The following is a 54030-nucleotide window of genomic DNA, read 5'->3' as shown; positions in this document are numbered from 1 at the left end:
GCTCACGCAGATCAGTCGAGAGAGGTCGGACCATCAGATGCTGGCCTCCGCCCAGCCAGCATCTTGAATCACAATCCTGCCCTACCGGGAATCCCAAACGATTCAATCAAGCTCGGAAACGCTCTAGTCCTCCCGCACTGGCGGCCACTGCTGGGCCGCATGCAGGACGCGCAAGATGGAAACGACGTGGATATCTTCAGCGTACACGACGATGTAGTTCGAACGCACGACCATTTCCCGCGTGCCATCGACACGGCCGAGACGATAGAGCTTCGGATGCTCAGGCAACTTTGACGCCTTTTCTTCTATGTCGTCCTTCAGCCGTTGGGCGGCATCGGGGTTGTCGTCGGAAATGAAATCGACAATCGCCAGCAGATCGGCGCGTGCGTCCTCGCGCCACTCAAGCCTTCGCACGGCGCTTCCTGTCGATCAGCGCCTGTGCCTCATCCATCACCTGCTGGTGCGGCACCGCCGGCCGGCTGTCGGCCAGGGCCTCGCGCACCTTGGCTCGAAACCATGCGTCATGGGCTTCCGGGTCCGCAGTCAGGCCCGCCGGCAACGCGCCCTCTTTTACGACGCGCGTGAGCAGAATCCGGACGGCGTCGGAAACCGTCAGGCCAACGCTGGCCAGCTTCTCGGTCGCGTCAGCCTTCAGCTTGTCGTCTATGCGGATGTGCAGCATAGAGGTTTGAGCGGCCATTCTCGATCCTCCTATATCGACGACATTATGTATCTCTTTTGAGAGACACTCAAGGCGGGGGTGACCAGGGCGGGCCCGCTATTGCCCCGCGTCGCCGGGGCGAAGAGCGTTGCCCCTGGGAAGCACAGTCCCGTGGGGGATGCTCACACCTTGACGAAGCGGTTGGCCTTGGCCTCCGCATTCATGTCCTTGCGCCGGAAATAGATCGCACGCCCGCAGCGGATCGGACTATGCCCCTGCACGATGATGATCTGCTCGTCCCTGCGCATCGACTGGGTGATCTCATGCGGCATGATGAGCGGCCGGCGCTGGAAGCTGACACTTTCCGAGCGACGGTTGCCATTGCTCGAGCTGCTCCAGCCCACATTGCGCGACTGGCCCTGAACCTCGACCGTCATCTCGCCGCACTGCGCCGAGACGTTGCGCGCCGTCTCCAGCGCCTTGATCGCGGCGTAGGAGGCGAAGGCGCAGCCATCGATCCACGACGTCGCGCCAGCTTTGCCGAAATGCTGCTCCAGCTGACCGACCGATTGGTACATCATCATCAGCGTGATGCCGTACTTGCGGCCGCGATCGCGGGCCTCTTCTAGGACCCGCATGTAGCCGAGCAGGTCCACCTCATCGAGCATGAAGAGGGCGCGGCGCGCGAAGGCGCCATCGGCCTGCACCATGGCGTTGAGCAGCGAGCCGATGATCACCCGGCCGATGCCGGGATAGGACCTCAGGATCGACGCCGGGATATTGAGGAAGACGTCCTTCTTGCCGGAGACGATGTCGCGCGACCTGAAGGCATTGCCGCAGACGAGGGCGGCGTAATTGTCGAGCGAGAGCCACTGCGTGTCCTTCGAGGCGGTGGAAAAGACGCCGCTGAACGTCTGCTCGGTCATGTTCGTGAACACGCCGAGCGTCTCGCGGATGAACGTGGACCCGGAGTGCTCGTGAATATCGCGGAGCATGGCGAGCACGGATGGCTCCGGCTCGGACACGATCTGGCGCAGGCTGCGCAGATTGCGTCGGCCGGCATATTCGGGCGAGAGCATCACGTGCGCCAGAAGCCCGGTCAGAAAGTTGTGCGCCTGGTTCTGGAAATAGGCGCCGGTCGAGGATTCGAAGCGCAGGCTCTCGGAGAGCAGCATGTGCGCGATGCCGACGATGTCCTCTTCCTTCTGCCGCGATCCCTCGATGCCGTCGAGCACGTTGAAGCCGGCGACCGGATTGGTGGGATCGAGCACCATGACCTCCCGGCCGAGCGCGCGCATGCGATGCTCGCGCACCATCGGCGCGACCTCGGTCGAGGGATCGAGGCAGATCAGCGGACCGGAATAGCGCAGGGCCGTGGGGACAACATTGCTCGTCGTCTTGAAGCCGCCGGAGCCGGCGAAAAACAGCATATGGGTGGAATCGAAATCCTGCTTGTAGGTCAGAAGCGGAGCATGTCCGCCCTGGCCCCAGGTGGACCGGTCCATGGGATCGAACGGCAGCTCGTGAACGATCTCCCGATCGACGCGATAGCGCTCGCCGATCACGATCTCCCCGTCCGCCGGGAACAGCCTCCCGGCCGCCGACAGGGACAGCCAGTCCGCATCGCCGAAAGCCGCCCGCTTCGCGCGCTTGACCGGATCGGGAACCACAACGGAGATGCGGGCCGCCACGGCCACGATCAGAAATCCAACGATGGCACCGACGACGGCGAAAGCATCGAGGTACGACAGCGCCCGGTCCCATGGGATGGTTCCGCTCTCGACGAACGGTCCGAGGCGGCCATATTCGCGCAAGGTGTAGAAGCCGGCCACGCCCAGAAAGCACAGGAGCGTCACCATGGCGATCGGCCGGCGCTGGTGCAGCGGCAGCGCCCAGACGGTCAGGAGCCCGGCGAGGGGACCCAGCAGAAGGGCAGGCAGCGGCGCCCCGCGCAGAAACCAATAGGCGATCTTGCTGGACATGCCCACGGCGAGATTCTGCCATCGCCAGCCGCTGACGAAGACCGTCATGGCCGTGACGGCGATCGGCACGAGAACATGGAGCAGCGTCGGGTTCAGACGCCCCTTCATGGTTCTTCTCCATGTTCCGGATCGGGCTCTGGCATGTCGTCGGCAGGGCGTTGCCTGAAGGCGTCTTGTCCAATCGCCTTCAGCCGCTCGTGCTCGTCGGAGCCGGGCGCGATGCGGCGCGCCTCGATCAGCGCGCCGAGCAGAAAGGCCCGATCAGCCTCCCCCAGTCCGGCGCGCACGACCAGTCCGCCCAGCAGGAATGTCTGGCGCGCGTCGCGTCTGCGTGCCTCGGTCATCATGGCTCTCCGCCGTCGCTCGAAACGGACGATCTCCTGATCGATCCGCCTAAGGAGCCGATGAACCGGCGGTCCCTTTGGCCTTGGCCCCTTTGCGAAATCGCGCGGCGATCTCCTCGCAGATGGCGTCGAGTTCCTCGTCCGGGATCTCCAGCTCCACCAGGCCGGCCTTGGCGGCGGCCCGCGCGAAGCGCTCACCCGCTTTAACGACCATAAATTTGCGACGTTCACGCAGCTTCTCGATCTGGGCGTCGATCTCGGAAAGTGACGACTTTACGCGCATAAAATGGCCTCGTCCCACGCTGGAAAAGCTCGAAGACGGTCGATTATATCGTCTCGTATAAGTGAGTTAAATAGGCTAATTTGTCAGTGAGCCGAAAGGCTCTCTGACGGCCGGCGCCCTTTGGGGCCGTCCGTTCGAAGCGGCATCGGCCCTGCGGTCTGATCTGTTTGGGGGCGCAATATACGTCGCGGGCGCGACGTGCTTGGAGGGAGTGGCGGCGGCAATGGCCATCATGTTCGTCAGGGCGCAGGTGATCAGCCGGGGGGCGGGACGCAGCATCGTCTCGGCCGCTGCCTATCGCCATCGCGCCCGGATGATGGACGAACAGGTCGGCACATCCTTCAGCTATCGGGGCGGAGCGTCCGAACTGGTGCATGAAGAGCTGGCGCTGCCGGACGACATCCCGGCCTGGCTCGAGGTAGCGATTGCCGGAAAGTCGGTAGCCGGGGCCAGCGAAGTGCTGTGGAATGCGGTCGACGTGTTCGAGAGGCGGGCGGACGCGCAGCTCGCCCGTGAGTTGATCATCGCGTTGCCGGAGGAGCTCAGCCGGGCCGAGAACATCGCGCTGATGCGCGAATTCGTGCAGGACAACTTCACATCGAAGGGCATGGTCGCCGACTGGGTCTATCACGACAAGGACGGCAACCCGCACGTCCATCTGATGACGATGCTGCGGCCGCTCGCGGCGGACGGCTTCGGTGCGAAGAAGGTCCCGGTGCTCGGGGAAGACGGACAGCCGCTCCGGGTGGTCACGCCCGATCGGCCCAATGGCAAGATTGTCTACAAGCTGTGGGCCGGCGACAAGGAAACCATGAAAGCGTGGAAGATCGCCTGGGCGGAAACCGCCAACCGGCATCTGGCGCTCGCCGGCCATGAGATCCGCCTCGACGGACGCTCCTATGCCGAGCAGGGCCGCGACGGGATTGCCCAGAAGCATCTGGGGCCGGAAAAGGCAGCGCTCGCCCGCAAGGGCGTCGAGATGTACTTCGCGCCGGCCGACCTCGCCCGGCGGCAGGAGATGGCCGATCGCCTTGCCGCCGATCCGGGCCTGCTCCTCCAGCAGCTCAGCAACGAACGGTCCACCTTTGATGAGCGCGATATGGCCCGCGCGCTCCATCGCTACGTCGATGATCCTGAGGATTTCGCCACGATCCGGGCCCGGCTGATGGCCTCGCCCGAGCTCGTCACGCTGCGCCCGCAGAAGCTCGATCCCGAGACGGGGAAGGCGGCGGAGCCAGCGATCTTCACGACGCGCGAGATGCTGCGCGTCGAGCACGGTATGGCCGGTTCCGTGGATAACCTCGCGCAGCGCGACGGCTTCGGTGTTGCTGCGGCGCGTGTCGCCGCGGCGATAAAGAGCGTCGGGAGCGGGGCGCCCGACAGGCCGTTCAAGCTCGACGCCGAACAGGTCGATGCCGTCCGTCACGTCACGTCGGACTCGGCGATCGCGGCCGTCGTCGGTCTCGCCGGTACCGGCAAATCGACGCTGCTCGCCGCCGCACGCATCGCCTGGGAAAGCGACGGGCGCCGGGTTCTCGGCGCGGCGCTCGCCGGCAAGGCGGCAGAGGGCCTGGAGGCCAGTTCCGGCATCACATCGCGCACGCTCGCGTCATGGGAACTGGCCTGGGCTGGCGAGCATGAACGCCTCGGGCGGGGCGACGTACTCGTCATCGACGAGGCCGGGATGGTGTCCTCGCAGCAGATGGCGCGGGTGCTGAAGATCGCCGAGGAGGCGCGGGCGAAGGTCGTTCTGGTGGGCGACGCCATGCAGCTCCAGCCGATCCAGGCCGGGGCCGCATTCCGGGCCATCGTGCAGCGGATCGGCTTTGCCGAGCTTGCCGGCGTCCGTCGCCAGCGGGAGGAATGGGCGCGCAATGCGTCCCGGCTGTTTGCGCGCGCCGAGGTCGAGACCGCCCTCGACGCCTATGCGCAGCATGGCCATATCATCGAGGCCGCGACACACGAGGCCGCCATCGGCCGGATCGTCACCGACTGGACCGAGGCCCGGCGCACGCTCGCCGGCAAGACATCGGCCGAGGGCGATCCCCAACCCCTGCGTGGGGACGAACTGCTCGTCCTCGCCCATACCAATGAGGACGTGAGGCGCCTCAACGATGCGCTGCGCAAAGTGCTGACCGACGACGGCGCGCTATCGGCGAGCCGCTCGTTCGCGACCGAACGCGGGACGCGCGAGTTCGCCGTTGGCGATCGCATCATCTTCCTGGAGAATGCGCGGTTCGTGGAGCCGCGGGCCAAGCACCTCGGGCCGCAGCACGTCAAGAACGGCATGCTCGGCACGGTGATGTCGAGCACCGACAAAAGCGGCCGGACACTCCTTGCGGTCCGCCTCGACAACGGGCGCGAGGTGGTCTTCGGCGAGGACACCTATCGCAACGTCGACCACGGCTATGCCGCGACCATCCACAAGGCCCAGGGCGCGACGGTGGACCGCACCTTCGTGCTCGCCACGGGCATGATGGACCAGCATCTGACCTATGTGGCGATGAGCCGTCACCGCGATCGGGCTGACCTCTATGCGGCCCAGGAGGACTTTGAGCCCCGTTCCGAATGGGGCCGGGTGGCGCGGGTCGATCACGCCGGCGGCGTCACGGGCGAGCTCGTCGAGACCGGTCGGGCGAAATTCCGTGAGGACGACGGTGTCGCTCCGAGCCCCTATGCCGATGTCCGGACCGAGGATGGAGCGACACGGCGGCAGTGGGGCGTCAGCCTGCCCGCCGCGCTCGAGAAGGGTGGCGTGAGCGTGGGAGACACCATCACCTTGCGCAAGGACGGCGTCGAGACCATCAGCGTGAGGATCCCGGTGACGGACGAGGAGACGGGTGAGAGGCGTCTTGAGGAGCGCCAGGTCGCGCGCAACGTCTGGACCGCGAAGCAGGTCGAAACCGCAGATGACCGCACAGAGCGCCTCGAACAGGAAAGCCATCGCCCGGGCCTCTTCAAGCAGCTGGTCGAGCGCCTGTCGCGATCGGGGGCAAAGACCACCACGCTCGACTATGAAAGCGAGCCCTCATACCAGGCGCACGCCCGTGACTTCGCGCGGCTGCGCGGTATCGACCAGTTCGCCGAGGCCGCGGCCGGGATGGAGGAGGGGACGGCGCAGTGGCTGGCGTGGCTGGCCGAGAAGCGGAGCGATCTGGGCAAGCTGTGGGAGCGGGCAAGCGTCGCGCTCGGCTTTGCGATCGCCCGCGAGCGCAGCGTCGTCTACAGCGACCAGCCTGTCGACAGGCTGGCCCGGGAGCCCGCCGATGCGGGCCGCTACCTGCTGGCGCCGGTGACGCGCTTTGCGCGACCGGTGGAAGAAGACGCGCGCTTGGCGCAGATCGCCTCGCCGGCGGTGAAGGAGCGGGAAGCGGCGCTGCGGCCGGTGCTGGAGCGGATCTACCGCGATCCCGAAGCGGCGATGACGAAGCTCCACGATCTGGCCTCCGCGTCGAAGACCGGTTCGCGGGCGCTCGGCGAGGTCCTGGCGCGGAGCCCGGAGCAGCTCGGCCTCCTGCGCGGCAGCGATGGCCTTGTCGACGGGGGGGCCGCGCGCCGCGAACGCGCCACGGCGCAGAAGGCTGTCACGGAGGAGCTGGTGCCGTTCGCCCGCGCCCATGCCGTGGCGTTCAAGAGGAGCGCGGCTTCGTTCGAGATCCGGGAGGAGCGGCGTCGCGCCTCGATGACGCTGTCGGTGCCCTTCCTCTCGGAGAGGGCGATGGCGCGGCTCGGCGAGATCGAGGCCGTGCGCGCGCACGGAGGGGCGGATGCCTATAAGACGGCCTTTGCCCTGGCCGCCGAGGATCGCGCGATCGTGCAGGAGATCAAGGCGGCCAACGAAGCATTGACCGCGCGCTTTGGTTGGAGCGCCTTCACCGAGAAAACCGACACCGTCGCGGAGCGCAATATGGCTGATCGCCTGCCGGAGGACATGGACCCGCAGAAGCGGGCGGAGCTGAAGACCCTGCTTGAGTCGGTGCGCAGGTTCGCCGGCGCCCAGCACCTGGTAGAGCGGCAGGATCGCTCGCGCATCGTCGCGCCGGCGCCCTATCAGTCCGACGCCGGGAACACCCTTCCGCCCATGCTTCCGGCGGTGACGGAATTCCGGCAGCCGGTGGAGGACGAGGCGCGGCAGCGGGCGCTGGACACTTCCCACTATCGGCAGCAGCGGGCCGCGCTTGGGGCGATCGCATCGCGCATCTGGCGTGACCCGGCGGCCGCGGTCGGGAAGATCGAGGACCTCATCGTCAAAGGCTTCGCGGCGGAGCGCATCGCGGCCGCCATGTCCAATGCGCCCGATGCCTATGGCGCTGTGCGAGGCTCGGGCCGGATGATGGATCGGCTGCTCGCCACCGGCCGTGAGCGCAAGGAGGCCCTTGCCGCGCTCCCCGCCGCGGCGGCGGAGCTGCGGGCGCTCGGCTCAGCCTATGGCGGAGCGCTCGAGGCCGAGGTGAAGACGATCGCCGAGGAGCGACGGCTGATGGCGGTCGCCATCCCTGGCCTCTCGAGGCCGGCGCAGGAGGCCTTGGGGCGGCTGACGGCCGAGGCGAAGCAGAATACCCGCGGCCTGAACGCCATGGTCGGCGCGCTCGATCCGAAGATCCGCGAGGAGTTCGCGGCCGTGAGCCAGGCGCTTGATACGCGCTTCGGGCGCAATGCGATCGCGCGCGGCGAGAAGGATGCGGCCAACCGCGTGCCGCCGGCGCATCGGGAGGCCTTCGAGACAATGCGCGCCTCGCTGCGCGTGCTGCAGCAGTCGGTCCGGATCGACGCCGACGAGAAGATCCTCTCCGAGCGGCGGATACGGACGATCAACCAGGCCAGAGGGCTCACCAGGTAGAGAAGGAGAAGGCCATGGATGTAGAGACCTTTCACGAGGCGATCGGCCGCACCGAGATCTCGATCGAGATCCTCAACCCACGATGCCGGCTATCGGTGAAATCCGACAATCCCATGCGTCCAGGTTCGTGGACCTGCCGAAAAATGACCTCCCGCTCCTCGCCACGGATGGCGCGCCATGAGCGGATGCGCCGCTCGTGTGTCCGGCGAATGCCCGCCCCAAGTTCGGGATGACGCCGGATCATCTCGTCGAAGATGGCGACGGATCGAAGGTCGGGTGCCGCTTGCAGGCCCGCGAGGCATTGCAGACGGAGTTCGCCAAGTTGCATCGCGCCAACAAGCGGTTACGATTCCGGCAAGAGTGCGCTTCGAAGGCGCGCATCATCGAGAGAGGAGGGTTCCATCCGGAGAGTTGTCGATTGATCGGGAAGCTGACGAGCGGCGCGCGCCGGTCTCGCCTCACATTTTGATGGACGCGAAGAAGACCGCGAAGAGACCGTCCATGACGATGACGAGGAAGATCGCCTTCACCACGGAGGCCGTCGTGTGCTGGCCGAGGGATTCGGCGCTGCCGCCCACCTTCAGGCCTTCAAGGCAGGCCACGAGGCCGATTGCCGCGGCCATGAAGGGCGCCTTGTACATGCCCACCTCGAACTGAGTGAGGTCGATGGCCTGCTTCAGGCGGTCGATGAAGACATTCGGGGTGATGCCGCCATAGAACCAGGCCACCAGGCCACCACCGATGAGCGCCGCCATCGAGCCCAGGAAGGTGAGCAACGGTAAGCCGATGATAAGCGCGAGAATGCGCGGCACCACCAGCACTTCGATGGGATCGAGGCCCATCACCTTGAGCGCATCCACCTCCTCGCGCATGCGCATGGAGCCGAGCTCTGCGGTGTAGGCACTACCTGAACGGCCGGCGATCATGATCGACACGATGAGCACGCCGAGCTCGCGAAGCACCAACACGCCCACCATGTCCACCACAAAGATGTCGGCGCCAAAACGGCGGAAGTGGAAGATGCTCTGCTGGGCGATGATGGAGCCGACGAGGAAGGTGATGAGCAGGATAATCGGAACGGCACGAAAGCCCACCCGGTCGAGTTGGGCGACCGTGGAGGTGAAGCGGAATGACCGCGGCCGTACCGCCACCCGCCCCATGGCCGAAACCACCGCGCCGATGAAATTAAGCAGGTCGAGCCCATCCTTGGCGGTGTTGACCACCTCATGGCCCAATCGCTCCAGGATGCCTTCGCTCCTCCGAGTCTGCGGATGCGGCCGGCTATCACTCCGCTCGAGTTCCTGCATGAGGCGCTGATAACGCGGGTCAAGACTGCTCACCTGCGGCACGCTGCCTTCTTGCTCCCACGCCCCGCACAGCCGCTCGAGGAGAATCGCTCCGAACGTGTCCATGCGAGTGATACCCGAAAGGTTTACAGACACCACTTTGGCATCGGCATGGGCGGCGCAGACGGCATCCACCTCCCGCTCAAGCACCTCGGCCTGTGCGGAGATCCATAACCCGTGCCCGGTCAGGATCAGTCGATCGCCTTGGGTCTCGACGGAAATCAACTGGGTCTGCGGCAACGCGACGTCTCCAGCATTTTTCTCGCATCGGCACCGAAACCGAAGAGCGCATCAAACAGATGTTCGCCCCTTCGAATTGCATCCGCCCCGCAAAGCGATGCCTCAACTGATGCAAAACTGCGCCGGCCGTTTTTCCATAGATGTCATCATGCCATTCTTTCGGTTTCTCATCCATGAAATAGTTCATTCGAATGAACTTATAAAATCTGTCGCTCCACCGTCGCGAAAGTGGCGCGAAAGACGAAGGTCAATCATCGCAATCTGACCGCCGCGGTCATAGACAGCCGGGACTTCCTGGCCGCCAAGCGCCGGGTCGAGATCGAGCCCCTGATGCCGGCCGGCGTGAAGGTCGCCTTCGCCGGCGGGCTCGACTGCAACGACTACCAGGCCATCTGGGACGTGCTCGACAAGGTGCATGCCAAGCATACCGACATGGTGCTGCTCCATGGCGGATCGACGAAGGGCGCGGAGTTCATCGCCTCGAGGTGGCCGATGCGCGCAAGGTGCCGCAAGTGTCCTTCAAGCCGGGCTGGACGCGGCACGCCAAGGCGGCGCCGTTCAAGCGCAATGATGAATTGCTCAAGGCGCTGCCGATTGGCGTCGTGGTCTTCCCGAGCTCCGGGACATCCCCCCAACGGCACGAAATCATGCACCGAAGCCGGCAGAAGCCAGCTTTGGTCAACATCCCACGAGCGAAACGTCTTGGCCATGTGTCAGTGAATCACGAGCTGACGTCCCCGTCGATCCCATTACTCGGACAGGCTCCTAGGAGCCTGTCCGAGTAATGGCTTTGTCGGGCAGGATTGGTGGGTCGATGGAGCGCGAACACTCGCTCACTTCCGGTTCTTTGCAAGCTTTGAGAGGTTGTGGGCCGTGCAGATCATTGCCCATTCGGCGCGGACGTGCTCGAGGCCTCGCAACAGGAACTGGCGGAAGCCTCTGGCCTGCTTGATCTGTCCGAAGACCGGCTCGACCACCTGTTTGCGGAGACGATAGCGACTTCGCCGCCCCGCGCGTCGGAGGGTTTCGGCCATTTCGCCCATCATGGGCGTCTTCGTCAGCCTGCGTCGCCCTGCGGCATGCGCCTCGCCATGGCGCGCCCGCCCCGGCGGCAGATAGGGTTTGATCCGGCGCTCCTTCATGGCCGCAAGGTTCGCCTCGGGGGCAAAGCCCGCATCGCCCGAGACCTCACGTGGCTTGCGTCCGAGATGGATGGAGATGTCGTCCACGAGCGGCACGAGCGCGCGATAGTCGGCCGAGGTGGTCACGAGCCGATGCGCCACGATGATCTGATGGGCTGCATCGACTGCGATCTGACCATTGTAGCCCTGGATGAAACCGTCGCGCGTCGGCAGGATGCGGCTGTCGGGATCGGTGAAGTTCTTCTGCGCCCGGTCGGGTGGCCCGCCATCCTCGCCTCGCAGCGCTCGGCCCTGCCAGCGCATGCCTGACGAGGCGCCCGGTCCGCTCTCGTCGTCCGGGTCTGGTGGATCGGCGGCTTCCGCTTCGAGGCCGGCCCTGGCGGCGCGGATCGCCTCCAGCCGGCGCTGCTTGTCGGCCATCCAGCCTGGCATCTCGTCGCCGCGCCGGTTCTCGCCGTGCTCACGATCCTCGGCCGTGTCGATCTCGTTCGCGCGGCCCAGCCAGCCCTCAACCTCAGCCGCCAGCGCCGGCTCGGCGGTCTTCATCCGGCCGTAGCTCATCGCCTTGTGGCGGGAGGCATTGGCCTTCAGCTTGGTCCCATCCACCGCCACATGACCGAACTGCACGAGCCCGGCAGCCCGGCACAGCCGCAGAACCTGCACGAACAGGTCAGACAGCGCCAGGAGGTGGCGCTTGCGAAAATCGGCGATGGTGCGGAAGTCCGGCCGGTTCAGCCCGGTCACCGCCATCACATCGACCCGCTCCTCGCAGGCGCGGGCAAGCTGCCGCGAAGAATACAGGCCCCGGCTGTAGCCGTAGAGCAGCAGCGCCACCATCATGCCGGGATGGTAAGGCGGATAACCCCGGTCCTCGGTGTAGATGTCGAGGATGGCCGAGAGATCAAGGCCCTCCCGCACCGTGTCCCGAACGAAATGCGCCTGGTGACCCGACGGCACAAAATCATGCACCGAAGCCGGCAGAAGCCAGCTTTGGTCAACATCCCACGAGCGAAACGTCTTGGCCATGTGTCAGTGAATCACGAGCTGACGTCCCCGTCGATCCCATTACTCGGACAGGCTCCTAGGTGTTTGGTCCCGGGGAGTCATGACGTTATTCTGAGCCGTGAGGCGGAGGAGATGTTATGGTAGAGGTTCTTCATGGCAGCGCCCGCACAACGCCGCGAGTTCGAGCCGAGCTCCAAGCGTCGCAAGAAAAGACCAGCGTCCTCGCCAAGCGATACGGCCTGAGCCGAACGACGGTTGCGAAGTGGCGGGCGCGGACATCGACGTCGGACGCTCCGATGGGTCACCGCGATCCCCGAAGCACGGTTCTTACTTTGGCCGAGGAAGCCGTGGTCGTTGAGTTCCGGCGCCGCACCCTCCTGCCGCTCGACGACGTTCTGGGCTGCCTGAAGGACACTCCGGCGCTCGGGCTCGCTTCGCGTCCGACCCGCTCCCGGTCCAGCATCAGCGCCACATCGTGGATCGTGCGGAACAGCATCAGCCGGACCTAGATGCCGTAATGGGCCTTCGAGAACGATCAGCGGGCTGAGGTTCGAACATGTCGACCCATCGACGTCGTGTCCTCCACCTCGCGGATGGGCGCGCTCGTCGCCTCGTTGTTCAGGGTGGCGAGGCGGATCAAAAGCTTGATGAACTGCTTGCGCTCGGCCGGAGTGAGCGGAGCCAGGAGGCGCTCCTGGACCCGCTCCACCGATGCCTCCGCGTTCTTCAGCAGCGCCGCCCCTTCGCCGGAGAGAAAGAGGAGCTTCTGGCGCTTGTCGTCCGCGCTCGCCTTGCGCTCCACGAGGTTGCGGCTCTCCAGCCGCTCGATGACATTGCCGATGGTGGAGCGGTCGAAGGCGATGAGCGAGGACAGGCGCGTCGCGTCGACCCCGGGCCGCTCCTCGATCGCCACCATGGCCGCATATTGGACCGGCGTCAGGTTGAACTCCGCGCATTCGTCGAGGAAGAGAGCCCACGAGATCTGATGCGCCCTGCGGATGAGGTGGCCCGGCTTCGAATAAAGGTCGCTCAGGGGCATCAAGAACAACTCCGGTTTGCGATGTGCGCGCGGTCGCGATGGGTGATTGACAGAATGCTGAACAATGGCAAGTTTGGCGCAGCTTGGCGCCTAACGCAACGCAGCCGTTGCGGGACGCCGCGGCACAGGGCGGGAGTCTCTTTTCCGGCGCCGGGCAGAAACTAAAAACGACATAGGGAGACGGACATGGGTCGCCTGGAGGGTAAGGTCGCGGTCATCACCGGCGGCAGTCGGGGGCAGGGCGAGAGCGAGGCCTGGATGTTCGCCCGCGAGGGGGCGGCCGTTGCTATTTGCGACGTCTTGGACGAGCCCGGCAGGGCGGTCGCCCAGCAGATTTCGGACGAGGGGCTCGAAGCCCGCTATTTCCATCTCGACGTGACCGACCCCGCCAACTGGGCGGACACGGTCGCGGGCATCATCGCCTGGAAGGGGCGGCTCACGACCCTCGTCAACAATGCCGGCATCGTCAACCGCACCGGCGTCATGGAGACTTCGCTGAAGGCGTGGAACCGCGTGCTCGCGGTCAATCTCACCGGCGCCATGCTGGGCATCCAGGCGGCGGCGGCGGCGATGCGCGACGCGGGCGGCGGCGCGGTGGTGAACATCGCCTCGGTGGCGGCCTATGTGGGCCACAACGATCCCGCCTACAGCGCCACCAAGGCGGGCCTCCTCGGCCTCACCCGCAGCGCCGCCATGGAACTCGTGGGCTGGGGCATCCGGGTGAACGCGGTGTGCCCGGGCATCATCGTGACCGGGCTGAACGCGGGCGGCGCGCATCTGGAGCCCTGGCGCAGGGCGACTCCCCTCGGCCGCTACGGCACCATCGAGGAGGCGGCGCGGGCGGTGCTGTTTCTCGCCTCCGACGAATCGAGCTTCATCACCGGAGAGGACCTCGCCGTCGACGGCGGCTTCAAGGCCGGCGGCGCGGCGCGACGCATCTCGCTGGAAGCGGGCATCAACCTGCCCGCGTGAGCGCGTCCGCACCGGAAATACTTGCCCTGGCAAAAACACTTGCCCTCGCAAGGGGAGGGTAAGGCCGATCCCCACCGTGCCCGAGGCGGTCCGGATCGGATCCGGGCCGCGACAGGCGTATATGTTCGAACTGACCAGGATCGAATTGACGCTTGAATTTAAGGCGTATACTTATATTCAGTGTGCTGTCTAAATCCGGTTGGGCGGACGGGATGAAAAAAGGGTGGCGCGCGGCTGTCGACCAGTGTCGGCAGCGCTCCGCGCACCACCACGTCCCGTTGCCGGCCCGACCTCGCCAGGAAAACCAACCAAGACGTCGCAGCCAAGTCGACGCCCGTTGACGCAACTTGAACGCCAAGCCGACCCCCTTCAGCGCCAAGCCAAAAGAGATGAGCCCGGTTTGCCGCGCGCCCGCTGCGCCGGTGACGCGGCGGGCGTCTGGAACGGCGGGTTCCGCAAGCATATGGGTACAGGGAGTGAAAATGACGCGCCCCACGAATGTCCACGCGCCCTATGAGGAAACCGACGTCGTCGTCGTCGGGGGCGGTGGCTCCGGCCTCACCGCGGCGATCTTCGCCCGCCAGGCGGGAGCGAGGGTCATACTTCTGGAAAAGCACACGGAGTTGCGCGGCAGCACCGGCCTTTCCATCGGCTCCATCACCGCCACCGGCACCTGGCACCAGAAGCGCGCGGGCATCAAGGATAGTCCGCAGGCCCATTTCGAGGACATGGCGAAGTTCGCGGGAGATCTCGCGGCCAACGACAATGAAGAGCTGCGACGCATCCTGGTGGAGAATGTCACCGAAAGCGTCGACTGGCTGATGAGCCTCGGCGTGACCTTCTACGGTCCCATGCCGGAGCCCCCGCATCGCGCACCGCGCATGCACAACATCATTCCCAACTCGCGGGCCTACATCTATTTCGTGGCGCGGGAAGCCGTGCGCGTGGGCGTGGATGCGCGGGTGGAAGCTACTGTTCAGCGCCTCGTGGTGGAGGGCGGCCGCGTGGTCGGCGTGGTGGCGCGGATCGCGGGCCAGGATCGGGAAATCCGCGCCCGCCGGGCGGTCATCCTTGCCACCGGCGACTATTCCTCGAGCCCCGAATGGAAGGGGCGCTTCAATCCTGCGGTCGCCGACGTGGACGGCGTGAACACCACCAACGTGGGCGACGGCCACCGCTTCGGGGAGGAACTGGGGGCGCAGGTGAAGTTCGGCGAGATCGTCTACGGCCCGAACCTGCGGTTCATGCCGCCGCCGAAACCGAGCCTCCTGCTCAGCCTGCCGCCGCATCCGCTGCTGACCAATGCCATGCGGATCGCGCTGGAGCACCTGCCCGCGGCGCTGCTGCGGCCCTTCATCCTGTCGTTCGTCACCACCTATCTCAGCCCGGAGCCGAGCCTGTTCCGCGAAGGCGCGATCCTCGTGAACAAGAACGGCGAGCGGTTCGCCGACGAACAGGACAAGCCGAACTACGCTTTTGGCAAACAACCGGACAAGATCGGCTACATCGTCTTCGACGACGAGGTGGCGAAGAAATTCCGCAAGTGGCCGTATTTCATCTCCACGGCCCCGGGCGTTGCCTATGCCTATCTGCAGGATTACAGGCGCAATCGGCCGGACCTGTTCCACAAGGCATCGACCCTCGGTGGCCTCGCCGCCTCCATGGGTGTTCCGGCGGGACGGCTTGAGGCCGAGATCGCGCGCTACAATGCCTCCGCCGCCGGCCGCCCGAAGCTCGCCAAGGGGCCGTATTACGCCCTCGGGCCGGTGAAGAGCTGGATCATCCTCACCGACGGCGGGCTCACGGTAAACCGCAATCACCAGGTCACCCGCGCCGACGGCAGCGCCGTTCCCGGCCTCTATGCGGTGGGCTCCACCGGGCAGGGCGGGCTGCTGCTTGAGGGGCATGGGCATCACCTTGCGTGGGCCTTCACCTCGGGCCGCCTGGCGGGCCGTCATGCCGCTGGCGCCAATGCTTGAGGGCACCCGGAAAATGGTGCCGCGACAAGATTAAGGTATATTGACAGTATACGTCAATTACGTATTCTTACTAATTATCAAGGCCGCGTCGGCGGCATCGCCGCAAGCACAAGAACAAGCGCCCGCGAGGCGTGAAAACGAGGAACGCACGGAAATCCCACCGGCCGGGCTCCGCCCCGCCGCGGGAGGGGGCCATTCCAGCCGCCTTTTCTCCGTCGCGTCCCCGGCAGGAATGTTGACGGGAGGACCCCTTGGCATCAAGCGAATACAAAGTTCCCACCTATCCGGTGGTCAGCTTTCTGGTGAAGCGAGGGCACGTCCTGGCAGGGGTGCTGGGCGCGCTGCCGCTCCTTGCCGCCCTTTATCTGGCCATCACCGGGTGGGGTCCGCTGATCGTGGTCGCCGGACTCCTGGCAAGCGTCGTCACGACAGGTCTGTTCGTCAGCTATGTCGAGGTCCTGAGGGTCATCGCCGATACCCTGATGCCGAAATAGTTCCGGCCGCCAGCCGGCGCCCAATACCAAAAATGAGAGCGGTCGCGCGAAGACCTGCCGCCGGGAGGACAGAAAAGATGAACGTTTCGCAAGATCTGGAAGTGGTCGTGGTGGGCGCCGGGCTCGCCGGCCTGTGCGCCGCGGTCCGCGCCGCCGAAGGCGGGCTTCGTGTGCGGGTGATCGAGAAGAGCCCCGAGGAGTCCTATCTGTGCAACAGCCGCTACACGGGCGGCCTGTTCCACGTCGCCATGGATGACATGGCGGGTGATCCCGCCTGGGTCGTGGACAACATCCGACGCGCGATGCACGGCGAGACCGACGCGGCCCTCGCCACCACGCTTGCCACCAACGCGCGCCGCACCCTCGCCTGGCTGAAGCAGCAGGGCATCCGCTTCATCAAGGCGGGGCCGGACGGTCTCAGGCAGAATTCCCTCGCCCCGCCCGGTGTGCGCCAGACAGGTTTGCACTGGCAGGGCCGCGCCGGCGACGTCATGCTGCGGACCCTCGCCGATGTGTTGCGCCGCCGGGGCGGCACCCTCAGCCGCGGGGTCGAGGCGCTGGCTCTCGTCATCGAGGGCGGGCGCTGCTCCGGGCTCCGGGTGCGCGAGAACGGCGTGGAGGCGGTGCTCCCCGCGCGCGCCGTGGTGCTCGCCGACGGCGGCTTCCAGGCCGACATGGAGCTGATGAGGCGCTTCGTCTCGCCCGCCCCCGAGCGCCTGCTCATGCGCAATGCGCGCACCGGCAGCGGGGCCGGCCTCAGGATGGCCGAGGCGGCGGGCGCGAAGCTCGTGGGCATGGAGAGCTTCTACGGTCACGTCCAGTATCGCGCGGCCATGACGGACGAGCGCTTCTGGCCCTATCCGGTGCTGGATTCCCTCGCCACGGCCGGCATCGTGGTGGACGGCGCGGGCGCGCGGTTCTGCGACGAGGGGCTGGGCGGCGTCCATGTCACCAACGCCATCGCGCGCCTCGCCGATCCGCTCTCGGCGGTGATCGTCTTCGACGACACCATCTGGAACGGGCCAGGCACCGACTGGCTGCTGCCGGCCAATCCATATCTCCTCAGCGCGGGCGGGGCGCTCGTCTCGGCACCGACTCTGGACGGGCTGGCCGAAAAGCTCGCGATCCCAGCGGCCGCGATGGCGCAAACGGTTTCCGCGCACAACGCGGCGGCCCAGGGTGGGGCGGCGGTAACGCCCGCGCGCACCACCACCCGCTACAAGGCCTGGCCCATCCTGAAGGGGCCGTTCCACGCGGTGCCGATCTGCGCGGGGGTGACTTACACCATGGGTGGGATCGCCACCGATGCGCGCGCGCGGGTGCTGGACACAGACGGCGCGCCCATCCCCGGGCTGTTCGCGGCCGGGGCCACCACCGGCGGTCTCGAGGGCGGAAGCCGCTCCGGCTATTCGGGCGGCCTGTCCAAGTCCAGCGTTTTCGGCCTGATCGCCGGCGACACGCTTCTGGATCAGCTTGCCGCCAAAGCGGCCTGATCCTCGCCTATTCCCGAGGCGGCACGCACCGCCCCCATCCTTGGTGACAGCGTCGAGGACGATCCCGTGTCACATTCCAACTATGACCGCGAAGTCGATCTGCTCGTCGCCGGAGCCGGAGCGGGCGGCATGGCGGCGGCGCTCATCGCCGCGCGCGAGGGGCTCGATGTCCTTCTGACCGAGAAGTCACAGCAGGTGGGCGGCACGGCCTCCACCTCCGCCGGCACGCTCTGGATTCCCGGCAACCACCAGAGCCGCGACGCCGGCTACGACGACAGCGCCGTGCAGGCCGACATCTATATGCGGGGGCTGGCTGGAAACGCAGGCAATGCGGAGCTGCGCGAGGCTTATCTTTCCACCGGACCCGAGGCCATCGATTACCTGATGGCGCACACGGATGTTCAGTTCATCCCATGCGGAAGGCATCCGGACTACCAGTCCCAGATTCCGGGGGCGGCGGTGAGCGGACGGGCCATCGTGCCGCGCCTGTTCGACGGGCGTCTCCTGGGGCAGGATTTCGCTCGGGTGCGCCCACCCATCCCCGAATTCATGGTGTTCGGCGGGATGATGGTGGGCAAGGACGACATTCCGCGCCTGCTCGGCCGTTTCAGGTCGTTGGCCAACTTCGCCTATTCCGCGCGCCTGTTCTTCCGTTACCTCGCCGACCGCCTGCGGCACTCCCGCGGCACCCGCGTGGTCATGGGCAATGCTCTGGTGGCCCGGCTCTATTTCAGCCTGCGCAAGGCGAATGTGCCGATCGCGTTCGGCACCTCGGTGAAGGACCTCATCCGCGGGCCCAACGGCGTCACCGGCGCGGTGCTGGAGGAGACCGGCGGCAAGTTGATCCGGGTGAGGGCGCGCAAGGGCGTGGTGCTGGCCACCGGGGGCTACGCGCACAACCCGGCGCTCCGCGCCGCCTTCATGCCGGAACCCATTCCCGACCGCTCGCTCGCAGCCCCCGGCAACACGGGCGACGGCATCGTCCTCGGCCAGAGCGCCGGCGCGCGGATCGCGCCTGGAGAGCACGGGACCGGGGCGTTCTGGACCCCCGTCTCGGCCCTGCGTCGCAAGGATGGAACTCAAGGCCTGTTCCCGCATCTTTCCCTCGACCGGGCGAAGCCCGGCCTCATCGCGGTGAACAAGGCCGGCCGGCGGTTCGTGGACGAGGGGGCCTCCTACCATGATTTCGTGGAGGCCATGTTTGCGGAAAACAGGACGACGGCAAGTATTCCGGCTTATCTTATCTGCGAGGCCGACTTTGTCCGCAAGTACGGCCTTGGCGCCATCCATCCGGGAACGACGAACCTGAAGCCGTTCGCCGAGAGTGGCTACATCTTCCTCGCCCTGACGCTGGAGGACCTCGCGCGCAGGATCGGTGTCGATCCGTCGGCGCTCACGGCGACCGTCGCGCGCCACAATGGCTTTGCCGCGACCGGCGTCGATCTCGACTTCGGCAAGGGGGCGAGGGAGCTGTCGCGCTTCAACGGCGATCCCGCCAACACCCCCAATCCGTGCCTCGCCCCCATCGTGAAAGGACCGTTCTGCGCGGTGGAGGTGTGGCCGGCGGAAATCGCCTGCAGCACCGGGCTTTCCACCGACATGGACGCCCGGGTCGTCGGCGCCGACGGCCGGCCCATTCCCGGGCTTTACGCCTGCGGCAACGACATGGCCTCCATCATGGCCGGCACCTATCCGGGACCGGGGACCACGCTCGGCCCCGCCATCGTTTTCGCCTACCGCGCCGCCATGCACGCCGCGGGCAAGGCCATCTCCACGCCCCGCCTGGGCAACGAGCACCAAGGGCTGGACGCGGCCCAATAAACGAGAGGGAACGACCATGCGCTGCTTTGAACATGCCTGCGCCGGCGCGCGCCAAAAGGGGGGCGCGGCATGCTGATCCAGATCCTGAACGGGCTCGTCTACGGCGGCCTGCTCTATATTCTCTCCGTGGGCCTTGTGCTCATCTTCGGCCTGCGGCGGGTGGTGAACTTCGCCCACGGCGCCCTGTTCATGGTCGGCGCCTATATCGGCTACGCTGCCAACATGGTCCTCGGCTTCTGGGCGGCGGTGGCCTGTTCCATCCTGGTGCTGTCCGTGCTCGGTGTCGCGCTCGACCGCCTGGTGTTCCGGCCGCTCCAGAAGGAGGAGCCGATGGTCACGGTGCTTGTGACCTTCGGCATCCTGCTCGTTCTGGAGGATGTGGTGCGCACCATCTGGGGGCGCGACCTGCTCAGCTTTCCCACGCCCGTTGCGCTCTCGGGAACGGTGGCGCTGGGCGACACCAGCTTTCCGGTCTATCGCCTGTTCGTAGTGGCCGTGGCGGTGCTGGTGGCGGCCGGGCTCAGCCTCTGGCTGAAGACGAGCCGCGCCGGCCTCTACGTGCGCGCTTCCAGCGTCGATCCGCTGACCACCGGCATGCAGGGCGTGGACACCGAGCGCCTGAGTGCGTTGGTGGTGGGGATGGGCTCGGCGCTGGCCGGCCTCTCCGGCGTCGTCGCCGCGCCGCTGCTCGCGCTGTCGCCCTCCATGGGCAGCTCCATCCTGATCGAGAGCTTCATCGTGGTGGTCACCGGCGGACTCGGCTCGTTCACCGGCGCCTTCGTGGCGGCGCTGGTCATCGGCCAGTTGCACAATCTCGGCGTGGTCTACCTGCCCCACATCGCGTCCATGATCCCGCTCATCCTCATGGTGGCGGTGCTGATCTGGCGCCCCAACGGCATCGTGAGGACCTGATCCATGAGCGAGACCTCCAACCTCTCCGCGGCCCTGGCCGAGGCGCCCATGGCCCGGCGCGGCATCGCCTTCCCGGTGACGCTTGCGCTGGTTGCGGTGGCGGGGGCGCTGGTGCCCGGCCATATCGGCTCGGCGCTGCTGCTCACCCTGCTCACCCAGGCCACCATCGGCGCCGTGCTCGCGACCTCCGTGGGCATCCTCATCCGCCAGAACGGGCTGGTGAGCTTCGGTCACGCCGCCTTCTTCGGCGGGGCGGCCTATATCGTGGCGCTGGCGGCGCAGAGCGGCATCGTCTCGGCCGAGGTGGTCGTCGTCGCCGCCGTGCTGGTGCCGGTCGTGGTGGCCTTCGCCGTCGCCTTCGTGATGCTGCGCGTCTCCGGCGTCGCCTTCTCCATGCTCACCCTGGCGGTGGCCGAGGCGTTGCATGAGCTGATGATGCGGTGGCGCGAACTGGCCAATGGCGAGGACGGCCTGCCGGTGCGTCTGCCGAGCACGCTGTTCGGCCTGCCGATTGCCACGTTCCAGCGCCCCGAGACCATGTTCGTGGTGTGCTGGATCGTGCTGATGGCGCTCATCGCCGTGCTGTGGGTGCTGTCGCGCAGCCATCTCGGCACGCTGACCCTCGCCATCCAGGACAACGAGGAGCGGGCCCGCTTCATCGGCTACGAGACGCTGGTGCCCCGCGCCATCGTGTTCGCCCTGTCGGCCGGAATCGCCGCCATGGGGGGCGTGCTGTTCGCTCTCTACAACGGCTTCGTCACGCCGGACGTGCTGCACTGGAGCCTCTCGGGCGAGGCGCTGGTGATGGCCATCATCGGCGGCGCGCGCACCTTGTGGGGCCCGGCGTTGGGGGCGGTGGTGTTCTTCTTCCTGCGCGATGCCGCTGGCAGCTACACCGAGCACTGGCAGGCCCTCATCGGCATCGTGCTCATCACCGTCACCGTCGCTCTGCCGATGGGCCTGTCCGGCGCCATCGTCCTGCTCGCGAGCCGCATCAAGGGAGGGCGCAATGGTTGAGGCCCTGAGTCTCGAGGCGCGCGGCCTCACCCGCAAATACGGCGGCTTCACAGCGCTGCGGGACGTATCCATCTCGCTGAGCCGGGGCGAGATCCGCGGTCTCATCGGCTCCAACGGTGCCGGAAAGTCCACCTGCATGGACGTGCTTTCGGGCCGCAGCCGCGGCACCGGCTCGTCGGGCACGGTGCTGCTGGAAGGGGCGGACATCAGCGCCTTGAGCGAACGCGCGCGCCGGCACGCCGGGCTCGCCCGCTCATTCCAGAAGACCAACATCTTCCCCGAGCTGACGGTGCGCAAGCAGGTGGAACTCGCCGCCCGCAAGGCCGAGGTGGACAACACCGAGGACGTGCTGCGCGAATTGAACCTGCTGCCCCACGCCGAGCGTCGCGCGGCGGACATCTCCTACGGCGACCAGCGGCGCGTGGACCTCGCCCTGTCGCTGGTGGGGCGGCCCAAGGTGCTGCTGCTCGACGAGCCGGCGGCGGGCCTGACCATGGGCGAATCCATCGCCCTCGCCCACATGCTGCGGGATCTGGCCGAACGCTGGCGCCTCACCGTGCTCATCGTGGAGCACGACATGGAGGTGATCTTTTCCATCTGCGCGCGCGTCACCGTGCTCCATCTCGGCCAGATCCTCGCCGAGGGCACCCCGGACGAGGTGCGCGGCAACACGGACGTGGTGAAGGCCTATCTCGGGAGCGCCGCCGCATGACCCTACTCGATCTTGAAAAGGTGGATGCAGGCTACGGCTCGGCGCGGGTCCTGCACGATGTCTCGCTCAAGGTCTCGCCGGGCGAGCGGGTGGCCATCCTCGGCCGCAACGGCGTCGGCAAGACCACCGTGGTGAATACGCTGATCGGCGTCGCCGCGCGCCGGGCGGGGAGGGTCGCCTTCAAGGGCCGGCCGGTGTCGGACATCCGCGCCTATTCGGCGGCGCGCGCGGGGCTCTCCATCGTGCCGCAGGGGCGGCGCATCGTGCCGACGCTCACCGTCCGCGAGAACCTCACCCTTGGCGCCGCGCCGGGCCGGCCGGGACCATGGGATCTGGAGGCGGTGTTCGGCATGTTCCCGATCCTTCGGGAGCGGGCGGAGACGCTGGGCACCGCCATGAGCGGCGGCCAGCAGCAGATGCTCGCCATCGGCCGCGCGCTGATGTCGAACCCGGAACTGCTGATCCTCGATGAGCCCAGCGAGGGGCTCGCACCGGTGGTGGTGGACGAACTCGGCGACGCTCTCGCCAGGCTTGCCGACAAGGGCACGTCGATCCTGCTCATCGAGCAGAACCTCGGCCTCGTTCGGACGGTGGCGGAGCGTTACTACGTGCTCTCGAAAGGTGCGGTGGTCGAGGAAGGACATTTGTCCGGCCTGTCCATGGAAACGCTGAAGAAGCACGTGGCGGTTTGACCGCTCACCTGATGCGCGTGCCCGCGCCAATGGGCGTGATGACCCGTTCAACAAAGTAAAACAAAACCGGGAGGAAACTATGTTGGTCAACAGGCGTGTATTACTGGCCGCAACGGGCTTCGCCGCGCTGGCCCTCGGCGGGCCGGCACTGGCGCAGCAGAAGGAACCGCTGCTCATCGGCGTGCCCACCGCGCTCACCGGCCCCTACGGCGACCTTGGCGAGCAGGCGCGCCGCGCCGTGCTGCTCGCGGTGGATGAGGCCAACGCCGCCGGCGGCGTCGACGGCCGCAAGGTGGAGGTGCGCTTCCTCGACACCCAGGCCAAGGCCGAGTCCGCCCGCCAGCAGGCCGAGAAGCTGGCTCTCTCGGGCTACAAGATCCTCACCGGCGCCATCGCGTCCGGCGAGGCGCTCGCCATCGCGCCGCAGCTCGAGCGCTGGGACGCGATGTATGTGGCGACCATCAACAAGGCCGACGAGATCACCGGAAAGTCCTGCAACCGCCGGCTTTTCCGCGTGAACCACCCGGACTATTCGGATGCCGCCGTGGTGCGCCCGTGGCTGGCGACGCGCAATGAAGGCAAGTGGGCCATCATGGCCTCCGACACCGCATGGGGCCGCAACTCGGCGGCGAGCTTCGCCAAGGCCGCCGAGACAACCGGCAAGACGGTGGTGGCGGAAGGCTTCGCCAGCCTCGGCACCAACGATTTCGCGCCCTACATCCAGAAGATCGCCGATTCAGGGGCGCAGGGCCTGTGGGTCGCGCTCGCGGGTCGCGACGCCATCAACTTCGCCACCCAGGCCAAGCAGTTCGGCCTGCTCGGCAAGGTTACCACGGCGGGGGTGAGCTTCGTCACCGACAACACCGCCAAGACATTGGGAGACACCGCCAAGGGTATTCTCGGCGTGATCAACTATAGCTCCACGTTCGATTCGCCCGAGAACAAGGCGTTCGTGCAGGCGTGGGAGAAGAAGTATCCGGGCACGACGCCCTCCAATTTCGAGGGCGAGACCTATATCGGCATGCAGGTCATCTTCCAGGCGGTGAAGAAGGCGGGCAGCGTGAAGCCCGCGGACGTCAGCGCCGCCATGGAGGGCACCACCTTCAAGACCGTGTTCGGCGATGCGCTGATGCGCAAGGAGGACCACCAGCTGGTGGTGCCCAACTTCTTCGGCGACGTGGTGGAGGTGAATGGTCAGCCGAAGCCGGTGATCACCATGGTGGTCAGCGCTGCCGAGGCGATGCCGGCGCCCGATCCGGCCTGCAAGATGTGATCTGCCGCCCGCTGGCGTCGACCTGGGGCCGCCGCATCCCCGCGGCGGCCCGCTCACCATGGGGGACAGTGGCTTGAATAACATCGATCTGAACGGACGCGGCGCCGTGGTGACAGGTGGCGCCGGCGGCATCGGCCGCGCCATCGCCGAGCGGCTCGCCGCCTCCGGCTGCCGGGTCGCCATCTGGGACCTGAACGTGGAGGAGGGCGAGCGCGACGGCTTCCTCTTCCAGACGGTGGACGTGACCGACGAGGCGGCCGTCGCTGCCGCTACGGCCCGTGCCGATGACGCGCTGGGCGGCATCGACATCCTGGTCAACAATGCCGGCATCACCGGCCCCACCGAATTGCTCGAGTTCTACGATTATGCCGCCTGGCGGCGCACGGTGGAGGTGAACCTCTACAGCGTCTTCCTGTGCAGCCGCGCGGTCATCCCGGTCATGCGGGCGCGCGCCTACGGGCGCATCGTCAACATCGCGTCGGTGGCGGGCAAGGAAGCCAACCCCACCATGTCCGCCTATTCCGCCGCCAAGGCCGGGGTCATCTGTCTCACCAAGGCGCTCGGGCGCGAACTCGCCGAGACCGGGATCCTGGTCAACTGCGTCACACCCGGGCTGATCGGAACCGAACTCTTGAAGCAGATGTCCGCGGAGGCGGTGGCGGCCTCGCGCAGCAAGATCCCGGTCAACCGCGTGGGCGAGCCCAAGGAGGTGGCGGCCCTGGTGGCGTGGCTGTGCTCGCAGGAGTGCAGCTTCTCCACCGGCGCGGCGTTCGATATCTCCGGCGGACGCTCATCCTACTGACGGCGGATGCGGCTGAAGCCGGCACCGCCTGAGACCTGGAGCGCCTTCACGCGAAGGGGACCTCGGTTCGCGTGAAAAGGGCGCGTTAGGACAGAAGCCTGGCGCATTTCCGGCGAACCGCAGGTCACCGGAAATGCGCCAGGCCGAGACCACACGGGTCGGCGCAACCCACGGCTTTTCCGGCCAGTCATTTTGGACCGACCGGCCCGGATCCGGTCATACTCGATTGACACGTATACTGTTAAACAGTATACGTTCTAAATATTCGGGGCGAACGCCCTGGTTCAACAAAAAACGAAGCGCGGCCGTCACGCTGATGGCGGATCGCGCGCAGCGCCGGGCCCGGCGGGGCACCCGCACGCCGAACCTCAGCCTGCCGCCCCATTGGCCCACCGGCGAAAAAGGGAGGATCGCCTGATGTCCATGATGACCCACGCGGACGTGTCCAACGCCATGCAGCCTGAGGATACACCTGCCCTCAAGGCTCTGTACGAGGGCTTCGCGGCCGAGCATCTCATGCCGCTCTGGACCCAAATCGACGACCTCATGCCCATCCAACCGGCGCCGAAGGCGGTGCCGCATGTGTGGAAGTGGCAGAAACTGCTGCCCCTCGCGCAGGAGTCCGGGCGCCTCGTGCCGGTGGGCCGGGGCGGCGAGCGCCGCGCGCTCGGCCTGGCCAATCCAGGGCTCAACGGCCGGCCCTATGTGAGCCCGACCCTTTGGGCTGCGGTTCAGTATCTTGGCCCGCGGGAGACCGCGCCCGAGCACCGCCACGCCCAGAACGCCTTCCGTTTCGTGATCGAGGGCGAGGGCGTGTGGACCGTGGTGGATGGCGACCCGGTACGCATGAGCCGCGGTGACTTTCTTCTGACCCCCGGCTGGTGCTTCCACGGCCACCATAACGACACCGACCAGCCCATGGCGTGGATCGACGGCCTCGACATTCCCTTCTCCTACCAGAACGATGTGGGCTTCTTCGAGTTCGGCTCGGAGCGCGTCACCGACTACGCCACGCCGCGCTTCTCGCGGGGCGAGCGGCTGTGGGCGCATCCCGGCCTGCGTCCCCTTTCGGGGCTGAAGGAGACGGTGTCCTCGCCCATCGGCGCCTATCGCTGGGAGCACACCGACCGCGCCCTCGCCGAGCAGCTTCTGCTGGAGGAGGAGGGACAGCCCGCCACCGTCGAGCAGGGCCACGCCGCCGTGCGCTACGTCAACCCCACCAACGGCGGCGACGTCCTGCCCACCATGCGCGCCGAGTTCCACCGGCTGCGCGCGGGCACCGTGACGCCGACCCGCCGCGAGGTGGGCTCCACCGTGTTCCAGGTGTTCGAGGGGCGCGGCGGCGCCGTCATCGGTGGGCAGGAGTATGCCCTTGAAGTGGGCGACCTCTTCGTCATTCCGTCCTGGGTGCCGTGGTCGCTCTGGGCGGAGGATCAGTTCGACCTGTTCCGCTTCTCCGACGCGCCGATCATGGAACGCCTGCACTTCGCCCGCACCAGCGTCGAACAGGGGGACCGGTGACGAGCGCCACCGAAAGCGCCGCGCGGGACGCCCTGCGCGCGCGGCAGGGACCGGGCGCGCGCTACGACGCGCCTCTGGCCCCGGCGGATGAACTCGCCCTCGCGCGCCGTGGCACGGCCTATTTCGCGCGGGTCCTCAACGGTCTTCCGGACGAAGACTTCGGCGCGCCCTCGCTGGTGTCGGGCTGGACCCGGGCCGCCGTCATCGCCCACGTGGGCTATAACGCCCGGGCTCTGGCGCGGGTCGTGGAAGGCGCGCGGACGGGCATCGACCTGCCCATGTACGCCTGCGAGGAGGCGCGGGCGGAGGAGATCGCCCGCGGCGCCAGCCTGCCGCCGCGGGCGCTGCGCAACCTCTTCCGCCACGCCGCCGTGCACCTCGACGTGGAATGGCGCGACCTCGCCGATGCCGGCTGGGACGTTCTCGCCCGAGGGCGGAACGGCGGCCCGCTCCCCATCCGCGAAACTCCCTGGCTGCGGGCGCGGGAAGTCTGGCTCCACGCCGTCGATCTCGATTGCGGCGGCTCCTTCAGCGATTTTCCGGCCGAGTTTACCGGCCGGATGCTCGCCACGCTTGCGGGGGCGGCCGGGCTTACCCTCTCTCCGGTGCCGAGGCCGCAGGCCGAGGCCCGGGTGTCGGGCGCGGGAACCGAGGTTTCCGGCCGGCCCGCGGACCTCGTGCGCTGGCTCGCGGGCCGGGGCGCACGCCGCCTCGCCGGCGGCCTGCCCGATCTGCCCGGTCCCGCGGACGAGGGCTAGAGCTCTCCCGGTGAATCCTGGTTCATCGAAAGTGCCGTATGTCATTGTTATAAAATAATTTTTAACATGTGCCGATGCCGTGCCGCGCGCCCGCGCTGTAGGCCCGCGCCCCTGTCGAGACCGATTCCGGCCCGGCCCCGAACCGGGCTCCGCGCACCAATCAGGAGGACTTCCTTGACCGACCTTGCCACCCTTGAGACCCCGAGCCTCGTCTTCCCCCGGCCCGCGCTGCCCTGCGTCCCGGTACGCGGCGAGTGGGCCGCGTACCCGGTTCGTCGCATCTTCTGTGTCGGACGCAACTATGCCGACCACGCCAAGGAAATGGGCGTGGAGGTGGATCGCGAGGCGCCGTTTTACTTCACCAAGTCGCCGCTGACTTTGGTGCACAGCGGCGCACACGTGCCCTATCCGCCGGGCACGCAGAACTATCATTACGAGATGGAGCTGGTGGTCGCTATCGGCGCCGAGGCCCATAAGGTGACCGTGGCGGATGCGCCGAAGGCGGTCTTCGGGTATGCCGCCGGCCTCGACATGACCCGCCGCGACCTCCAGCTCGAAGCCCGTGGCAAGCAGCGTCCGTGGGATTTCGGCAAGGATTTCGAGCAGTCCGCGGTCATCGCGCCGCTCACCCGCGCGGAGCGGTTCGCGCTCGCCGACCAGCCGATTCGCCTGACGGTGAACGGCGCGGTGAAGCAGGACGCGCGACTGTCCGACCTCATCTGGTCGGTGCCGGAGATCATCAGCCACCTCTCGCGCTACTATCACCTCGGCCCGGGTGATCTCATCTATACAGGAACGCCGGCCGGGGTCGGGCCCGTGGTCGCCGGTGATGAGATCCTCGGCGCCATCGAGGGACTGGCGCCGGTGGAGCTCACCGTGGGGGCCGCGGAATGACCTTCTACGGCTATTTCCGCAGCTCGGCCGCCTATCGCTGCCGCATCGCGTTCAATTTGAAGGGCCTGGCTCCACCGCTCGTGCCCGTTCACCTGCGCCGTGGCGAGCAGCGCGCGGACGCGTTCCGGATGGTGAATCCGCAGGGTCTCGTGCCGGCGCTGGCGGAGGACGGAACCATCCTCACCCAGTCCCTGGCCATCATCGAATGGCTGAACGAAACCCACCCCGAGCCGCCGCTTCTGCCGGACGAACCCGCCGCGCGGGCGCGGGCGCGGGCCTTCGCGCTGGCGATCTGCTGCGACATCCACCCGCTGCAGAACCTGCGCGTGCTGGAGTATCTGAAACGCGCGTTCGGCGCCGATCAAGCCGCTCTCGATGCTTGGTGCCGACACTGGATCGGTGACGGTCTTGCCGCATGCGAGGCGTTGCTGGCCCGCGAACCCGAGGCACCCTTCGCGTTCGGCGATCGGCCCGGCATCGCGGAAATCTGCCTGATCCCCCAGATGTTCTCCGCCGATCGCTTCGGCGTGGACCTGTCGGATCTGCCACGGTTGCAGAGGCTGCGCGAGGCCTGCGAGGCGCTGCCCGCCTTCGCCGACGCCCACCCTCTGCGCCAGCCGGATTCAGAGGCCGCCTGAGCCGGCCCGTCTTGGGGCTCGTCAACATCGCCTTGGCGGCAGAACGCCGAAGGCTGGTCCAGTCAGCGAATGCCGAAAGGGAACGAAATGTCCGAGAATCGCTCCATCCTCGTCGCGGGGGGCGGCATCGGCGGGCTCGCCGCCGCGCTTGGCCTCGCCAAATATGGGTTCCACGTCACCGTCCTCGAGCGGGCGCCTGCACTGGGCGAGATCGGCGCCGGCATCCAGCTCGGGCCGAATGCCTTCCATTGCTTCGACTGGCTGGGCGTGGGTGATCAGGCGAGGGCCATGGCGGTCTATATCGACAGCCTGCGCCTCATGGATGCGATCAGCGGCGAAGAGCTGACGCGCATTCCGCTCGACGATGCGTTCCGCACCCGGTTCCGTAACCCCTATGGCGTGATCCATCGGGGCGACCTGCACGGCGTCCTGCTGGCCGCCGCGCGCGCCAATCCGCTTGTGGAGCTGCGCACCAGCGCCGAAGTGGTGGACTACGACCAGGACGGGACCGGCGTGACCGCGCGGCTCGCCAACGGCGATCGGGTTCCCGGCGCCGCCCTGATCGGGGCCGACGGCCTGTGGTCCAATGTCCGCAAGAAGATCGTGGGGGACGGCAATCCACGGGTGTCGGGCCACACGACCTATCGCTCCGTCATCCCCACCGAGCTGATGCCGGAAGACCTGCGCTGGAACGCGGCGACGCTCTGGGCCGGGCCGAAGTGCCATATCGTCCACTACCCGCTGTCCGGGTGGAAGGTGTTCAACCTCGTGGTGACCTACCACAACGACGCCCCCGAGCCGGTGGCCGGCCTTCCGGTGACGGCGGACGAGGTGCGCCGCGGCTTCGAGCATGTGAACGAACGGGCGCGGCGCATCATCGACCACGGCCGCGACTGGAAGCTCTGGGTGCTGTGCGACCGCGAGCCGGTCACCAACTGGCAGGACGGCCGGACGGTCCTGCTGGGCGATGCGGCCCATCCCATGCTGCAATATTTCGCGCAGGGCGCCTGCATGGCCATGGAGGATGCCGTCTGCCTCGCCAACGCATGCGCCGCGACGAGCGACCTTGAAGCGGCCTTCAAGACCTACCAGGACCAGCGCCGCTTGCGCACCTCGCGGGTGCAACTCCAGTCGCGGTGGATCGGCGAGCACATCTACCACGCTGCCGATGGCCATGCGGACCTGCGCAACGCCATCATCCGCTCCAGGTCTGCGGACGATTGGTATCGTTCGGTGGAGTGGCTCTATGGCGGCTCCGGCATCGCCGCGTCCTTCGGCGAGCAGAGCAGGGGAGCCGCAGCGGCGCGCCAGACCGTGCCGCTGGCACCCGTGGATGCCTGACGCGCGCCTTTTTCGAGCAAAGCGGATGTTTCTCCACGGCCTGGGTGGCCCCGCGTCCCCCATGGCCGGCGAGGTCCGGAAGCCTGTCCTGGCACTGGAAATGCCCGAGCCACGACCGGACACCGCCGCGCAGAACATTCGCGCATGGCTCAGCAGGGAGGTCCTGCGGGCCGGTGCCGGGAGCACCCTCCGGCGTGAGAGGGCCGGACGGATCCTGCACGCGGAGGCTGCCGGAAAAAGATGCCGCGCCGTCGCGTCGGGCGGCGGGGCGTCGCGCGTTCGAGGCTGGTTGGGTTGGAATTGGCGGGAAGAGGGTTCGATGATTGTCGAGGAACGTACATATATTCTCCATACATATGCGAGTGTGAATGAATACTTGGCGATATATGCGTCCGAAGGGTTGCCGGTGCAACTCGAGGTCCTGGGCGGGTTCCTGGGCTATTTCTCCACCGAGATCGGCGTTCAGAACCAGTTGGTGCACCTGTGGGGGTATGAAAATCTCGAAGTGCGGCGCGAGCGCAGGGCAAAGCTCGCGCAGCAGCCTGCGTGGCAGGCATGCCTGAAGAAAATCCGCCCCATGATCATGACAATGGAAAACAGGATCATGATCCCGACCGCATTTTCACCTCTCCCGGGTGCGCTGATGCACCGTGCAGATCCAAGTTGAACCGGTTCCATTGCAGCCGAATTGGAACTTTGGCGGACGATGGCTGGGCGCAGCTGATGCTTGGCCGCGAAGGTGCCTTCAGCGCAGTTCCGCCGGCAGGTGGAGCGGCATGAAATCGATGAAGGCGGCAAGTTTGGCGGGATAGATGCGGCCAGCCAACCATACACCCGCGACGGTGCGCTCATTGCGGGTCAGGTCCGGCAGCAGATGGCGCAAGGTGCCGTCTGCGATGCCGAAACCGCTCAGGGCCGTGGATCTCAGAGCGTGTTTGAGAAGGGGATTGAACGAAGCCGCTGACGCGGCATTTGGCGGGACGGTTTGCGGGTGACGCTTCTGTTTTGAAGGATTGCGGCCGTCGAAGCGCAATCTTTGGAACAGGAGCAATGAGATGGCCGAGATGAGCCCGCTTCGCCGGCGCATGATCAAGGACATGACGATCCGCAATCTGTCGCCGGCCACGCAACGATCCTATGTGCACACGGTGGCGAAGTTTTCGCGCTACTTTGGCCGATTCACGGACCGGCTTGGCCTCGAAGACGTCCGCGCCTTCCAGGTGCATCTGGTCTCGACCGGGATTTCGTGGCCGGCCTTGAACCAGATCGTCTGTGCGCTGCGGTTTTTCTATGGCGCGATGCTGGGCCATGCCGAGATCCCGGAACGTATCGCCTATGCCCGCGCGCCACGCACGCTGCCGGTGGTTCTCAGCGCCGACGCACCTGGACACCTCCGAAAACCCGGGCAGCTCAGCGCTTGATATGAATTCACTGGGCCATGAAGCCGAGAGGGCGGTCATGGCGAAGGGAATGCCGGGTTTTCGATATCGACGAGCGGTTGAAGGACCTTTCGGCCAAGGGCGACGATGTGGAGCGGATCAAGGCGCTGGTCGACTTCGAGATGTTTCGCCCCGCCTTGGAAGTGGCAGTGCCGCGGGCCGATCGCTCGAAGGGCGGGCGGCCGCCGTTCGATCACGTGCTGATGTTCAAGGTGTTGATCCTGCAGGCGATGCATTCGCTCTCCGACGAGCGCGCCGAGTATCTGATCAAGGACCGGCTGTCGTTCATGCGCTTCCTCGGGCTGGGCCTCGCCGATGGGGTGCCGGACGCCAACACGATCTGGACCTTTCGCGAGGCGCTGAAGCAGGCCGCGGCGATCGACGGCTTGTTCCGTCGCTTCGACGAGGCTTTGCGGGCCGCGGGCTTTCTCACCATGTCCGGCCGGATCGTCGATGCCACGATTGTCGCCGCATCGAAGCAGAGTGCAAGCCGCGTGGCTCGCAGCTGATCCGCATGAGGCCTTCACCCGGGCTCTGGTAGAAGAGACGAAGGATATCTCCCTTGCCGAGATCGCGGCGCGGCTGGACACCGACCATGGGGTTCGGGTCGGCCTGACGACGGTGTGGAAGTTCCTCGACCGGTGCGGCCTGACGTACAAAAAAAGACGGCGCACGCGGCCGAGCAGCAGCGATCGGACGTGAAGGCGGCCCGGCAGGCCTGGTTCGACGGGCAACTGGATCTCGATCCGGAAAAGCTGGTCTTTATTGACGAGACCGGGACCTCGACCAAGATGGCCCGCCTGCGCGGCCGCTCCCCACGCGGCGCGCGCTGCGTTGCGGCGGTTCCGCACGGCCATTGGAAGACCACGACCTTCACCGCCGGCCTCAGGCTGAGCGGGATAATGGCTCCCATGGTGCTCGACGGGGCGATGAACGGCCCGGCCTTCCTGGCCTATGTCGAACAGGTTCTCTTGCCGGAGATCAATCCCGGCGACATCGTCGTCATGGACAACCTGCCCGCCCACAAGATCGCCGGCGTGCGCCACGCCATCGAGGCCGCCGGCGCAACGCTGCGCCATCTGCCGCCCTATAGTCCCGACTTCAACCCGATCGAGAATGCCTTCTCCAAGCTCAAGGCACTCCTGCGAAAGGCCGCCGCACGAACCGTTCCAGACCTCTGGCAGGCCATTGCCGAAGCTACGCCGGCCTTCACGACCGGTGAGTGCCAAAACTATTTCGAGGCCACCGGATATGAACCGGTGTAAGCGGAAAATGCTCTAGGGTAGGCGAGATCCGGCCCCTCGGCGCCGGGCGCGCCCAAGGCGTTGGCGCGCCTTCTTCACGCGAACCGAGTTCCACTTCGCTCGAAAATACTCCAGAGGGCGCGCGACCGCGCCGCTCCTGGTCCGCCGGGCGGCGGCCTATGCCTCGATCGCGCGGTGGCTGAAACGCGGCGCCCGCTTCTCGCGGAACGCGGCGATGCCTTCCCGCGCATCGGCGGAAACGAAGGCCGATGCGAGCAGGTCCGCCTCCACGTCGAGGCCGGCTGCGAGGGGGGGGGCCGAAGCCGCCTCGATGGCCCGGCGCGCGAGATGCCCGGTGGCGCGGCTATGGCCGGTGAAGCGCGCCGCGAAGGCGAGCCCGGCCGCCACAGGATCCTCCCCCTCGACGATCGCCTGGACGAGGCCGATGCGTTCGGCTTCCGTGGCATCGATCGTCCGCCCGGACAGGATGAGCTCCGCGGCGCGGGCGGGGCCCACGAGGCGCGGCAGGCGCTGGGTGCCGCCATAGCCGGGAATGAGGCCAAGCTTGATCTCCGGCAGGCCGAGCTTCGCGTCGGGCAGGGCGAGGCGGAAGGTGCACGCCATGGCGAGCTCCAGCCCCCCGCCGAGCGCGAAGCCGCGGATGACGGCGATGGAGGGCATCGGCAGCTGGTCGAGCTTGGCGAACGTCGATTGCCCGAGGCGGACGGCGCGGTGCTGTTCCTCGCGCGTGCGGCTCTCGATCTCCTTGATGTCGGCTCCGGCGCAGAATGCCTTGCGCCCCGCGCCGACGATCACGAGGGCGGCGGCGTCGGAAGCGGCGGCCGCGTCGAGCGCGTGGCCGATGTCCGCGATGAGTTCCGCATTCAACGCATTGTGCGCTTCCACGCGGTTGACCACCATGATCGCGACGTTTTCCCGTCTCCCGAGCTCGATCGTCACGGTATCCTCCCGCTTCCAAAACCGGCAGAGATGCTAGAGGGGGGTCGCGATTGACGTCAATATATTTACGTTTCAGGCTTGTTCCCGCCTCGGCGCGCCGCAGCCTGCGCGAAAGGCGGGCTTCGGGATCGGGCAAGTCGACACAGGGACGGAAGCGTGCGGCGCACGCATGGAAACGATACATATGTGGGAAAGGTCGAACGCGTATGGCCTTTGTCTCGCGGGATGGCGAGAATGTCGACGACAGCAAAGGCCGGTGGCGATTTAAGGAAATATATTGTCTTATATTGAGCGCAGATCCGGGCCTGATCGGGAGGAGCAATGTCGCCGTACCCCCAGCTCATGGAGCCGCTGCATCTGCGCGGCCTCACCTTGCGCAACCGCATCGTGATGGGGGCGATGCACACCCGCCTCGAGACCCTCGACAGGGCGAAGGAACGCCTCGCCGCCTTCTATGGAGCGCGCGCCCGCGGCGAGGTGGGGCTCGTCCTGACCGGGGGCTACGCGCCCAACCCCGAAGGCATGTTCGAGCCCGGCGCACCGAGCCTCTGCGACGCATCAAGGATGGACGAGCACCGCGCAATCGTCGGCGCCGTCCACGACGGCGGAGGCCGGATCGCGCTCCAGATCGTCCACTCGGGCCGCTACGCCAAGCACGGCCTGTGCGTGGGCGCCTCCGCCCTGCGCGCGCGCATCAACCCGATCACTCCGCGCCCGCTCGCGACCGGGGAGGTCTGGCGCACGATCGCAGACTTCGCCACGACCGCCGCGCTGGCGCGCGAGGTGGGCTATGACGGCGTCGAGGTCATGGGATCGGAGGGCTACCTCATCAACCAGTTCACCGCGCCGTGCACCAACCAGCGCTCGGACGAGTTCGGCGGCGGCTTCGACAACCGCGTCCGCTTTCCCGTGGAGATCGTCAGGGCGATCCGGGAGAAAGTCGGCGACGACTTCCTCGTCATCTACCGCATCTCGGCGGTGGACCTCGTCGCAGGCGGTATGCCGGGAGACGAGGTGCAGGAGCTGGCGCGTCGGATGGAGGCGGCCGGTACGGACCTCCTCAACACCGGGATCGGCTGGCACGAATCCGCGATCCCCACCATCGCCGCCGCGGTGCCCCGCGCGGCCTGGAGCTACGCCATCCGCAACGTGAAGGCGGCGGTGGGCATTGCGGTCATCGCCTCGAACCGCATCAACACGCCCGAGGTCGCGCAGGACATCATCGCAGGCGGGGTGGCCGACCTCGTCTCCATGGCGCGGCCGCTTCTCGCCGATCCGGAGTTCGCGAGGAAGGCGCGCCTCGGCCGGGCCGACGAGATCAACACCTGCATCGCCTGCAACCAGGCCTGCCTCGACCGCATCTTCACCGAGCGCACCGCCACGTGCCTCGTCAATCCCCGCGCCGGGCGCGAGATCGAGTTCGCCGACGCCCCGGCGCTGGCGCCGAAGCGGATAGCGGTGGTGGGCGGCGGGCCGGCCGGCATGGCCTTCGCCGTGAACGCCGCCGAGCGCGGGCATCACGTCACGCTCCACGAGGCGGCGCAGGCGCTCGGCGGCCAGCTCAACATGGCGCGGGTCGTGCCGGGCAAGAGCGAGTTCAACGAGATGCTACGCTATTTCCGCACCCGCCTCGCGGCGCTGTCCGTCGAGGTGCGGCTCGGCCATGCTGTCGGCGCGCAGGAGCTCGCCCGGCAAAATTTCGACGAGATCGTCGTCGCCACCGGCGTGCGTCCGCGCCGGCCGGACATCGCCGGCCTCGATCACCCGAAGGTCCTCTCCTATGTGGACGTGCTCGCGCGCCAGGTGGCGGTGGGCCGGCGCGTCGCCATCATCGGCGCGGGCGGCATCGGCTTCGACGTGGCGGAATATCTCGTCGGGGAGGCGCGCGAATCCCTCGTGCCGGAAACCTTCCTGAGCGTCTGGGGGGCGGATGCGAAATTGCGCAGCCCGGGCGGGCTGGCCGCGCCGGCCGGCGAGCCGCCGCCCCGCCAGCTCTTCATGCTCCAGCGCAAGCCGGAGGCGCTGGGCCGCAGGCTCGGCAAGTCCACGGGATGGATCCTCAAGGCGAAGCTGCGGCGCGCCCACGTCGCCATGATCGCGGGCGCCGAATATCGCGCCGTGGACGATGCGGGCCTGCACTATGTCGTCGACGGGGCGCCGCATGTGCTCGACGTGGACCATGTGATTCTGTGCGCCGGCCAGGAGCCCGAGCGGGGCCTCTACGATGGCCTCGTGGCGCTCGGGGCCCCGGCGCGGCTGATCGGGGGGGCGGACGTCGCAGCTGAGCTCGACGCCCTGCGCGCCATTGGTCAGGCCACCCATCTCGCCGTCGCCATCTGAGGCGGGCGACAGGCTCCAGGCGTTACTCCGGCTTCGTGACAGGACGCAACGCTCCGAGGCCGCGACGGCCGCTTCATCACCCACCAGGCCGCCGGGATGTCCGGCGGCTTCACCATGCACGGACAGGGAGTCCCACATGACCGATTTCACCGACCTCCTCTACGAGGCTTCGGGGGGCATCGCCCGCATCACCATCAACCGTCCGGAGAAGTATAACGCCTTCCGCGGGCAGACCTGCGAGGAGCTGATCACAGCCTTCAACCGCGCCGGCTGGGACCGGTCGGTCGGCGTCATCGTGCTCACCGGCTCAGGCGACAAGGCGTTCTGCACGGGCGGCGACCAGTCGGCCCACGACGGCGGCTACGACGGGCGCGGCCTCATCGGCCTGCCGGTGGAAGAGCTGCAGACCGTCATCCGCGACGTGCCGAAGCCGGTGATCGCGCGGGTGAACGGTTTGCCGTCGGCGGCGGCAACGTGCTGGTGACCTGCTGCGACCTCGCCATCGCGTCGGAGACGGCGCAGTTCGGCCAGGTCGGGCCGAAGGTCGGCTCGGTCGATCCCGGCTTCGGCACCGCGCTGCTCGCCCGCACGGTGGGCGAGAAGAAGGCGCGGGAGATCTGGTATCTCTGCCAGCGCTACAAGGCGCAGGAGGCCCTGGAGATCGGGCTGGTGAACCGCGTGGTGCCGGCCGCCGAGCTCGACGCCGAGGTCGCGCGCTGGTGCGAGGAGATCCTCGCCATGAGCCCCACCGCCATCGCCAAGCGCTCGTTCAACTCCGACAGCGAATCCATCCGCGGCATCAGCGCGCTCGGCATGCAGACGCTTGCCCTCTTCTACGAGACCGCCGAATCCAAGGAAGGCGTCGCCGCCTTCATGCAGAAGCGCAAGCCGCGCTTCCGTAGCACGGGCGACTGACCCCGCCGGCCGGCCTTTCCTGGCGAGATGGCGGCGGGAGACGCGGTACTCCGCGCCTTCCTGGCGAGGCGGAGCGCAGCAGCGTGCCGTGCTCCGCGAGGGCGAGCAGGGCGGGAGGCGGGCGGCCGCGCCGTCGTGTCCGGGACAAGGGCGCGCGGCCTTGTCGCGGAGGCCTCCTTCAATAGCAGGGGAATCGAATGAGTTGAGGTCATAGGTTTTGGAGGTTTTGGCGAGGAATTCCTCGTCCATGCGGCGATGAGGCGCTTGGATTTGAGGCTATCCTTCCCTGGCGCCTTGCGCAGGGCGTTGAGGGTGGTACGCTTGAGGGCGGTGAGTTTGCCGGGGCGTTTTTCTTGCGGATGCGGCAGCGTCATCGCAGAAGTTGACGTCGAGCATCCAGTGCAGGGAGTTTTCCACGCCCCAGTGCTGGCGGATGGCGGCACCGAGTTTCTCGGCATCGGCGGGCAGCGAGGCGATGTAGAAGCGCCGCTCCGTGCTCTTGCCGGTGTCGGTTTCGCGGGTGCAAAGCACCATGACGATGGAGCGCAGACCCGCCCAGTCGTGGCGCTGCTTGAGCCAGTCGATATCGTCCGTGGCAAAGACCTGCCGGCTTTGGATGCGGCCATGGCCGGCATCGGTGTCGGTTGCTGTAGAGATGCGGATATTCTTGAAATCATTCGCCATCTGCTCGCTGAACAGCAGCGCGACATCCTCATGCAGGCCGCCTTGGTTGCTCTTGAGGCGGAGCACATAATCCGCGCCCTTGATGGCCAGCAGATCGAGCAGTTCGGGAATGGCGGTGATCTCGTTGGACTTCTCGTCCACCGCCCGCATTCCCAGGGTCAGCTTCTGGGCCGAGCTCCAGGCCGAGACCATATGCACCGTGCCCTTCTTGCCGGCCCGGTCGAAGGAGCGGCGCAAGGTCTTGCCGTCCACCGCGACCACGCCCGCGATGGCGCCGCTCAAGGCTTGCGTCCAGGCGATGAAACACTGCTGGAAGGCGGCAGCATCCAGCGCGCCGAAGATCAGGCCGAGTTGGTCATGGCTCGGCGTGCCGTTCGCAAAGGGCAGGAAGCGGCGCAGAAAAGCGAGCTTCTGCCTGCCGAACAGGTGCGACGCTTACCCAGCCATCGGCCCCGCACAGCACCGCGCAGAAGGTCAGAAGCAGCACTTCGTCGAGTGGATAGAGCACCTTGAGCGCTTGGCGCGGATCGGCCAACTCGGCAAAATGGCTGGCCGAGAGGTCGAGGGCCTCGCGGACCGTGTCACGGACAAATGCGCGATGTGCCCGAGCGGCACGAACTCATGCACCGAAGGCGGCAAAAGCCAGCCCTGATCGACGTCCCATGCGCGAAATATCTTATCCATCACACCAGTGAATCACCGCGCAACCCCGCGGTCCAGATAATTTCTCGGACAGGCTCCTAGGGCAGCTTCACCAGCGAGCGCGCTGGCAGCGTGCCACGTATTCGGCGAAGGTGCCGTGGCGGTGCTCGCCCAGGATGCGCGCGCAATGGCACAACGGCTGGTCCCCCGCCAGGCAGGGCCGGCAGGTGCCGCAGAATTCATACGGATAGAGGATCACCCGGTGGCCCGGTGAGAGGTCCGAGTCCTCCGGCGCCTCGGCCACCTCGCCCACGCCGTCCACCCCCACGATCAGCGGCAGCTCTTGGGTGATGCCGGCGCCCGAGTCGCGCATGTAGAGATCGACGCGATTGACCGACGCCGCCAGCATCCGCACCTTCTCCCACCCTGCGGGAATGGCGGGTTCCGGCATGTCGCCAAGGGCGACCCCCTCCGCCCCGCGTTGCTTCAGAGTGATGGCCTTCATGGCTCTTTCCTCGCTTTATACATGATAACATATTGACCTATCATGGCAAAGCCGACGCTGGGGGTCTCGCCTAGAATCCTAATTTAACGGTACATCCAGTCACCTTGTAGGATGCCGCGGCCGGAGATATAGGTAAATATATTTCCGTAGAAACAGGGAGCACATCATGGCTCTGGATCCCGGGACCCTGTCCCAGCTGCTTGATGCGATCCGCCGCTTCGTCGACGAGCGGCTCATCCCCGCAGAGGCCGAGGTGGCCGAGACCGACGCCATTCCTGCCGAGATCACGGCGGAGATGCGGGAGCTGGGCCTGTTCGGGCTGACAGCGCCGGAGGACTTTGGCGGGCTCGGCCTCACCATGGAGGAGGAGGTGCTTGCGGTGTTCGAGCTTGGTCGCGCCGCGCCGGCGTTCCGCTCCATGTTCGCCACCAACGTGGGCATCGGCATGCAGGGCATCGCCATCGACGGCACGCCGGAGCAGAAGGCGAGATATCTGCCGGGCCTCGCCTCTGGCGAGATCATTGGCTCGTTCGCCCTCACCGAGCCGGAGGTGGGCTCCGACGCCGGGTCGGTCAATACCACGGCGCGCCGCGATGGCGACGTCTATGTGCTGAACGGGACCAAGCGGTTCATCACCAATGCCCCGCATGCCGGGCTGTTCACCGTCATGGCGCGCACCGATCCCAGCCAGAAGGGCGCCTCCGGCGTCTCGGCCTTCGCCGTGGAGCGCGGAACGCCCGGCCTGTCCACCGGCAAGCCGGAAAAGAAGATGGGCCAGCAGGGTGCCCATGTGTGCGACGTCATCTTCGACGATTGCCGGGTGCCAGCAAACGCGCTCATCGGCGGCGTTGAGGGCCAGGGCTTCAAGACCGCCATGAAGGTGCTGGACAAGGGGCGCCTGCACATCGCCGCCGCCTGCGTGGGCCTCGCCGAGCGCATCCTCGACGACATGCTGGCCTATGCGGTGGGTCGCAAGCAGTTCGGCCGGCCCCTGGCCGATTTCCAGCTGCTCCAGGCCATGTTTGCCGATTCGAAGGCAGACGCCTACGCCGCTCGCTGCATGGTGCTCGATGCCGCCCGCAAGCGCGATGCCGGGCAGGACGTGAGCGTGGAAGCCTCCTGCGCCAAGATGTTCGCCTCCGAGGCGGTGGGCCGGATCGCCGACCGTAACGTGCAGGTCCACGGCGGCAACGGCTATATCCGCGAATACCGGGCCGAGCAACTCTATCGCGACGCTCGCCTGTTCCGGATCTATGAGGGAACCACCCAGATCCAGCAGATCATCATCGCCAAGGCGCTCACCGCCGAGGCGAAGGCACGCGCCGGACTCTAGGGACCGGCGCGGCGGCCGGCACTGGCTCGCCTTCATCCGGACGACGGGCAGCGATCTCCGGATCGAGGGCCTTGAAGTTGGTGAGCATCTTGTCGAGGTAGTGGATCACGTGGATCTTGTCCTCGGTGGAGAAGCCGGCCAGCGCCGCGTCGTAATAATCAGCGATGACGGGGCGCATGTTGGCATCCCACAGGCTTCGCCCCTTGGGGGTCAGGCGGATCAGGCGCGAGCGATTGTCGTTGGCATCCACCGTGCGCTCCACATAGTTCATGGCTTCGAGCCGTTGCAAGACGCCGGCGAGGTTCTGGCGAGTAACCAGCAGGAAGGCGGCGAGGTCGCCCACCGCCACGCCCTCGGCGAAAGCGGGGCGCGTGAGGGCGCCGAGCACCGCCCATTGCTGGGTGGTGATCTCATAGTCGTCCAGCGCCCGCGTGCCGGTCTTGTGCAACATGTTGGCGCATTGGTAGAGCCGGAAGAAGAGCCTGTTGCTCAGGCCCGGCGAAATCCCGCGCGAAGTGCCACCATTCTTTTTCATTCCAGCACTTTGACCGCGCCGCACCGCTCGGTCAAGGGATCCCCGGCATGCCGATTTAAGGAAATATATTGACGTAAAAAGCGCGACCCGTTAGAGCAATATCACAAGGGCGGCAGGCGCACTAAAAAAGACCCGTCGTCGGAATAGGCGATAACATGTCGAAATTTCGACGCCTTCGCCCCTGCCCATGACCGTGGAGGACGACCACCGTGCGAGGCTTGAAGGGTAAAATAGTTGTTGTGACTGGCGGTGGCGGCGGGATCGGATCGGCAACCTGCCGGCGCTTCGCCGAGGAGGGCGCCCGCATCGTGGTTGCCGACATCAACGCGGCCGCCGCGGAAAAGGTGACGGAGGAGATCAGGGCTGCCGGCGGCGAGGCCACCATCGCGGTGGTGGACCTCACCGATGCTGCCGCTACCGCAGCCAAGGTAGCCGAAGTAGAGAGCGCCTTCGGCCCCATCGACATCCTGGTCAACAATGCTGGCTGGGACCTGTTCGTGCCGTTCCTGAAGTCGGAGCCCGACTTCTGGACCAAGATCATCGACATCAACCTGCGCTCGGTGCTGAACATCACCAAGCCGGTGCTCGCCTCCATGGTCGCGCGCGGCGTTGCCGGACGCGTGGTCTCCATCGGCTCCGATGCCGGGCGCGTTGGCTCCTCTGGCGAGGCGGTCTATGCTGCCTGCAAGGCCGGGGTCATCGCCTTCATGAAGACGCTCGCCCGCGAGCATGCGCGCAACGGCATCACCTTCAACACCGTGTGCCCGGGCGTCACCGAGACCGCCATGCTGGAAAGCTTCATGGATGCGGCCGGCGACAAGGACAAGCTGCGCGTCGCCTTCACCCGCGCGGTGCCGCTCGGCCGGCTGGGCAAGCCCGACGACCTGCCGGGTGCCATCGTGTTCCTGTCCAGTGATGATGCCGCCTTCATCACCGGCCAGGTGATCTCGGTCTCCGGCGGTCTCACCATGCACGGCTGAGGGAAGATCATGAGCTATACTGACATTCTCTACGATATCCGCGGCGGCGCCGCCTGGATCACCATCAACCGGCCGGACAAATACAATGCCTTCCGCGGCCACACCGTGGACGAGCTCATCCACGCCTTCCAGACCGCAGGCTGGGACCGCAAGGTCGGCGTGATCGTGCTGACCGGTGTCGGCGACAAGGCGTTCTGCACCGGCGGCGACCAGTCGGCCCACGACGGCCGGTATGACGGGCGCGGCGTCATCGGCCTGCCCATCGACGAGTTGCAGAGCCTGATCCGCGACGTGCCGAAGCCGGTCATCGCCCGCGTCAACGGCTTCGCCATCGGCGGCGGCAATGTGCTCGCCACCATCTGCGACCTCACCATCGCCTCCGACAAGGCCCAGTTCGGCCAGGTGGGCCCCAAGGTGGGCTCGGTGGATCCGGGCTTCGGCACCGCCTATCTCGCCCGCGTGGTCGGCGAGAAGAAGGCCCGCGAGATCTGGTACCTCAACAAGCGCTACACCGCTGCAGAGGCGCTCGCCATGGGCCTCGCCAACGCCGTCGTGCCCCATGAGGAACTGGACGCCGAGGTGGACCGCTGGGTCGCCGAGTTGATGGACCGCTCGCCCACGGCCCTGGCGCTGGCCAAGGTCTCGTTCAACGCCGACAGCGAGAGCATCCGGGGCATCTCCGCCCTCGGCATGCGCGCGCTCAGCCTCTACTATGACACCGACGAGAGCAAGGAGGGCGGTGTCGCCTTCCGCGAGAAGCGCAAGCCCGATTTCCGCAAGTTCGGAAAGTAGGCCGGACGGCCACCGGGCAGATGGGCCTGCCGTCTTGCCCGGTGGCTTCAGTCCCCCGAACGGGCGTGTGCCGTGACGCGATCCTGTCCCGCCAAGGGGCGCCAGAGGCGACACGGCGCCGCCATGCCGGTGTCAGGGCGCCGGCATGGCGGCAACGGCCCGTGAGGCCGCGGGGTGCGCGGTCGCAGCGGCAGGATCGATGCAGGGCGCAGGACGTGCGCATCAAGGGCTCTCGCCGCGGTGGCGGGCGCGCCGCGACGGCGCCGGCCCGCGACACTTAAAGGCTGCACTAAAGCGGCCACAGCTCAGTCCGGCAGGAAAAGCCAAGGTAGGGAACCCCATGAATCCGACGGCATATCCAACGGTTTTCGACAATGAAGACCTGATCGCCTTGCGCGACCTCGCCGCCAAGTTCGCCGCCGAGCGCCTCGCGCCGGGTTATCGGGAACGCGAGCGCACCGGCAGCTTCGGCAAGGATCTGGTACGCGAGATGGGCAGCCTCGGCCTGATCGCCCCCGAGCTGCCCGAGGAGTTCGGCGGTATCGGCTCCGGCAGCATGTATTCAGGCGTCATCATCGAGGAGATCGCCAAGGGCGACTTCAACTTCGGCTACGTGAATATCCTCGCCTCCCTGAACGGCCAGATCCTCGCGAATTTTGCCAATCCCGAGATCAAGGGCTACTGGCTGCCCAAGCTCACTGCTGGCGAGATCATGCTGGCCATCGCGCTGACCGAGCCGCGCGGTGGCTCGGACGCGGCCAATCTCGGCCTCAGGATGGAGCGCTCCGGCGACCACTATGTCCTCAACGGCGAGAAGACCTCCATCTCCGCCGCCGACCAGGCCGCCGCCGCCGTCGTCTTCGCCCGCACCGGCAAGCCCGAGGACAAGGCGCACGGCGTCTCCGCAATCTTCGTGCCCATGGACACTCCCGGCATCTCGACGACCCGCTTCACCGACGTGGGTCAGCATGCCATCGGGCGCGGTTCCATCTTCTTCGACAACGTCAGGGTGCCGGTAGATCACCTGCTGGGGGAGGAGAACAAAGGCTTCGTGCAGGTGATGCAGGGCTTCGACTTCTCGCGCTCGCTCATCGGCCTGCAATGCCTCGGCACGGCTCGCCAGTCCCTCACCGAGACCTGGGCCTACATTGGCGAGCGGCGAGCCTTCGGCAAGCCGCTCGCCTCCTTTCAGGGCATCACCCACCAACTCGCCGATTTCGACACCCGCGTCGAAGGCGCGCGGCTGCTGAGCTATAACGCATTGTGGCTCAAGGACAACGGCCTGCCGCACGTGGCGGAGGCGGCGATGGCCAAGTGGTGGCCGCCGCTCCTCGCCTATGAGGCGATCCACGCCTGCCTGCTGATCCACGGCCACGCCGCCTATTCCACCGAGTTGCCGTTCGAGCAGCGGCTGCGGGACGTGCTCGGCCTGCAGATCGGCGACGGCACCGCGCACATCATGAAGAACATCATCGCCCGTGAACGGGCGGGCCGGGCAGCGGTTAACAGCTGATCCAAGAGAAGGGGAGGAAACCATGAAGTTCGACGCTGTCCTCATCGAGCCGCGCCGCGCCCGGATGGAGGCCGAAGGCTTCTGGCCGGGCAAGACCCTGCTCGACTATTTCGACGTCTGCCTCGCCGAGAAGCCAGATGCCATCGCTCTGGTGAGCGTCGTAGTCGGTACCGGCGCACGGCGTGACTTCACCTATGCCGAGATCGACCGTCTGGCCTGGCGTGCTGCGGCCGGGCTCCACCGGCTTGGCCTCGGAAAGGACGACGTTCTTTCGAGCCAGCTTCCCAATGGCTGGGAGTTCGTTGTTCTCTACATCGCCTGCCTCCGGCTCGGCATCGTCTTCAACCCGGTGATGCCCATCTTCCGCGAGCACGAGCTCTCCTTCATGCTCCGCCATGGCGAGGCCCATGCATTCGCCATTCCCAAGACCTTCCGCGGCTTCGACCATGAGGCCATGGCCGAGGCGCTTCAGCGCGAGATGCCTGATCTTCAGCATCTGATCGTCGTGAACGGTGAGGGACCGAACAGCTTTGACGCGCTGCTGATGGACCCCGCCCTCGACGCCGAAGTGGCTGCCCTGCGCGAGATCAGCGCCCGCGACCGGGGCGATGCCAACGACGTGTGCCAGTTCATCTACACATCGGGCACCACCGGCGAGCCCAAGGGCGTGATGCACACCGCCAACACCATGTACTCCAACCTCGTCGCCTATTCCGACCGGCTCGGGCTCGGCGCCTCCGACGTCATCCTGATGGCCTCGCCCATGGCCCACCAGACAGGCTTCATGTACGGCTTCCCCATGCCGATGATGCTCAAGGCCCGCATGGTGCTGATGGACAGCTGGGACAAGGCTCTGGCCGCGCGGCTGATCGCGCAGGAGCATGTCACCTTCACGATGGCGTCCACGCCCTTCCTCATGGACCTTAGCAATGCGGTGGAGGAACTCGGCACGGATTCCTCCTCCCTGCGCATCTTCCTCTCCGCCGGCACGACCATTCCCGGGCCGCTGGTGGAGCGGGCGCGAAAGGCGCTGGGCGCCAAGATCATCTCCGCCTGGGGCATGACCGAGAACGGCGCGGTGACACTCGTCTCCCCTTCCGACCCCGATGAACGCTCTGTCAACACGGACGGCTTTCCCCTCCCGGGCATGGAACTTCAGATCCGCAACGCGAACGGAGAGGTGGTCCCGGTGGGCCAGGAAGGCGCGCTCTATGTGCGCGGCTGCTCCAATTTCGGCGGTTATCTGAAACGGCCCCAATGGAACGCCACCGATGCCGAGGGCTGGTTCGACACCGGCGACATCGCCCGCACGGACGAGAAGGGGTATATCCGCATCTGCGGGCGGACCAAGGACGTGATCATCCGCGGAGCGGAAAACCTGCCCGTGGTGGAGATCGAGGCGGTGCTCTACAAGCACCCGGATATCCAGCAGGTTGCCATCGTCGCCTATCCCGACGAGCGCCTCGGCGAGCGCGCCTGCTCCTTCGTCGTGCCGAAGCAGGGCAAGACCTTTTCCTTCGAGGAGATGGTTCGCTTCCTCGACAGCCAGCATCTGGCCAAGCAATATTATCCCGAGCGGCTGGAGGTCTGTGACCAGCTACCGTCCACCGCCTCCGGCAAGATCCAGAAGTTCGCTTTGCGCACCATGCTGCGCGAAGCCTACGAGAAGTCCCGGTCATGACCTTGCCCCAGCGTCCATGCGCGCCGAACGCGCGCAATACCCGCGCGGCGCGCTTCCCTCATGTCTGCGGGTGAGACTGTCATGTCCGACCCTGTTCATTCCATCGTCGACGACGGCGTCGCCCTCGTCACCATCGATAATCCACCGGTCAACGTCACCTCCGAAGCCGTGCGGCAAGGCCTTGCGCGCGCGCTCGATGACGCCGAGGCCGCGGGAGTGACGCGGGTGGTGCTCACGGGCGCCGGCAAGGTCTTCATCGCCGGCGCCGACGCCAGGGAGTTCGCCGCCCCGCCCGTGGCGCCCCACCTGCCGGACATCATCCGCCGGATCGAGGATTTTCCGGTTCCGGTGGTGGCGGCCATCAATGGCGCCGCCCTCGGCGGCGGGCTGGAGATCGCGCTCGCATGCCGGGCGCGCGTCGTTGCGCCGGGCGCGACTTTGGGCCTGCCGGAAGTGACGCTCGGCGTCGTGCCCGGTGCCGGCGGCACCCAGCTTCTGCCGCGGCTCATCGGCCTTGAGCCGGCCCTGTCGCTCATCGGTGAGGGCCGGGTGATCGACGCGAGCGAGGCACAGGCCCTTGGGCTGGTGGATGGGGTCGCTGCCGATCCGGCGACCGCCGCCCGCACCTTTGCTGTTCCCAGCCGGCCCGCCACCGGTGCCTTGCCGGCCCCGCCCCCCGATCCGGGCGCGGTGGAGGCAGTGCGCAAGCAGGCGGCAAGGCGCAGCCCGGGCCAGATCGCACCCTTGAAGGCCATCGATCTCGTTGACGCCTCCACCCGCCTGCCGCTTGACGAGGGTTTGGCGCTGGAGCGCGAGACCTTCCTCGCACTGAAGACCTCGGATCAGGCGGCGGCCTTGCGCCATGTCTTCTTTGCCGAGCGCGCCGCGATGGCGCAGGGAAAAGGCGGCGGGGCGAACATCACCTCCGCCGTGGTGGTGGGCGGCGGCACCATGGGCGCCGGCATTGCCTACGCCCTGGCCGGAGACGGCATTTCGGTGGCGCTGGTGGAAAGCGATGCCGCCGGCGTCGAGCGGGCGCGGGCCAATGTGGCGCGGCTCTACGCGGATGCGGTGAAGCGGGGCAAGACCACCGTTGAAGCCGCCGAGGCGGAGCAGGCGACGCGCTTCAGCTTCCACGAGGGCTATGGCGCGTTGCCTCCGGCGGATTTCGCCATAGAGGCGGTGTTCGAGGACATGGAGGTCAAGCGGCAGGTCTTCGCCGCCCTCGACGCGGCGCTGCCGGAAGGCGCCATCCTTGCCACCAACACCTCCTATCTCGACGTGAACCGGGTCGGCGAAGGCGTGCGCCATCCGGAGCGCTTCCTCGGCCTGCATTTCTTCAGCCCGGCCCACGTGATGAAGCTCGTGGAGGTGATAAGGGCGGGGACCACCTCCGCCGCAACGCTGGCGACGGCGCTGCGCCTCGCCGCGCGGCTCAAGAAGATCCCCGTGCTGGCCGGCGTGTGCGACGGCTTCATCGGCAACCGCATCCTGACCCGCTATCGCCAGACCTGCGACATCATGCTGATGGAAGGCGCCCTGCCGGCCCAGGTGGATCAGGCACTGCGCGGCTTCGGCATGGCCATGGGGCCGTATGAGGTGCAGGACCTCTCCGGCCTCGACATCGCCTATGCCAACCGGAAAAGGCTCGGCTGGCGTACGAAGGACGGCTTCCGCTACATCCCCATCGCCGACCGGATCGTCGAGGAGACCGGCCGGCTCGGCCGCAAGACGGGCGCCGGCTGGTATGATTACGACGGCGGCAAGGCCTCTGCGTCCGCATTGATCGACGAGATCGTGGTGGAGGAATCCACCCGCGCCGGCATCGTGCGCCGCACCTTCTCCGACGCGGAGATCGTCACTCGCGCCATCAGCTCCATGATCGAGGAAGGCTTTCGCATCCTCGAGGAGAGCATCGCCGCGCGCGCTGCCGACATCGACCTCGTGATGATCCACGGCTACGCCTTCCCGCGCTGGCGCGGCGGCCCGATGCACTACGCCGGCCGCGTCGGCCTGTCCGAAATCCTCCGCCGGATTGAGGCCTTCGCCGCGGAAGACCCGCTGTCCTGGGGCATTCCCGAGCTCCTGCGCCGCGCCGCGCGCGAGGGGCTGGGCCCGGACGACCTGAAGGGGCAAGCATGACCCAAGCTTTCATCTGCGACTATATCCGCACCCCCATCGGCCGTTACGGCGGCGCGCTCGCACCTGTGCGCGCCGACGACCTCGCCGCGCTGCCGCTCGCGGCCCTCCTCCAGCGCAATCCCGGCCTTGATCCCGCCGCCGTGGAGGAGGTGTGGATGGGCTGCGCCAATCAGGCGGGCGAGGACAACCGCAACGTGGCGCGTATGGCGGCGCTGCTCGCCGGCCTGCCGCAGAGCGTGCCGGGCGCCACGGTGAACCGCTTGTGCGGCTCCGGGCTGGAGGCAGTGGCAGCGGCCGCCCGCGCCATAAGGTCCGGCGATATGGAGCTCGCCATCGCTAGCGGCGTGGAAAGCATGACCCGTGCGCCCTTTGTGATTCCCAAGGGGTCTTCCGCCTGGTCGCGCGCCTCCGGGATCCACGACACCACCATCGGCTGGCGCTTCGTCAATCCGCGCATGGCCGAAGCCTACGGCACCGATTCGATGCCCGAGACGGCGCAGAATCTCGCCGACGAGCACGCCATCTCCCGGGAGGACCAGGACGCCTTCGCGTTGCGCTCCCAGGAGAGGACAGCGGCGGCCCAGGCGAGCGGCCGGCTTGCCGCGGAGATCCTTTCGGTCACCGTGGCCCTCGGCCGCGGCAAGACCCAGGAGGTGGACAAGGACGAGCATCCGCGCGCCACGACCCTCGCCGACCTCGCGCGGCTCAAGCCCATCACCCGGCCCGACGGCTCGGTGACCGCCGGCAATGCCAGCGGTGTGAATGACGGTGCGGCGGCGCTGATCCTCGCGTCCGAGGCGGCGGCGAAGCGCTTTGGGCTTACCCCCCTTGCCCGCGTGGTGGTCGGGGCTTCTGCCGGCGTCGCGCCGCGCATCATGGGTATCGGCCCGGTTCCGGCGGTGGAGACGCTCTGCGCCAAGACCGGGGTCGGGCTCGATACCATCGACATCATCGAGCTGAACGAGGCCTTTGCCGCCCAATCCCTCGCGGTGCTGCGGGCGCTTCGCCTCGCCGATGACGATCCCCGGGTGAACCCCAATGGCGGCGCCATCGCGCTCGGCCATCCCCTCGGCATGAGCGGGGCGCGCATCGCCGGATCGGCGGCGCTGGAGCTGGCGCGGGGCACGGGTCGCTACGCCGTCGCGACCATGTGCGTGGGCGTCGGCCAGGGCGCCGCGCTGTTGCTGGAACGAATCTGAGAATACGGGAGGAACAGCCGTGACGGGAGAAGTGAAACTGAAAGCGGAGGACGCGCCGGACCTGTCGGCCTTTCAATGGGACGATGCGTTCCGTCTTGAGAGCCAGCTCTCCGAGGAGGAACGAATGTTGCGCGATGCCGCCCGCACCTATGCCCAGGAGAAGCTGCAGCCCCGCGCCATCGCCGCCTATCGCGACGAGTTGACCGACCCCTCGATCTTCCGGGAGATGGGGGAGATGGGCCTGCTCGGCCCCACCATCCCGGAGGAATACGGCGGCGCCGGCGCCTCCTACGTGGCATATGGCCTCATCGCGCGCGAGATTGAGCGGGTGGATTCCGGCTATCGCAGCATGATGTCGGTGCAGTCGTCACTGGTCATGTATCCCATCTATGCCTACGGCTCGGAGGAGCAGCGCAGAAAATACCTGCCGAAGCTCGCCTCCGGTGAGTGGATCGGCTGCTTCGGCCTCACCGAGCCCGATGCCGGATCCGATCCCGCCGGCATGAAGACCACGGCCAAGAAGACCGCCACGGGCTATGTGCTGAACGGCTCCAAGACCTGGATCTCCAACGCCCCCATCGCCGATGTCTTCGTGATCTGGGCCAAGTCCGAGGCGCATGGTGGCAAGATCCGCGGCTTCGTGCTGGAGAAAGGCACGAAGGGCCTTTCGGCGCCGAAGATCGGCGGCAAGCTCTCCCTGCGCGCCTCCATCACCGGCGAGGTCGTGATGGCGGACGTGGAGGTGGGCGAGGATACCCTCCTGCCCAACGTGGAGGGGCTGAAGGGTCCCTTCGGCTGCCTCAACCGCGCGCGCTACGGCATCTCCTGGGGCGTGCTCGGCGCCGCCGAGTTCTGCTTCCATGCGGCGCGCCAGTACGGCCTCGACCGCAGGCAGTTCAAGCGGCCGCTTGCCAACACCCAGATCTTCCAGCTCAAGCTCGCCAACATGCTCACCGAAATTTCCCTCGGCCTTCAGGCGTCGCTGCGTGTCGGCCGGCTCCTGGACGAGGCCAACGCCGCCCCCGAGATGATTTCCCTCATCAAGCGCAACAATTGCGGCAAGGCGCTGGAGATCGCCCGCTTCGCCCGCGACATGCACGGCGGCAACGGCATCTCCGGGGAGTTCCAGGTGTTCCGCCACATGGCCAACCTCGAGACGGTGAACACCTACGAGGGCACCCACGATATCCATGCCTTGATCCTCGGCCGCGCCATCACCGGCCTGCAAGCGTTCTTCTGAGGAGAGCCAAGATGAAGGTGCTCGTGCCCGTGAAGCGGGTGATCGACTACAATGTGAAAGCCCGCGTGAAGGCGGACGGCTCGGGCGTCGAGCTCGCCAACGTGAAGATGTCCATGAACCCGTTCGACGAGATCGCCGTGGAGGAGGCGATCCGCCTGAAGGAGAAGGGCGTCGTTTCGGAGATCTTGGTGGTCTCCATCGGCGTGAAGGCGGCGCAGGAGACCTTGCGCACGGCCCTCGCCATGGGGGCCGACCGGGCCCTCCTGATCGAGGCCGCCGACGATGTGAACGTTGATATCGAACCGCTCGCCGTGGCCAAGTTGCTGGCGAAGGTGGTGAAGGCGGAGGCGCCCGGCCTTGTCTTCGCCGGCAAGCAAGCCATCGACAACGACATGAATGCCACCGGCCAGATGCTGGCGGCGCTGCTTGGCTGGGCGCAGGCGACCTTCGCCTCCCAGGTGGAGGTCCAGGGCGACACCGCCACCGTCACCCGCGAGGTGGACGGTGGGCTTCAGACCCTCAAGGTGAAGCTGCCGGCCATCATCACGGCTGATCTCAGGCTCAACGAACCGCGCTACGCATCGCTGCCCAACATCATGAAGGCCAAGAAGAAGCCGCTGGAGATGAAAACCGCGGCCGACTACGGCGTCGATGTCACGCCGCGCCTCACCGTGGTGAGGACGCAAGAGCCGCCGGTCCGCAAGGCAGGCGTGAAGGTCGGCTCGGTGGACGAGCTGATCGCGAAACTCAAGGACGAGGCAGGAGTGATCTGAGATGGCTGTTCTGCTGATTGCCGACCTGAAGGGCGGCACCCTTGGCCGCGATGCCACTGCGAAGGCGCTGCAGGCCGTCTCAAGCCTTGGCGAGGTGCATGTGCTGGTGGCGGGCGATGGGGTGGCGGGCGCCGCGGCCGAGGCGGCGAACCTCGCCGGTGTGGCCAAGGTGCTCGCGGCCGAAGCGCCGGCCTATGGCAAGGGCCTTGCCGAGCCGCTGGCCGACCTGATCGTCTCGCTGGCGGGTGGCTATAGCCATATCGTCGCTCCCGCGACGGCGGCGGCCAAGAATGTGCTGCCGCGCGTGGCGGCGCTGCTGGACATGATGGTGATCCCGGACGTGTCGGCCGTGATCAATGCCGAGACCTTCGCGCGGCCGATCTATGCGGGCAATGCCATCCAGACCGTCAGATCGTCCGACACGGTGAAGGTCTTCACCGTGCGCACCGCCTCCTTCACGCCGGCGGCTGGGGGCGGCGCAGCGTCGGTGGAAACCGTCAAGGGTCCGGCCGATACGGGCCTGTCCACCTTCGTCGAGGACAAGGTGGCGGTAAGCGAACGGCCAGAGCTGACCAGCGCGAAGGTCATCGTCTCCGGCGGGCGCGGCATGGGTTCTGCCGAGAATTTCGCCTTCATCACGGCGCTCGCCGACAAGCTCGGCGCCGCGGTGGGGGCAAGTCGCGCGGCGGTGGATGCGGGCTTCGCGCCCAACGACTGGCAGGTGGGCCAGACCGGCAAGGTGGTGGCGCCCGACGTCTATCTGGCGGTGGGCATCTCCGGCGCCATCCAGCACCTCGCCGGCATGAAAGATTCGAAAGTCATCGTCGCCATCAACAAGGACGAGGAGGCGCCCATCTTCCAGGTGGCTGACTATGGCCTCGTAGGCGACCTCTTCCAGATCCTTCCGGAACTGACAAGCAAGCTCTGAGCCCGGCTGCACTCCTCCAGCGTAAGGCCAATGCAAGTAAAGAAAGACGCAATGGCCGAGATCCAAAGGGAGGCGATGGCCTATGATGTCGTGATCGTCGGCGCGGGCTCTGCAGGCCTTGCCGCCGCGATCCGACTGAAGCCGCTTGATCCCCAATCGCCCTGGTGGTGCTGGAGAAAGGCTCGGAGGTTGGCGCCCACATCCTTTCCGGCGCGGTGCTCGATCCGTGCGGGCTCGATGCGCTCATCCCTGACTGGCGCGAGCGGGATGCGCCAGTCACTGTCCCCGAGCGCGAGGACAATTTCCATTTCCTCACTGCCAAGGGCGGGATGCGCATCCCCAATTGTCCCATGCCGCCGCTGATGTCGAACCACGGCGCCTACATCGTCTCCATGGGCAATGTGTGCCGCTGGATGGCGCGGCAGGCGGAAGATCTGGGCATCGAGATCTTCCCTGGCATGGCCTGCTCGGCTCTCGTCTACGGCGAGGACGGGGAGGTGAAAGGCGTTATCGCCGGCGAGTTCGGCCGCGCTGCCGATGGAAGCCATGGCCCCGCCTATGAACCGGGCATGGAGTTGCACGGCAAATATGTCTTTCTCGGAGAAGGGGTGCGCGGCTCCCTGGCCAAGAAGGTGATCACGACGCGGCCAGACCGTGGAACCGGTGTTCGGTCAAATGAAGAAGACCCAGCACGCGGAGCGCTTCATGATGCGCGGCGAGCAGGAGACCAAGGGCGAGTGGAGCCTGCACTGCTCCGCCCACAACATCAAGAAACTACACTCGGAGTCCGTCCGCCGTGGCCGGAAAGGCGGAAAATGGCTCTGGAATTGAGGCTATAGCGCGGGGGACGCGGCCATCGACCGCGAAAAACAGCCGGCGACCGCTTCATGCCGCCAATCCCGACCTATTCTGCAACGGGCTCATAGGCGCTTTGCAAAAGCTCACGTGGACCAGCACGTTTTTTCCAACTGGACACCGCCTGGATCGTCTCGAGGAAGGCCCCAGGTGGACATGATCAAATGGACGAAACTGAGTAAAAGCACAGCAAAATAACGGAGATATTGTTGTGTGTCGTGTCATTTCAGAAGCATTTATTGCAAGCAAGGATCCGAAGTCCATCATCCTTATGCTATCCACCCAACTTGCGTCATTATGTTCAATGACGACATCTCCAGATGGATGGATAATGAAATTTGATACAGGCCGAGCGATTATGAATACAACTGTAAATATGCTTATGATGCGGGTCGAGGCCGATGATCTAATCGGATCATATTCGATCAAGACAGTCATAGAGGGGCACTTATTGGAGAGTGATGGCTTCACACAAAAAACGTTGTTATGGGTGGCAGCTAGGGCTGAGCCATTTGCCTCGTTGGAAGATTACACCACCGTGATTATTGGGCGCGCAAGGCCTCTTTGACAGTGACGACACTAGAGCACGCGCCGATCAGCTTGCATCGCAAGCTGATCGGATAACGCGTTCTCTCACTTGAAGTTGGAGGGCGATTCACCGATCAGATTGATTCAATCTGATCGGATCGCGCTCTAATGGCGTCGCGGAGTAATTCATGTATTCGAATACACCCTGGTCTCTACTGAGTACATGAACGAGCACCGCTAATTTTGTGTCGAGAGTCGTAAAGCAAATCGTGCCCACTCAGCGTTCCCGGAGGCTACCCGTTCGCGTCGCTATCTTGGTGTGGGTCGAAATAGATCTCCGTCACCCGAAATCGCCCCCCTGCTCTCCTGCACTGAACGATGACGTCGATCGCGATCTTCAGCAGGTCGCGGATATCGCTCAGCTCAGAATCAAGTTTACCATCAGATTCCTTCACTGTCAATCGGAACGGAAACCCCAAAATCCGCGATGGAAATTTGATCGAGTAGGCTGGCCGGGCAACCGCTGATTCCAATCCCGTTTTGCGTCTTGATCCCTGACCCGACGGCTTCAGAAACCGTCTTTTGGGACGATCCAACCGCA

At 66.6% G+C, this 54030-nt stretch carries 43 protein-coding genes and 10 pseudogenes; 37 read left to right on the top strand and 16 right to left on the bottom strand.

The annotated features are described in order from the left end of the window. Positions 1 to 123 precede the first annotated feature (123 nt). The 5 genes from ABLE93_RS22555 to ABLE93_RS22535 form a co-directional block, all read right to left on the bottom strand. Entirely contained in the window at positions 124 to 414 is a 291-nt protein-coding gene (locus tag ABLE93_RS22555) for a type II toxin-antitoxin system RelE/ParE family toxin (protein ID WP_011993101.1), read from the bottom strand. Further along, a complete protein-coding gene (locus tag ABLE93_RS22550) occupies positions 401 to 700 on the bottom strand; it encodes a type II toxin-antitoxin system RelB/DinJ family antitoxin (protein ID WP_348842010.1) in 300 nt (99 codons plus the stop codon). The genes ABLE93_RS22555 and ABLE93_RS22550 overlap by 14 nt, the downstream gene beginning before the upstream one ends. Positions 701 to 843: 143 nt before the next feature. Further along, positions 844 to 2751, bottom strand: coding sequence for a Ti-type conjugative transfer system protein TraG (gene traG, locus ABLE93_RS22545; protein WP_348842009.1), 1908 nt, complete (start codon positions 2749 to 2751; stop codon positions 844 to 846). After that, the gene (locus ABLE93_RS22540) at positions 2748 to 2987 is read right to left on the bottom strand and encodes a conjugal transfer protein TraD (protein WP_049776209.1); all 240 of its coding nucleotides are present in this window, start codon (positions 2985 to 2987) and stop codon (positions 2748 to 2750) included. The genes traG and ABLE93_RS22540 overlap by 4 nt, the downstream gene beginning before the upstream one ends. Positions 2988 to 3036: 49 nt before the next feature. Then, positions 3037 to 3270 (bottom strand): TraC family protein, encoded by a 234-nt coding sequence (locus ABLE93_RS22535; RefSeq protein WP_348842008.1) that lies wholly within the window; start codon positions 3268 to 3270, stop codon positions 3037 to 3039. 223 nt (positions 3271 to 3493) lie between these two features. On the opposite strand from ABLE93_RS22535, the gene traA reads away from it, so the two are divergent. Next, positions 3494 to 8110 carry a Ti-type conjugative transfer relaxase TraA gene (gene traA / locus ABLE93_RS22530; protein ID WP_348842007.1) on the top strand — a complete coding sequence of 1539 codons (4617 nt, stop codon included), beginning with the start codon at positions 3494 to 3496 and terminating at the stop codon, positions 8108 to 8110. A gap of 61 nt (positions 8111 to 8171) precedes the next feature. Here the strand turns inward: traA and ABLE93_RS22525 are convergent. Further along, positions 8172 to 8399 (bottom strand): annotated as a pseudogene (locus ABLE93_RS22525) (IS21 family transposase); the annotation flags it as partial. Positions 8400 to 8568: 169 nt separating this feature from the next. Then, the gene (locus ABLE93_RS22520) at positions 8569 to 9696 is read right to left on the bottom strand and encodes an MlaE family ABC transporter permease (protein ID WP_394030636.1); all 1128 of its coding nucleotides are present in this window, start codon (positions 9694 to 9696) and stop codon (positions 8569 to 8571) included. Between the two features lie 246 nt (positions 9697 to 9942). Between ABLE93_RS22520 and ABLE93_RS22515 the strand changes: the two are divergent. Continuing rightward, positions 9943 to 10319: pseudogene (locus tag ABLE93_RS22515) on the top strand (DUF2493 domain-containing protein); the annotation flags it as partial. Positions 10320 to 10529: 210 nt separating this feature from the next. Here the strand turns inward: ABLE93_RS22515 and ABLE93_RS22510 are convergent. Then, entirely contained in the window at positions 10530 to 11864 is a 1335-nt protein-coding gene (locus tag ABLE93_RS22510; protein ID WP_348842006.1) for an IS1182 family transposase, read from the bottom strand. A gap of 116 nt (positions 11865 to 11980) precedes the next feature. Here ABLE93_RS22510 and ABLE93_RS22505 point away from each other — a divergent pair. Next, positions 11981 to 12346 (top strand): annotated as a pseudogene (locus tag ABLE93_RS22505) (IS481 family transposase); the annotation flags it as partial. A 32-nt stretch (positions 12347 to 12378) separates the two neighbouring features. On the opposite strand, the gene ABLE93_RS22495 reads toward ABLE93_RS22505, so the two are convergent. Continuing rightward, the gene (locus ABLE93_RS22495) at positions 12379 to 12882 is read right to left on the bottom strand and encodes a MarR family winged helix-turn-helix transcriptional regulator (protein WP_348842005.1); all 504 of its coding nucleotides are present in this window, start codon (positions 12880 to 12882) and stop codon (positions 12379 to 12381) included. Positions 12883 to 13068: 186 nt separating this feature from the next. On the opposite strand from ABLE93_RS22495, the gene ABLE93_RS22490 reads away from it, so the two are divergent. The 17 genes from ABLE93_RS22490 to ABLE93_RS22410 all read left to right on the top strand — a co-directional run bounded on the left by ABLE93_RS22490 (position 13069) and on the right by ABLE93_RS22410 (position 30868). Then, positions 13069 to 13854, top strand: a complete 786-nt coding sequence (locus ABLE93_RS22490; RefSeq protein ID WP_348842004.1) for an SDR family NAD(P)-dependent oxidoreductase — start codon at positions 13069 to 13071, stop codon at positions 13852 to 13854. A gap of 482 nt (positions 13855 to 14336) precedes the next feature. Then, complete coding sequence (locus ABLE93_RS22485) at positions 14337 to 15833, top strand: FAD-dependent oxidoreductase (RefSeq protein ID WP_348842003.1); 1497 nt, start codon at positions 14337 to 14339, stop codon at positions 15831 to 15833. Positions 15834 to 16084: 251 nt separating this feature from the next. Continuing rightward, on the top strand, positions 16085 to 16327 hold the full coding sequence (locus ABLE93_RS22480) for a hypothetical protein (RefSeq protein ID WP_348842002.1): 243 nt from the start codon (positions 16085 to 16087) through the stop codon (positions 16325 to 16327). 77 nt (positions 16328 to 16404) lie between these two features. Continuing rightward, complete coding sequence (locus ABLE93_RS22475) at positions 16405 to 17820, top strand: FAD-dependent oxidoreductase (protein WP_348842001.1); 1416 nt, start codon at positions 16405 to 16407, stop codon at positions 17818 to 17820. 66 nt (positions 17821 to 17886) lie between these two features. After that, positions 17887 to 19641, top strand: a complete 1755-nt coding sequence (locus ABLE93_RS22470) for an FAD-dependent oxidoreductase (protein WP_348842000.1) — start codon at positions 17887 to 17889, stop codon at positions 19639 to 19641. 69 nt (positions 19642 to 19710) lie between these two features. Then, positions 19711 to 20553 carry a branched-chain amino acid ABC transporter permease gene (locus ABLE93_RS22465; RefSeq protein WP_348841999.1) on the top strand — a complete coding sequence of 281 codons (843 nt, stop codon included), beginning with the start codon at positions 19711 to 19713 and terminating at the stop codon, positions 20551 to 20553. Between the two features lie 3 nt (positions 20554 to 20556). Then, a complete protein-coding gene (locus ABLE93_RS22460; protein ID WP_348841998.1) occupies positions 20557 to 21570 on the top strand; it encodes a branched-chain amino acid ABC transporter permease in 1014 nt (337 codons plus the stop codon). After that, positions 21563 to 22282, top strand: a complete 720-nt coding sequence (locus tag ABLE93_RS22455; RefSeq protein WP_348841997.1) for an ABC transporter ATP-binding protein — start codon at positions 21563 to 21565, stop codon at positions 22280 to 22282. Before ABLE93_RS22460 ends, ABLE93_RS22455 begins: the two co-directional genes overlap by 8 nt. Then, on the top strand, positions 22279 to 22974 hold the full coding sequence (locus tag ABLE93_RS22450; RefSeq protein WP_348841996.1) for an ABC transporter ATP-binding protein: 696 nt from the start codon (positions 22279 to 22281) through the stop codon (positions 22972 to 22974). The genes ABLE93_RS22455 and ABLE93_RS22450 overlap by 4 nt, the downstream gene beginning before the upstream one ends. A gap of 79 nt (positions 22975 to 23053) precedes the next feature. Beyond that, positions 23054 to 24247: an ABC transporter substrate-binding protein gene (locus ABLE93_RS22445; RefSeq protein ID WP_348841995.1), complete on the top strand. Its 1194-nt coding sequence runs from the start codon at positions 23054 to 23056 to the stop codon at positions 24245 to 24247. A gap of 73 nt (positions 24248 to 24320) precedes the next feature. Further along, positions 24321 to 25049 (top strand): SDR family NAD(P)-dependent oxidoreductase, encoded by a 729-nt coding sequence (locus ABLE93_RS22440; protein WP_348841994.1) that lies wholly within the window; start codon positions 24321 to 24323, stop codon positions 25047 to 25049. Positions 25050 to 25466: 417 nt separating this feature from the next. Continuing rightward, a complete protein-coding gene (locus tag ABLE93_RS22435; protein WP_348841993.1) occupies positions 25467 to 26570 on the top strand; it encodes a cupin domain-containing protein in 1104 nt (367 codons plus the stop codon). Then, positions 26567 to 27328 carry a maleylpyruvate isomerase family mycothiol-dependent enzyme gene (locus ABLE93_RS22430; RefSeq protein ID WP_348841992.1) on the top strand — a complete coding sequence of 254 codons (762 nt, stop codon included), beginning with the start codon at positions 26567 to 26569 and terminating at the stop codon, positions 27326 to 27328. Before ABLE93_RS22435 ends, ABLE93_RS22430 begins: the two co-directional genes overlap by 4 nt. Before the next feature lie 174 nt (positions 27329 to 27502). Next, a complete protein-coding gene (locus tag ABLE93_RS22425; protein WP_348841991.1) occupies positions 27503 to 28222 on the top strand; it encodes a fumarylacetoacetate hydrolase family protein in 720 nt (239 codons plus the stop codon). Next, positions 28219 to 28860, top strand: a complete 642-nt coding sequence (gene maiA / locus ABLE93_RS22420) for a maleylacetoacetate isomerase (protein WP_348841990.1) — start codon at positions 28219 to 28221, stop codon at positions 28858 to 28860. Before ABLE93_RS22425 ends, maiA begins: the two co-directional genes overlap by 4 nt. An 87-nt stretch (positions 28861 to 28947) precedes the next feature. Then, positions 28948 to 30201: a 3-hydroxybenzoate 6-monooxygenase gene (locus ABLE93_RS22415; RefSeq protein ID WP_348841989.1), complete on the top strand. Its 1254-nt coding sequence runs from the start codon at positions 28948 to 28950 to the stop codon at positions 30199 to 30201. 61 nt (positions 30202 to 30262) lie between these two features. Beyond that, the gene (locus tag ABLE93_RS22410; RefSeq protein ID WP_348841987.1) at positions 30263 to 30868 is read left to right on the top strand and encodes an NIPSNAP family protein; all 606 of its coding nucleotides are present in this window, start codon (positions 30263 to 30265) and stop codon (positions 30866 to 30868) included. Positions 30869 to 30946: 78 nt separating this feature from the next. Here ABLE93_RS22410 and ABLE93_RS22405 read toward each other — a convergent pair whose 3' ends face one another. Further along, the gene (locus ABLE93_RS22405; protein WP_348841986.1) at positions 30947 to 31234 is read right to left on the bottom strand and encodes a type 2 periplasmic-binding domain-containing protein; all 288 of its coding nucleotides are present in this window, start codon (positions 31232 to 31234) and stop codon (positions 30947 to 30949) included. A gap of 22 nt (positions 31235 to 31256) precedes the next feature. Here ABLE93_RS22405 and ABLE93_RS22400 point away from each other — a divergent pair. The 3 pseudogenes from ABLE93_RS22400 to ABLE93_RS22390 form a co-directional block, all read left to right on the top strand. Further along, positions 31257 to 31580 (top strand): annotated as a pseudogene (locus ABLE93_RS22400) (phage integrase N-terminal SAM-like domain-containing protein); the annotation flags it as partial. Positions 31581 to 31671: 91 nt separating this feature from the next. Beyond that, positions 31672 to 32122, top strand: a pseudogene (locus tag ABLE93_RS22395) (transposase); the annotation flags it as partial. Positions 32123 to 32141: 19 nt separating this feature from the next. Next, positions 32142 to 32905: pseudogene (locus ABLE93_RS22390) on the top strand (IS630 family transposase); the annotation flags it as partial. Between the two features lie 156 nt (positions 32906 to 33061). Here the strand turns inward: ABLE93_RS22390 and ABLE93_RS22385 are convergent. Beyond that, positions 33062 to 33844 (bottom strand): enoyl-CoA hydratase/isomerase family protein, encoded by a 783-nt coding sequence (locus tag ABLE93_RS22385; RefSeq protein WP_348841985.1) that lies wholly within the window; start codon positions 33842 to 33844, stop codon positions 33062 to 33064. 321 nt (positions 33845 to 34165) lie between these two features. Between ABLE93_RS22385 and ABLE93_RS22380 the strand changes: the two genes are divergently transcribed. Next, positions 34166 to 36184, top strand: coding sequence for an NADPH-dependent 2,4-dienoyl-CoA reductase (locus ABLE93_RS22380; protein WP_348841984.1), 2019 nt, complete (start codon positions 34166 to 34168; stop codon positions 36182 to 36184). A 136-nt stretch (positions 36185 to 36320) separates the two neighbouring features. After that, a pseudogene (locus tag ABLE93_RS22375) lies at positions 36321 to 37099 on the top strand (enoyl-CoA hydratase-related protein). Between the two features lie 276 nt (positions 37100 to 37375). On the opposite strand, the gene ABLE93_RS22370 reads toward ABLE93_RS22375, so the two are convergent. The 3 genes and pseudogenes from ABLE93_RS22370 to ABLE93_RS22360 all read right to left on the bottom strand — a co-directional run bounded on the left by ABLE93_RS22370 (position 37376) and on the right by ABLE93_RS22360 (position 38930). Continuing rightward, positions 37376 to 38170 carry an ISAs1 family transposase gene (locus ABLE93_RS22370; RefSeq protein ID WP_348842012.1) on the bottom strand — a complete coding sequence of 265 codons (795 nt, stop codon included), beginning with the start codon at positions 38168 to 38170 and terminating at the stop codon, positions 37376 to 37378. Between the two features lie 163 nt (positions 38171 to 38333). Further along, positions 38334 to 38467: pseudogene (locus tag ABLE93_RS22365) on the bottom strand (IS5/IS1182 family transposase); the annotation flags it as partial. 67 nt (positions 38468 to 38534) lie between these two features. Beyond that, on the bottom strand, positions 38535 to 38930 hold the full coding sequence (locus ABLE93_RS22360) for an alcohol dehydrogenase catalytic domain-containing protein (RefSeq protein ID WP_348841983.1): 396 nt from the start codon (positions 38928 to 38930) through the stop codon (positions 38535 to 38537). A gap of 166 nt (positions 38931 to 39096) precedes the next feature. On the opposite strand from ABLE93_RS22360, the gene ABLE93_RS22355 reads away from it, so the two are divergent. Continuing rightward, positions 39097 to 40263 (top strand): acyl-CoA dehydrogenase family protein, encoded by a 1167-nt coding sequence (locus ABLE93_RS22355; protein WP_348841982.1) that lies wholly within the window; start codon positions 39097 to 39099, stop codon positions 40261 to 40263. On the opposite strand, the gene ABLE93_RS22350 is transcribed toward ABLE93_RS22355, so the two are convergent. Continuing rightward, on the bottom strand, positions 40229 to 40798 hold the full coding sequence (locus tag ABLE93_RS22350; RefSeq protein ID WP_348841981.1) for a MarR family winged helix-turn-helix transcriptional regulator: 570 nt from the start codon (positions 40796 to 40798) through the stop codon (positions 40229 to 40231). The genes ABLE93_RS22355 and ABLE93_RS22350 overlap by 35 nt on opposite strands. Positions 40799 to 41007: 209 nt before the next feature. Here ABLE93_RS22350 and ABLE93_RS22345 point away from each other — a divergent pair, with 209 nt between their 5' ends. From ABLE93_RS22345 to ABLE93_RS22295, 11 genes and pseudogenes are all read left to right on the top strand, one after another. Further along, positions 41008 to 41778: an SDR family NAD(P)-dependent oxidoreductase gene (locus ABLE93_RS22345; protein WP_348841980.1), complete on the top strand. Its 771-nt coding sequence runs from the start codon at positions 41008 to 41010 to the stop codon at positions 41776 to 41778. A gap of 9 nt (positions 41779 to 41787) precedes the next feature. After that, complete coding sequence (gene badI / locus ABLE93_RS22340) at positions 41788 to 42570, top strand: 2-ketocyclohexanecarboxyl-CoA hydrolase (RefSeq protein ID WP_348841979.1); 783 nt, start codon at positions 41788 to 41790, stop codon at positions 42568 to 42570. Between the two features lie 340 nt (positions 42571 to 42910). Further along, a complete protein-coding gene (aliB, locus tag ABLE93_RS22335; protein ID WP_348841978.1) occupies positions 42911 to 44083 on the top strand; it encodes a cyclohexanecarboxyl-CoA dehydrogenase in 1173 nt (390 codons plus the stop codon). 22 nt (positions 44084 to 44105) lie between these two features. Next, positions 44106 to 45764 carry a cyclohexanecarboxylate-CoA ligase gene (aliA, locus tag ABLE93_RS22330; protein WP_348841977.1) on the top strand — a complete coding sequence of 553 codons (1659 nt, stop codon included), beginning with the start codon at positions 44106 to 44108 and terminating at the stop codon, positions 45762 to 45764. Between the two features lie 81 nt (positions 45765 to 45845). Next, positions 45846 to 47906, top strand: a complete 2061-nt coding sequence (locus tag ABLE93_RS22325) for an FAD-dependent oxidoreductase (protein ID WP_348841976.1) — start codon at positions 45846 to 45848, stop codon at positions 47904 to 47906. Beyond that, entirely contained in the window at positions 47903 to 49105 is a 1203-nt protein-coding gene (gene pcaF, locus ABLE93_RS22320) for a 3-oxoadipyl-CoA thiolase (RefSeq protein WP_348841975.1), read from the top strand. The genes ABLE93_RS22325 and pcaF overlap by 4 nt, the downstream gene beginning before the upstream one ends. Positions 49106 to 49136: 31 nt before the next feature. After that, positions 49137 to 50345 (top strand): acyl-CoA dehydrogenase, encoded by a 1209-nt coding sequence (locus tag ABLE93_RS22315; RefSeq protein WP_348842011.1) that lies wholly within the window; start codon positions 49137 to 49139, stop codon positions 50343 to 50345. An 11-nt stretch (positions 50346 to 50356) separates the two neighbouring features. Next, a complete protein-coding gene (locus ABLE93_RS22310; RefSeq protein ID WP_348841974.1) occupies positions 50357 to 51118 on the top strand; it encodes an electron transfer flavoprotein subunit beta/FixA family protein in 762 nt (253 codons plus the stop codon). Position 51119: 1 nt separating this feature from the next. Then, positions 51120 to 52046 carry an electron transfer flavoprotein subunit alpha/FixB family protein gene (locus ABLE93_RS22305; RefSeq protein WP_348841973.1) on the top strand — a complete coding sequence of 309 codons (927 nt, stop codon included), beginning with the start codon at positions 51120 to 51122 and terminating at the stop codon, positions 52044 to 52046. 51 nt (positions 52047 to 52097) lie between these two features. Further along, a pseudogene (locus ABLE93_RS22300) lies at positions 52098 to 52684 on the top strand (NAD(P)/FAD-dependent oxidoreductase); the annotation flags it as partial. Positions 52685 to 53112: 428 nt separating this feature from the next. Continuing rightward, positions 53113 to 53469, top strand: coding sequence for a hypothetical protein (locus ABLE93_RS22295; RefSeq protein WP_348841972.1), 357 nt, complete (start codon positions 53113 to 53115; stop codon positions 53467 to 53469). A gap of 253 nt (positions 53470 to 53722) precedes the next feature. Here ABLE93_RS22295 and ABLE93_RS22290 read toward each other — a convergent pair. Continuing rightward, positions 53723 to 53890 (bottom strand): annotated as a pseudogene (locus ABLE93_RS22290) (P-type DNA transfer ATPase VirB11); the annotation flags it as partial. Positions 53891 to 54030: the final 140 nt, after the last annotated feature.

The organism is Xanthobacter pollutisoli (genome assembly GCF_040044995.1).
Classification (GTDB): domain Bacteria; phylum Pseudomonadota; class Alphaproteobacteria; order Rhizobiales; family Xanthobacteraceae; genus Xanthobacter.
This window is presented reverse-complemented; position numbering and strand designations above follow the sequence as displayed.

Coding starts and splice junctions, on each gene's coding strand:
- ABLE93_RS22550 (WP_348842010.1), bottom strand. CDS start 700: ATGGCCGCTCAAACCTCTATGCTGCACATCCGCATAGACGACAAGCTG.
- traG (WP_348842009.1), bottom strand. CDS start 2,751: ATGAAGGGGCGTCTGAACCCGACGCTGCTCCATGTTCTCGTGCCGATC.
- ABLE93_RS22540 (WP_049776209.1), bottom strand. CDS start 2,987: ATGACCGAGGCACGCAGACGCGACGCGCGCCAGACATTCCTGCTGGGC.
- ABLE93_RS22535 (WP_348842008.1), bottom strand. CDS start 3,270: ATGCGCGTAAAGTCGTCACTTTCCGAGATCGACGCCCAGATCGAGAAG.
- traA (WP_348842007.1), top strand. CDS start 3,494: ATGGCCATCATGTTCGTCAGGGCGCAGGTGATCAGCCGGGGGGCGGGA.
- ABLE93_RS22510 (WP_348842006.1), bottom strand. CDS start 11,864: ATGGCCAAGACGTTTCGCTCGTGGGATGTTGACCAAAGCTGGCTTCTG.
- ABLE93_RS22495 (WP_348842005.1), bottom strand. CDS start 12,882: ATGCCCCTGAGCGACCTTTATTCGAAGCCGGGCCACCTCATCCGCAGG.
- ABLE93_RS22490 (WP_348842004.1), top strand. CDS start 13,069: ATGGGTCGCCTGGAGGGTAAGGTCGCGGTCATCACCGGCGGCAGTCGG.
- ABLE93_RS22485 (WP_348842003.1), top strand. CDS start 14,337: ATGACGCGCCCCACGAATGTCCACGCGCCCTATGAGGAAACCGACGTC.
- ABLE93_RS22475 (WP_348842001.1), top strand. CDS start 16,405: ATGAACGTTTCGCAAGATCTGGAAGTGGTCGTGGTGGGCGCCGGGCTC.
- ABLE93_RS22465 (WP_348841999.1), top strand. CDS start 19,711: ATGCTGATCCAGATCCTGAACGGGCTCGTCTACGGCGGCCTGCTCTAT.
- ABLE93_RS22460 (WP_348841998.1), top strand. CDS start 20,557: ATGAGCGAGACCTCCAACCTCTCCGCGGCCCTGGCCGAGGCGCCCATG.
- ABLE93_RS22455 (WP_348841997.1), top strand. CDS start 21,563: ATGGTTGAGGCCCTGAGTCTCGAGGCGCGCGGCCTCACCCGCAAATAC.
- ABLE93_RS22450 (WP_348841996.1), top strand. CDS start 22,279: ATGACCCTACTCGATCTTGAAAAGGTGGATGCAGGCTACGGCTCGGCG.
- ABLE93_RS22445 (WP_348841995.1), top strand. CDS start 23,054: ATGTTGGTCAACAGGCGTGTATTACTGGCCGCAACGGGCTTCGCCGCG.
- ABLE93_RS22435 (WP_348841993.1), top strand. CDS start 25,467: ATGTCCATGATGACCCACGCGGACGTGTCCAACGCCATGCAGCCTGAG.
- maiA (WP_348841990.1), top strand. CDS start 28,219: ATGACCTTCTACGGCTATTTCCGCAGCTCGGCCGCCTATCGCTGCCGC.
- ABLE93_RS22415 (WP_348841989.1), top strand. CDS start 28,948: ATGTCCGAGAATCGCTCCATCCTCGTCGCGGGGGGCGGCATCGGCGGG.
- ABLE93_RS22410 (WP_348841987.1), top strand. CDS start 30,263: ATGGCCGGCGAGGTCCGGAAGCCTGTCCTGGCACTGGAAATGCCCGAG.
- ABLE93_RS22380 (WP_348841984.1), top strand. CDS start 34,166: ATGTCGCCGTACCCCCAGCTCATGGAGCCGCTGCATCTGCGCGGCCTC.
- ABLE93_RS22360 (WP_348841983.1), bottom strand. CDS start 38,930: ATGAAGGCCATCACTCTGAAGCAACGCGGGGCGGAGGGGGTCGCCCTT.
- ABLE93_RS22355 (WP_348841982.1), top strand. CDS start 39,097: ATGGCTCTGGATCCCGGGACCCTGTCCCAGCTGCTTGATGCGATCCGC.
- ABLE93_RS22350 (WP_348841981.1), bottom strand. CDS start 40,798: ATGAAAAAGAATGGTGGCACTTCGCGCGGGATTTCGCCGGGCCTGAGC.
- badI (WP_348841979.1), top strand. CDS start 41,788: ATGAGCTATACTGACATTCTCTACGATATCCGCGGCGGCGCCGCCTGG.
- aliB (WP_348841978.1), top strand. CDS start 42,911: ATGAATCCGACGGCATATCCAACGGTTTTCGACAATGAAGACCTGATC.
- aliA (WP_348841977.1), top strand. CDS start 44,106: ATGAAGTTCGACGCTGTCCTCATCGAGCCGCGCCGCGCCCGGATGGAG.
- ABLE93_RS22325 (WP_348841976.1), top strand. CDS start 45,846: ATGTCCGACCCTGTTCATTCCATCGTCGACGACGGCGTCGCCCTCGTC.
- pcaF (WP_348841975.1), top strand. CDS start 47,903: ATGACCCAAGCTTTCATCTGCGACTATATCCGCACCCCCATCGGCCGT.
- ABLE93_RS22310 (WP_348841974.1), top strand. CDS start 50,357: ATGAAGGTGCTCGTGCCCGTGAAGCGGGTGATCGACTACAATGTGAAA.
- ABLE93_RS22305 (WP_348841973.1), top strand. CDS start 51,120: ATGGCTGTTCTGCTGATTGCCGACCTGAAGGGCGGCACCCTTGGCCGC.